Genomic DNA, 56,497 nt, shown 5'->3' on the forward strand with positions numbered 1-56,497 from the left:
AAAGCCCGCCAGAGTGTCGTCCACCTGTCTGGTGACGATCCAGCGCAACCGCTACTCGGTGCCGTGCGAGCTTGCCGGTCACATGGTCAGCACCCATCTCTATCCGACGCGCGTATGCGTGGTGGCCGGCGACGCGCAAGTCGCCGATCACGAACGCATCGTCGACCGAAAACAGGTTTGCTACGACTGGCAGCACTACATCCCTCTGGTTCAGCGTAAGCCAGGCGCATTGCGCAATGGTGCCCCGTTCGCTGACATGCCGGCGCCGCTGCAACGCCTCAAGCAGGGCCTGTTGCGCCATGCCGGCGGCGACAGAGTGATGGCGAAGGTGCTGGCGACCGTGCCGGTGGCGGGCCTGTCAGCAGTGCTGGTGGCAGTGGAACTGGTGATTGAATCGGGCGTGCTCAGCGCCGAGCATGTAGAAAACGTCCTGGCACGACTAACGGCGGTACCGGAGCCTGCACGAGTGGAAACCACGCTGGAACTGAAGGAGGCGCCGCTGGCCAACACCAGCCGCTACGACACCCTGCGAGAAGGCGACGTCGGCAGCATGGAGGTCAATCATGCGTGATGCGACCGCCGAACTCAAAGAGCTCCGCCTGCACGGCATGGCCAGTGCCTGGACTGACCTGCTGGCACAAGGGGAAAGCGCTGTGGCCACATCGAAATGGTTGATCGAGCACCTGCTGCGGGCCGAGCACACTGACCGCGCCCTGCGCTCAGTGAGCCATCAAATGAGCGCTGCCAAATTCCCCGTCCACCGCGACCTGGCAGGCTTTGACTTCGAGGCATCCAAGGTGGACCAGGCACTTGTGCGCCAGTTGGCCACGCTGACCTTTACCGACACGGCACAGAATGCAGTGCTCATTGGAGGACCAGGCACTGGCAAGACGCACCTTGCGACGGCTATCGCGGTCGCGGGCATCGCGGCGATGGGCAAGCGGGTGCGCTTCTACTCGACGGTTGACCTGGTCAACATGCTGGAACGCGAAAAACGCGAGGGAAAAGCAGGCAGGCTCACGCAGTCGCTGCTGCGCATGGACCTCGTCATTCTGGACGAACTGGGCTACCTTCCATTCAGCCAGGCCGGCGGCGCGCTTCTGTTCCACCTGCTCTCCAAACTGTACGAGCACACCAGCGTCGTCATCACCACCAACTTGAGCTTTGCGGAATGGTCGGCCGTGTTTGGCGACGCCAAGATGACCACGGCGCTGCTGGACCGGTTGACGCACCATTGCCATATCGTCGAAACAGGCAATGACTCTTACCGCTTCCAGCACAGCAGTATGGCCGCCAAGGGGCGCATCAAGGAGCGCGAGCAAAAGCGTAAGGCAGGGAAGGCGGTGCCGCAGCCAGATCCGTTCTGACGTTCATGTCAATGGATAATAAGATAAATCGTTTATATCGTTAAATGGTCACATCCGAAGCCAAAGGGGAATTCGCTGCGGGCTGCGCCCTACGCGCATCCCCCTTGTACTTTGGTACACTTATCCACAGCCGCTGCTTCAAACGCGGCACCCCGCCCCTGGGTCAAAATTCAATCAGCAGAGTGGGTCAGATTTCAATCAGCGCCAACAATCGAATCAGAGTTGCTGGCTGCCGATCACGAATCAAGGCGCAACGAACGGGCGCAGGAATTGGGGCACATTGCGGAAGACGAAAAGCGCGCTGCAGCGGATCGTCAGTACGCACGCGACGTGCTTGAGATGATGTCATATCCCGGCAGATCCTCGCGTAGCGCGTTGAAGATGAGTTGGATTGCCGGGAAAGTCGACATGGCTGCGCGAACGGGCGGTAGCGAGTAACGCCGTTTACCTGATAAGGCCTGGGAAGCTGGATGCCAGGCTGGACATGAGAAGCTCAGACTTCAGCCCGCTATTGGGCTGGCCAGACGCTGATCCTGGTTACGCACATTGCCGACGGCCTTGTCTACCATGTGCCACGCAAACGCTTCCGGCGGAACTCCAAAATTTGCTAGCATATGCGCAGCTTCGTCGGGCGGCAGGTCTGGCTTCATCCACATGGCGGCGTCGGCGACGCTGAGGACGATCGGGCGCCGGTCGTGCACGTCGAGGAGGCCGCCTTCGGCTGCTGCTGTGACGATGGTGAAGCCGTTGGCCATTTTGGAGTCTTCGCTGCCTTGTCCGAACAGTGCGGCCAGGTAGAGTGGGGCGTGGTCGATGCGGTGGATGTGCCAAGGCTGCTTCGCGCCTTTTTCGCCGGTCCATTCGTACCAGCCTTGCGCGGGAACGATTGCGCGGCCGGTTTTGAGCAGTGGCTTCCAGTAGCGGTTCGTTATTTTGTCGAGCCGGGTATTGATGGCCATCGGGATCTTGCCGGAGGCTTCGGCCCATGTGGAGCGGTAGCCCCAGTGGACGTCGTCCACGAATAGTGCGCCGTCGGTGAGGCGGAGCAGGGGCCTGAATGATCCAGGCGAGGCGTTGACTTTGTCTTCGGCCTGGCTGCGATTGAATACCTCGTCGGCCCAATCGAAATTGAGGATCAGTCTGCTGATGTCGTTCTGGTCGAGTCGGCCGCACATGGCCCCATTGTAGCGAAGGAAATTCAGGGGTCGCGCACCGCAGACTGCATCGAAGACGAAAGGCGAGGGACAGAAACCCGGTCTCTCGTAAGCCGAGCCCCGATCAATGCCGGGTGTCGGCCCCGCGGTCTTCCACACTCTAGCGCGCCTGTCTGCGCTTGGCGGAGTGCAGCTGCTGGCCGAAGGTTCCTTATTCATCGGTCCCCGTGAAAACACCCGGAAGTGAGACGGGCCTCCTTAAGTTCGATGCCTTGTATCAGAGTGGTACGTTTTTCCTTGGTGTCGCTCTTATTGGACTGAAGCTGAATCCTCTTCGACGGCCCGGCGATTCTGAACATCAACCAGACGCATGGCACGCCGCAGTTGGATGAACTCCCGGGTAGTAATCACGGTTACCGTTATTCCGAGCGGAAAAAAAACGATAGTTGAGTTAATCGCAATCGTCGTCGAAATCTTCCCAACGGTTAAAAGAAACCACGGGGTGAATGCGAGAAAATAGAACGCGCTGGCGCAGAGCAGATATGCCACGCTCAGGACCTTACGTCGTTTCTCTGTCGCGAAGAGAAATGAACTTGCGAACTGGAGCTGGCGCTTTCCGCGTCCTTCGACACTGGTTAAATATCCCCTGGACGCTTCATAGTCGCTTAAAGCCTGCACCGGGTCGGCAAACGCCATTAGATATTCTATGACCGAGGGCGGCATATCTTGATTCTTGCCTATAGCTTGAAATCCCTTTTTACGGGCGAACGCGTGCATCCCTGGGTTGTCTTCCAAGTCCTGGAAAAAGATCTTTGCGAACTTGTATTCTTCACGCAGCGCGTTTTTATTGCCATCAAAGTACTGCTTTATTGCGAGCCATAACGTGCTCGCACCGAGCGCTATTGTTGTAATAATTGGCGCAACCTTGAGCCACTGGTCAGTATCCATCCACTCCCTTAGCGATTATCGTCGCGAAGATCACTCGTGCTCATTCGCGGACCCTAATATCGATCGTTTTGCTTTGCCTAACGATCGTTCCTCATCAATGCGTCACCAACGTGACGCTTCGGCCACGCGTCGCAAATAATGCGTTGGGCCATTGCAAACGCGCAGTCGCGGTGCATGATCACGCGGGTTAGGACATCTGGTGTCGGCCAGGCGTCATACGAGACGACAGGGCCATCCGCCGCAGTCTTCAGTTCTTCGTTGCAGCAGAAGCAGCGCGCTTGCACTTTGAAGGGACTGCTTTCAAGCGCTGTTATGACAGAGATGTCAAAGGTCACGTTAATTCTCCATATTTTGTCGAAGTTTTACAGTCATTCGTTTTAAAATATCCAACATGCCCTGCCGCTCCAACACGAGTTCACAAATTTTCCGACTCACACCGTCCTCGTTCTGGGTCATGACACTCACGAACGTCAGTTCCTCGTGTCCGCCCCACCCATTCGGGTTCTGCTGAGCCGTTTGCGCAAATTGCAACCAACGACCTGAAACACAGCATTCAGCACGCCCATCCATTACGTTCGCGAGCTTGAGTCGCTCCAGCCTAGAAGTTTTTTAGGTTCGGTCACAATAATTTCCCTCGATGTGCCGGGCTCGCCGTTGTTTCTAGCGTAACACAGGCACAAATTGGAATTGAGGATGAACCTTTTAATTTCGCTTCGACTGGTCCGGGCATCGGCGTGCATTGACTGACTTTTGATGCATTAGAGGCCGAAAGACGAAAAGCGACGTCCGGGCCGAAACCCCGGTCTCTCGTGAACCGAGCCCCGATAAAGCCAGGATCTTGGCCCTGCGGGCTCGGCCCGGCGGCCTTGCGCTTCGCTCCAGCGCGCCTGTGGCGCTCGGCGGAATGCTGCTGCTGGCGGCGAGCAGGTGCGCCATCGGGGAGCATGAAAAACCCTGAAGTGAGGACGATCCGCTTCAAGGGGCGCGCCAGCGAAACCCGTGATGTCACGCCCATTGAGCCGCCGCTTGCGCTGTGAAGCCGGCAGTGGTTCGTCGCCGAGTCGGCGGGTGACATTGAGGGCTGCGCCAGCAAACCCAGCTGTCACAGCCCTCTAGCCGCCGCTAGCGCTAGATTAGGGCAGTTTTGCCCTAGACTGTTACCTGTACTCGGGTGTTTGACTTGGTCAACGGGCTTATCGGATAAGGAATATACGAAGAATGAACAGCAACATCAGGGGCGCGTGCTTGCAACCTGCAGGACCTCACTTTCAGCGGCCGAGCGGTGATGAAGTACGCGAAGTACTGCATCTTGCCGGTTTTACAGCTGGTCAGGCATCGAGAGCGGTCGGACTTGGTGCCCAAGGTGACCGGACTGTGCGGCGCTGGATCAGCGAAGAGTCGGCAATCCCCTATGCCTGTTGGGCTTTGCTATGCGAGTTCGCGGGTTTGGGCTGCATCTGGAAGAGCGATTGAAAGACGTTTGTACGCCAGGGGAAATTCATGAATGTGTATCAATGTTTAGCTATATATTTCGGCTAATTAGGACATTTTGCCCTATACTGTGTGTATGGACGAGGCACTTATGTCCTGATCGCGGAAGTACCCCGGAATGCTCGGGGGGCTTGGATTGAGCACTGACATACTCAGACGCAGGCGCGGATACCTGTACCTCCGTTGAACCTGGAAACCGGGAAAGGGTCAAGCCATGAAGAACGTCATCAAGTTTCCGGCTCCAGAGACCGTGCCGCCCACGACTACGGCAAGCCAGATTGTGCCTGTTGGCCCTGCAGAACAGGAGCGTGGCAATCTAGTCCTCAAAGCTATCTGGGTACTGACTGTCCTGCTGTGGCCTGTGCTCCGTTACGTCGTCATTCTCGATTGCGTCTACCAGTTCTTCCGCATGCTCTGGTTCTGGGATACCCCAGGCACTTACGCCGGGTTCACTTTCATGCTTCACTTTGCGGTTCTGACCGGCCTGACCTGGTTCGTTTCTGTGTATCAGCCAAAGGGTCTTTGATTGGTGGTTTAGCTGGAGAAAGTCATGACCGTCATCACGATCGTGCAACTTGAGTCTGCTATCAATCGCGCCCGGGATCAGCACCCTCCGATCGACTGTGTTTTGCACTGGAGCGTAAAGATGTTGGCCGAAGTCTATAGCCAGATGATCTACCAGAAAGCATCGACGTTAGAGCTGGACAACTTGCCGAATTCAATTAGGGATGAGGTATTCCTGTGGATACCTGGAGACGTCGAGCCTTTCGTTGCTGGAACCTCGCAGGCATGTTCCTATCGCACTGGTGATCCTGGCTTTGATTCATGTGAGGCGTGCCAGTAATACTGGTCCGGCTCGTGACGGCTGAACGCAATCTCTCATTTGTGTGCAAAGAAGACGATCATGTTGACTTGGGATGATGAACGACCTGGCCAGGAAGGGACAACTCCGGCTCAATCGATGCCATCGGACGGTGCGGGGTTGCTCGCCAAGCGTGTCAACGCCGATGACAAGCGCATCATCAACGGTAAGACTGACGTTAATCAGCTTGTCCCGTTCAAGTACAAGTGGGCATGGGACAAGTACTTGGCCGGCTGCGCGAACCACTGGATGCCACAAGAAGTGAACATGCAGCGTGACATCGAGCTTTGGAAGAATCCGGCCGGCTTGACGGATGACGAGCGTCGCTTGGTCAAGCGCAACCTTGGTTTCTTTGTGACGGCTGATTCCCTTGCCGCCAATAATATTGTGCTCGGCACTTACCGCCACATCACGGCACCCGAATGCCGCCAGTATCTGCTTCGCCAGGCTTTTGAAGAAGCGATCCATACACACGCTTACCAGTACATTGTTGAGTCGCTGGGCCTAGACGAGCAGGAGATTTTCAATGCCTACAATGAAGTGCCGTCGATCCGCGACAAGGACCAGTTCCTGATTCCATTTATCGATACCTTAACCGATCCGGCGTTTAAAACGGGTACGGTTGAGGCCGACCAAAAGCTGCTTCGCTCGCTTATCGTGTTTGCCTGCCTGATGGAAGGCTTGTTTTTCTACGTCGGTTTTACACAGATCCTCGCGCTTGGTCGACAGAACAAGATGACTGGCGCCGCCGAACAGTACCATTACATCCTGCGCGACGAGTCGATGCACTGCAACTTCGGCATAGACCTCATCAATGCCGTCAAGGGCGAGAACCAGGATTTGTGGACGCCCACCTTCCGTAAAGAGATCCGTACCCTGTTCTTGGACGCTGTTGAGCTGGAATACCGCTACGCGGAGGACACCATGCCGCGGGGCGTGCTGGGGTTGAACGCGGCGATGTTCCAGGGTTACCTGCGCTTTATTGCCAATCGTCGCGCAGTGCAGATCGGCCTCGATCCACTGTTCGCGAACGAAGCAAATCCGTTCCCGTGGATGAGTGAAATGATCGATCTAAAGAAGGAACGAAATTTCTTTGAAACACGCGTGACCGAATATCAGACCGGAGGTGCGCTGAGTTGGGAATGACCAGCTGCGAGGTGATGCAGCAAGCGTCACAGTAGACTTTAGCCGCTAAATTCATTTGAGATGTCAGTAAAGTTTCGCTAAATAATTGATATGATCGCTGGCTGACACCCGCAATTTTCAACCGAGGCGCGGAGCGATGACCATTGGGGAACCGGATGAAGAAGCGGGTAACCGAGGCACAGTTCCAGACAAGCATCATGGACCTGGAAGTAGGCCAGCAGACAATCGAGATAGCGCGAGGCGTCTTGGTGGAAGGGCTGCAGCAATCGAGCTTCGTAAGAACGCTGGGCCTGACCAGGGGCGCAGTATCGCAAGCCGTCAATCGGGTTTGGACGGCCCACCTGGAGAAGAGCCTGCCAGAAGGTTACGAGCGAGTCTCAGTGGTACTGCCAGAACAGCAGGCGTTCATCGTGAAGAAATGGGCACAGCAAGCCGCCTTGAAACGGGAATCCAAACAATGAAAATTGGTGCAGCAGCGCGGCAAACGGACCCGGCACCCGCCGCGGCGCCAGCGGAGGCTACAGCGGTACCGCGCGATCGCGGGCCGCTGATGATTTCGATCGACCTGATTGACGAGGACCCCGAGCAGCCGCGTTCGGCTGACAATCCCGGCTTCCGGCCGGAGAGCATCCAGGAGCTGGCCAACAGCTTTGGACCCAAAGGGCCGAAGACGCCATTGTCCCTGCGCGATAATCCTAAGGAGTCGGGGCGCTACATCATCAACCACGGTCATCGCCGTTTCCGTGCCTGCAAGGTCAAGAAGCTGGATGAGGTACCGGCATTCATCGACAACGACTACGACGTCGACGACCAGATCATCGAGAACATTCAGCGTGAGGGCCAGTCTCCGCGAGAAATTGCGGAGCGCATTGGCATCAAGCAGGCTGCGGGCGCGAAGAACAAGGACATCGCGGCACGCTGGGGCAAATCCGGATCATGGGTTACTCAGTATGCGACCCTGCTGGATCTTCCAGAGCCGATCGCAGCTGTGTTTAATGCCGGCCGGGCGAATGACGTCACCGTGGTCAACGAGCTCGTGACTGCCTATAAGGGCAATCCCGAAGAGGTCACGGATTGGCTGAGTGTTCCAACCCAGGAAATCAGCCGTGGCGAGGTCAGGCTGCTGCGCGAGTTCCTGGCTGAGAAGAACAAAGGAGGTTCAACCATGCGTGATCCAAATACGCTGGATATTGTCTTTGGTGAAACGGACGCTGAAGCCGACGAGGGCGCGCAAGGCGACAAGCCTAAGAAGGAAAAGGGACGCAATACTGACCCGGACAAGCTTAAAAAGGCGATCGTACAGGTCGAGCATGACGGACGTCCAGCTCGCCTCATGCTGAGCAAGCGCCCGCCGGCCGAAGGCTACGCATGGATCAAGTACGAAGACGATGGCCAGCAATTTGAAGCCAGCCTGACCGATGTGCGGCTCGTTGCTTTGATCGAAGGATAGGTGCTTTTCGACCATGCCGGCGTGTCGTCACGCCATCATGGTCGTGCATCTAGCAGGCGGCTCGCCATCACATTGCTGGGTCCAACATTTGCTATGTCAGACATCAAGAACTCGCACCAGCGAGTTTTTTTTCGCCTGATTAATTGGCCCGGGCGCGAACAGACACGCCAGCACCTGGCACTCCGCGGCCAGGAGGCACGTGCAAGGGAACAGACAACCAACTGCGGGGTCAGATGATTCGACCGGAGTGCAAAATTCGCTGTTGCTGCAGACAGTCAAGCCTTCCGGCAAGGAATAGGGTTTCAATGGATATGTCGGGTCGTCATCGATCCGGCAGAAGGCGGCAAAACAGCCTACGATTTCGCACTGCTTATGCTTTAATCGGCTAGAATGGCTTGCTTGATTGTAATCAAATCTCCTATGCCACCCGCCCGCATCCATCCAATTCGACGGAGACTGTCATGAAGCAGCGCCTTCTTGTAATGAACGGCCAGCGCCTTCTACAGATCGAGAAAGAGGGCCAGTGGGCGACTGATAAGGTGGAGAAGGCCGGGGCATTGAAGCCTGGCATCTACAACATTCACTTGGCCGTTCAGGCGGACAAAGCCAAGACGCACGAAGGGATGATCATCTACCATGACCACACGCATATTTATCAGCAGACCGGTAAATCATTCGTAAAGCACGCTCTCTCTGATTTCGATAAAGTACCTGAGATCGGCAGTAATTCCAGCATTAGATATGAGCAGGGCGCTGCTCAGTCGTCGCAGTCCACATCGCTCAAACTGGGCCGAGGAATCTCTTGATCGACTTTAGCCGCTAAAATCGGAGGCAGTCATGGATCAGAAGCAGAGGCACCTACAGCAACAAACGAGGCCCGGGCAGGCCGGCATTCAGGCCCAGGACGCCGAGGCCCAAGCCGACGGCTTGATGGAGCGAAGCCGGGAACTGCAGGTCGAGCAGGCCGCATTGGCCGAATTCAACACGGTTGAGGAATCGTACGGAACGGCGCTCGCGGTCCAGATCGAGGCGAAACATGACCAAGCTGAACGGATCGAGGACCGGCTTGAAAAGCTTATCGAACAGCAAGCATCAAAACTGCAGCAGTGCCGATCGGAACAGCCTGCCCTGATCGCGTTGCCTGGTGCACGTGCGCGCTGGCAGCAGAAATTGGAGCAGCAGCAGAGTACGATGCAGCGGTTACAGGGACGTCTGGAAGGAGTGCGTGAGATCAAGGATGGCATGAGCATCCACGGGCCGCGAATCGAGGAACTTGCAATTCGCAGGCTTCGTCATCAGGATCCTGGCTTGGCTTCGCAATGGGCCGAACTTCAAGAGGCTCAACGATTGAACCAGGCGCACCAGCGCCGGATGCAGAAAGAGAAAGAGCAGCGGGAGCAGCAGCGAACAGCTGCCGGATTGTCGCAGACGTTGACGATAAGCAATCGACTAGTCTAGCAAATTGACCGCGCTCGCGCGCGGCAGTCCAGCAGTTGCCGCTACGTGGTCGATCACGAACCAGCCCACAGCACGATCGCCGCAGCAAACAGCGTCGCGCACGACGCGAACACATTAAGCCAGGCGATCGTGCGGGCCTGTTGAACACGAAACGCAGACCCACTCAACGCCGTACTCACCTCGGCCGCCACAGCTGCCGCGGCCTTCTTAGCGCCGTCCTGCATCAGCTGCTCCATCGCACCTTTGCTGGCATCGAGTGCAGCATTCAGGATGCGCTCGGCCTTTTCCTTGGCGTCATTTCCCCAACGCTGGGACAGCAGTTCGAGCTCTTCCTTGAACTGGTCCAGCTGCACCTGGTGGGCCTTTGAGCTTTCCTGCATCAGCCTCAGATTAATCGTCTGCAGTACCAGGATCGGATCATCCCGGCCTACTACGATGCCGTGCTTCTCGGCGATCTCCCGTATTAAGGCGTCGAACTGGTCCATCAGAGCACCATGGAACTGTCAAGTTGTGCGAAGACTTGGGCCTTGATGATTTTCAGCCGTTGCCGGGTCATGATGGTCAGCGAGTCGAGCGCGAGCGCTTCATCGAAGGTCAGGCGCTGCTGCAGCATTTCGGACAGGTCGCGGCCATACGTTTCTTCCTTGAGGGTTGGAAGCCGCACGATCGCCGATACCCTGGCCTTGTTGTTCACGTACGCCTTCATCTGCTCAAACGACTTACCTTCATGTTCGATCGGGCCGTAGTACGGGTTCAGCCACACCACGAACATGGTGTTTTCGGGAAACTGCGTCACAAGCTGGTTGAACCCGCTGACGGTATCGACCAAGGCCTGACCCCCGGTAATGACAGTGTGGACCACCAGGTCGCGGCCCATCTCCGCCAACAACGCTGGTACCTGGTTGCTGATGAGGTAGTGCGAAAGCGGCACGAACGAGGATGCGCCATTGTCGATCACCACATCACCACAGGCGGCCGCGACCATTTCGATCAGCTCGTCAAAGCTGCGCGGGTTGATCTCGTCGTTCTCCATGATATTAAGGCGCTTAACGTTGAGGCCCTTGTAGCTATGAAAGGTTGCATTGACAGGATCCGTGTCGATATTCGTCGGCGCCAGTCCCTTGCTTGCCAGGTACTGCGCCAAAAACGCGGCGTCGGTCGATTTTCCGACTCCGCCTTTTCCCTGCAGCTTTATATGTACTTTCGGCTTCATCACATTAGCTCCTTAATGTTCGGTGCTGGGTTGAAGGTAAATCCGGCCGGTTCACTGGCGGCCGGCGCGGCTCGTTGGTGCGGGATGGGTTTCGACGGAACAGGTTTGTCAGCAGCATTGCGCAGATGCGCTTTCCGAAAGGTTGGGACGTTGGCGGCCTGGCTGGTCGCGAGCACAGGCTGGTCGACCGAGCGAAGGTAGCGGTTGACATAGTTAAGGAAGGTGTCATAACCGAACTCGATCCGTTTGCTGTCGTGCATATGTGCCCACACGGTTTTGACAGCGTACCCCTCATCCAGGGCCTGCCTCACATCGTCGCGCACGGCCAGGAATGCGACCAGGTTCTTGTCGCGTCTGGTCGGGGCCGGCCGGCGCTTTACCCACTCGGCCAGCTGTTCTGTATATGACTTAGCCATGTCGCCTTTCTTGCCCTACTGGATGTTGCTTTGTTTGGGTGTAACCCGCCTACGCTTGGGTCTAAGTATAGGCTCAGCTGCCGAAGTTTTCGCTATATCCGCTGAAAAAACTACCTGTTTTCTTGACGAAGTCGAGGTTAAATCGAAAGTCGGGTGGTACCCTGACTTGGCGTAATCGGCTCGTAGAGGCGGGCAGGATAGGTGAAGTTAGCTAACCAGCGGAGCTGGTTATCTATCTTCCCATTCCCTTATTCGCGCCTTCGGCGCTCAACGGGATCCTGCTCTGCGAGGCCAGCCGGCTGCCGCCGTCGATAAGCGTACGCAGCTTTAGCCGCTAAAGAACCTGGAGGCCGTCATGACGAAGAAGTCGTTAGGTCCGACTCGCGATCGGAAGCACTTACGCGTGCCAGTGCTGCCGGACGAGGAAGCGGAAATCAAGCGATTGGCGAAAGCCGCAAACAAATCCGTTGCCGACTATCTGCGTTGCGTTGGCCTTGGCTATGAAGTCCGGGGGATCTTGGATAACCGCCGCGTAGAAGACCTGTTGCGCATCAATGGGGACCTTGGACGTTTGGGTGGCCTACTCAAGCTCTGGCTGACCAACGACGAGCGAACGATGGCTTTTGGCGAATCGACCATTCGAGCGCTGCTATTCAAACTTGAAGCTACTCAAGACGAGATACATGCCGTCGTTCGCACGGTCGTGATGCCGCGTGCGGAGCGGTAGGAATTTTAGCCGCTAAAGGAGGGTGCAATGAAGGTTACCGAATATATGGATATTCGCGATCGCCTCGCGAACCTGCGGCTCATCTGAGAACAACATGTCAGCGTCGCGCCTCTCGCTGGTCTGTCCGCATTGGAGCTTGTCGTGATCGTCAAGCACATGCCTCTGACTGCGCCCCAAAAAAGCAGCTTTGGGCGCCTGGCAGATTACATCACTGATCCGCAAGAGAAGAACGTACGTGTTGGGATTGTGAGCCTTACCAACTGCATTTCCAATGACATCGATCTTGCCGTGCTTGAGATCCGTAACACGCAAGCACAAAACACCCGCTCGACCGCCGACAAGACCTATCACCTGATGGTCAGCTTTCGGGAGGGGGAGCAGCCGGACGATGCGACCTTGAAGGCGATTGAGGAACGTATCTGCAATGCTCTGGGCTTTGCCGGCCACCAGCGGATGAGCGCGGTGCATCACGACACCGACAACCTGCACGTTCACATTGCCATCAACAAGATCCATCCCAGCCGGTACACGATCCATGAGCCATTCAACGCCTATTACAAGCTGGGCCAACTAGCCGAGAAGCTAGAACGCGAGTTCGGACTGGAAGTCGACAACCATAAGCCCAACAAGACCGAAGCCGAAAATCGCACGGCCGACATGGAGCATCAATCTGGCGTGGAGAGCCTGCTGGGCTGGCTCAAGCGCGAATGCAAAGGGCAGATCGAGGGCGCGCAGTCATGGGAGAGCCTGCACCAGGTCATGCGCGAGAACGGACTGCAGATCCACGAACGGGCGAACGGGTTGGTTATTACCGCCGAGAACGGTGTCACCGTCAAAGCCAGTTCGGTCAGCCGCGAATTATCCAAGGGGAAGCTGGAGCAGCGTTACGGCGCTTTTCGGGCGGCGCCAGAACGGCTGGCGAGCGTGAAGTCACGGAATCGCTACGAAAAGAAGCCGGTGGCATCGAGGACCAACACGGTCGAACTGTACGCGCGGTACCAGACAGCTCAAGCGACCGCCAGCACGACCCGGGCCGACGAATGGGCGAAGGCCAAAGCGAAGAAGGACAGGCTGATCGAGGCAGCAAAGCGCAGCGGACGGCTCAAGCGCGCCGCGATCAGGCTCGTCAGCGCATCGGGCATCGCCAAGAAACTGATGTACATGGCAACCAGCAAATCACTCAAGGACGAAATCAACAATATCAACAGGACGTATCGCAATGAACGCCAGGAGATCTACACGAGGTTTCAGCGCCGGACGTGGGCTGACTGGCTGCGCGATAAGGCAATGGCCGGCGACGGGGAGGCCCTGGGCGCGCTCCGCGCGCGGGAATCTGCCACCGGCCTCAAGGGAAACACCGTCGCCGGCGAGGGTCGTACATCGGCTGCAGCCAGGCATTCCCAGCACGACAGCATCACCAAGAAGGGCACGATCATCTACAGCGTCGGCGCCAGCGCCGTCCGGGATGACGGCAACAAGCTCAAGGTGTCAAAGGGCATCGACGAGGCTGGGCTGCAAGCGGCCTTGCGGCTGGCGATGGAGCGATACGGCAACCGTATCACGGTCAACGGCTCGGCGGCTTTCAAGGAAAAAATTGCATGGGTGGCTGCTTCGGCGAACCTGCCTGTGACCTTCGATGACGAAGCCCTGGAGCGTCGTCGTCAGCAGTTGACCAACCCATCCACGACGAAGGAGAAGAGACATGGAAACGACAGTATCGGACGAGGACCTGTTGGCAGACGCGATGAGCAAGATCGACATGGCGACGCTAGAGCCGCATTCGCAGCCCGAAGCGGCGCCAGAAAACCCGGTGTCGGAGATTCCATCCGTCCCGAGTCCGACCCTGCAAGGGTTGCCAAAACAGCGCCGCCCGCCGCTCGCGACGGTGTGCGAGACATGCCCAAACTCGGTGTGGTTCAGCAGCCCGAGGGAGGTCAAGTGCTATTGCCGGGTCATGTACGTGGTGGTGTGGAGCACCAAGGACCCGAATCAGATCACGGGTTGCGACGGCCTGTTCATCGGGCAGGAAGAGTAGGCATCCCGCCCGCAGGCGGCGGCAAGCCCTCTGTCAGCCGGCCCGGCGCCGCCCGGCCGCCGGTGGACAACGACTCTCTGCAGCAGCTGCCACAAGTCGGTACCGACCAGGTCGGCATCCGGATGGAACCGGCCAAGTCCAGTGCTGCAACGAAGCCGCGGGTAAAGCGCATGGGCACGTCGCCGCCACCGGCCAGCAAGGACAGGCTACAGCGCTTGTCCCAACTCGGCGCCATCGCAATCGCTAGTGGTACGCCGGCAGCGAAAGTACCGTTCGCGCCGTTGCTGCCGGCTGTCCAGGTGACGTCAACGACACCGGCAGCGACGCCGCCGAAGGCAGGCGCGACGACGCGATTGACGGCTGGCAGGCAGGGTGCAGACGCAGCACATGCTGTTGCCAAGTATATCGCTGAGCGAGATCAAAAAAGGGCGCTTGGATTCGATATACCGAAACACGAACGTTATACTGGAGATAACGGCCTCACAGCAATCTATGCCGGCCTTCGCCGTGTTGATGGGCAAGCGATGGCTCTGCTCAGTACGGGTGAAGAAGTTCAGATATTGCCAGTGGACGAAGCCACGGCACTGCGCCTCAAGCGGATCTCGTTGGGAACGCAGTTGGACGTGTCCAGCAAGGGTGTCGTTAAAAGGAAAGGACGAAGCAGATGAACGACAGGTTCAACAACGCGGTTGGTCCCCAGGTGCGGACCAAGAGGCGGCGCCCGAACAAGGTCATACCGGCGCTCGCGACACTCACCCTCGGCGGCGGGATGCAGGCAGCAACGCAGTTCTTCGCGCACGACATGCGCTATCAGGCAGCACTGGGACCCCACATCGACCACATTTACGCGCCTTGGGGGATCGTCCAGTGGGCATCGAAGTGGTACGCCCATTATCCCGACGCTTTCATGCGTGCGGGAAGCGTCGGCATCACGTTCGCCGGGATCGGTCTGATCGGCCTCGTTATTGCGAAGATGGTTGCGTCCAATACCTCCAGGGCTAATGAATACCTGCACGGTTCGGCCCGCTGGGCGAACAAGAGCGACATTCAGGATGCCGGCCTGCTGCCGCAGCCGCGCAAGTGGCACGAAATTGCGCGCGGTGTCCAGGCGACGAAGAGCAGCGGCGTCTATGTGGGCGCGTGGGCGGACACGAGCGGCAAGCTGCACTATCTGCGTCATGAGGGACCGGAGCACGTTCTGACCTATGCACCGACGCGCTCCGGTAAGGGCGTCGGGCTGGTCGTGCCAACCCTGTTGTCCTGGGACGGAAGCGCGCTGGTGACGGACCTGAAAGGCGAGCTGTGGGCAATGACGGCCGGCTGGCGGCAGAAATATGCCAAGAACAAAGTGCTGCGCTTCGAGCCGGCCGATCCGAACAACGATGTATTCATTAACCCGATGGAGGAAGTCCGGCTGGGCACCGGGTATGAGGTTGGCGACGTGCAGAACCTGGCGACCCTGCTCGTCGATCCAGACGGGAAAGGGTTGGAAACGCACTGGCAGAAAACCAGCCAGGCTTTGCTTGTCGGCCTGATTCTGCATGTCCTGTACAAGGCCAAGAACGAGGGCACGCCGGGCAATCTTCCTCAAGTGGACTTCATGCTGGCCGATCCCAACCGCAGCACGGCAGAGCTGTGGATGGAAATGGTCACGTACGGTCATATCAACGGCCAGAATCATCCGGCCGTGGGATCGGCCGGAAGGGACATGATCGACCGCCCCGAGGAGGAAGCCGGATCGGTGCTGTCCACTGCCAAGTCCTTCCTCGCGCTGTACCGGGATCCCGTTGTGGCGCGCAACGTAAGCCGGTCGAGCTTCCGTATCAAGGACCTGATGAACCAGGACAGCCCGGTCAGCCTGTACATCGTCACCCAGCCGAACGACAAGGCGCGGCTGCGCCCCCTGGTGCGCGTGGTTATCAACCAGGTTGTACGGCTGCTTGCCGACAAGATGGAGTTTGAACGGATCAGCTCGACCATGCCGTTGTGGCGGCGCATGCTGGCGAAGATCGGTTTCAAGCGGGCCGCGACGACGTATGTGCGGACCAAGAAGAACTACAAGCATCGGCTGCTCGGCATGATCGACGAATTTCCGAGTCTTGGAAAACTCGAAATCCTGCAAGAAAGTCTGGCTTTTGTGGCCGGATACGGCATCAAGTTTTATCTGATCTGTCAGGACATCAACCAGCTAAAAAGCCGGGAAACCGGCTACGGCCCGGACGAAACAATCACATCGAACTGCCACGTACAGAACGCCTATCCGCCGAACCGGGTTGAAACGGCCGAACATTTGTCGAAACTGACCGGCACCACAACCGTGGCAAAGGAACAGGTAACCACCAGCGGCCGGCGTACCAGCGCCTTGCTCGGTCAAGTCTCGCGCACCATCCAGGAGGTCCAGCGTCCGCTGCTGACGCCTGACGAGTGCCTGCGCATGCCAGGGCCCAGGAAGGATGGCGAACTGATTGTCGAGCCGGGCGACATGGTGGTCTATGTGGCGGGCTATCCCGCCATCTACGGCCGGCAGCCGCTTTACTTCCAGGATCCCATCTTTACCGCGCGCGCCGCCGTGCCGGCACCGCAAAAAAGCGACGAGTTGCGGCCGACAAAAACTCGCCAAAATGAGGCGGGGATAACGATATGAAACCCACTTTCAAGAAGATCATCGCGGGAATCAGCCTGGCCGGTACCAGCGTCGTTGCGTTGGGCATGGTGTGCTACGCCGTAGGCGTGCGCGTCAACACGAGCAAGAGCATCCCGGTCGGTTTGTACTGGATCAGTGGCAAGCCGGTGGAGAAGGGCGAGTACGTGCTTTTCTGTCCCCCGCAAGTTGGCGTCATCGAGGAAGCGAAACGCCGGGGCTACCTGGCGGCGGGATTCTGCCCCGGCAATTACGGCTACATGATGAAGCGAATTTTAGCGGCCAAAGGCGATCACGTGACCATTGCCGCCGATGGCGTGCGAGTCAACGGCGAATTGCTGCCACATAGCGCGCCACTTTCACAAGACGGCGCCGGCCGCCCACTGCCACGTTTCCAGGCCACCAATTTCGTGATCGGCAACACGGAAGTGCTGCTCATGTCCGACCTGAGCGGTACGTCGTTCGACGGCCGCTACACCGGGCCGATCGGGCGCTCGCAAATCAAGACCGTTATCGTTCCGGTCCTCACGTGGTAGGAGGAGTGCGAACAGAGGTACCCCAACAGCAAGCGCCGACCGGACGACAGCAAGGTTACAGCCGCAGTTTAAACCCACCACCAGGAGCCAATCATGAGCAACGACACAACGACTTTCCAGGCTGATCCAGCCGACCCTGCCGACAACCTGCACGGGCTGGCCATCACCGACGAAGAGCGCCTTTTTATCGTCGTTCAGCAGGACGCGACAACGACAAGCGAGAGCGCGCGCAGCAAGCTCGCGGACGCCATGACGCCAGGTTTTCAGGCCGAGTTCGATCCGGTCGAAGCGGAGGCCGCCGGCGCCTTCCAGGAAAGTGCGCTGAGCGAGGTCGACGCGATCGAAAGCACCCACGACTAGCGCGCCGGCAGATCAACTCATCGGAACCAAACGGAAGGGAATCGAAATGAAAAACGATCAAAAGCCGTTCTACGAAACCGTCGCCGAGAAGCTTATCGAGCAGCTGCGCGAAGGCACCGCGCCGTGGCAGAAACCGTGGGAGCCGGGCGAGGTCGGCGCGTTTATGCCCATCAATCCCACAACTGGCAAACGCTACAGGGGAATCAATGCACTGCAGCTCATGAGCGAGGGTCGATCGGACCAGCGCTGGTTGACTTACAAGCAGGCTGAGGGGCTCGACGCCCAGGTGCGCAAGGGCGAGAAGGGCACGCCGATCCAGTACTGGAAATTCACCGACGAGCAGAACAAGATGGTGGATGGAAAGCAGGTTTTCGACAACAGGGGTGAACCTGTGAAGGAAACCGTGATGCTGGAACGGCCGCGCGTGTTTTTGGCGACCGTGTTCAATGCCGAGCAGATCGACGGGCTGCCGCCACTGGCGCCGCGTATGGAACAAAGATGGAGCGCCCAGGAGAATGCCGAGCAGATCCTGCGGGCATCGGGCGCTACATTTCGCCAAGGCGAACATGATCGCGCTTTCTACCGCCCATCGAGCGACAGCATTCACCTGCCGGCGAGAGAACAGTTCGCGACGGCGGACAACTACTATGCGACGGCCCTGCACGAGCTGGGTCACTGGACCGGCCACAGCACGCGTCTGAACCGCGACCTGGCGCATCCCTTCGGCAGCGAAGGCTATGCCAAGGAAGAGCTGCGCGCGGAGATAGCCAGTATGATCCTTGGCGACGAACTTGGTATCGGACACGATCCTAAGCAGCACGCCGCCTACGTTGGGTCTTGGATCAAGGCCCTCCAAGATGACCCGCTGGAGATCTTTCGGGCAGCGGCCGATGCTGAAAAAATTCAGGAGTACATCATGGGCCTGACGCAGAAGCAAATCGAGCGGGAAAATCTTGACATCGCCAGCAACCTGCGGGAAATCAGGAATGCGTACATCAGGTCGGCTGCCGTGGATCAGGCGCGCCATACGTTTGCTGCCGAAGTGACCGCCCTTGAAAAGCTCGATGCGGCCATCGATGCAGGGCTGGCCGAGGCTGTCTCTATACCACCCGAATGGACCGGCGGCACCCAGATATTGGGTATGATCGAAGACAATGTCGAGGCTAAATCGGATCAAATACCGAGTTATTATCGCCTCACAGGCGAAAGGCCAGATGGATCATACGAAACAATGGCCGATTATTTGGAGCTGGCGAACGCAAACGAGCTAGAGGCCCGTCTGCGTGAAATTCACCAGCTGGCCGAATCCGTGCAGCTGGCGCGCCAGCCGATCATGCCTCCGGCGGACGATTCGAAAGCGCTTGCTGGGGCCACTAGCGCCGATCGTGCCGAAGCGTGGACGCTGGCGCGCATCGACACGGGCAAACTGGCGCGTTCCCTGGACGGGGCTACCTTGGCACAGCTCCAGCGTGTCCATACCATCTTTGCTGACATGGAGCCGCTATCGGCAGACACCAATTCGTTCTGGCAGCGCCATGAGTTGCCGCGGGACGTACCAGCGTTGGCTGACCAGATTGAGAGTGCCAAAAAGCTGGTAACAGTACGTCAGTCCGATGCCGTCGTTGCCGCCGCCAGGCTTGATCTAGTTTCGGGCGAAGCCGTTGACCGCGAGCGTCTCGGCGCTGCGCTGGATCGCGAGGCCAAGGGGAACCTTGGCTTCGTACTGCCGCACGATTGGACCGGCCGCACGTACGTTCGGGGCAACGTCACTGAGGAAGTGGATGGCAAGCTGATTGTGTCGATGGCGGAAGCAAAGGGCGTAGAGGCCGAGTCATGGGGCGTGTACGCACAGGTCAGCGACGGATTGTACGAATTCCTGGACGACCGGCCGACCGAGCAACTGGCTGACGATCTGGCCGAACGCCTGGCCGTGATCGATGCTCGCTCCACTGTCAGCGAGCACGAGAAGGCGGCCAAGCTGGCTCGCATTAATGAACAACGGGTTCGTCGCAACCCGGACAGTACAGACGAGGACATTTCAGCGGCTAAAGAAGCCCGGAAGAACGCCGAGTTCGTTGCCAGCACCAACGACGCCGAACTGCAGCGGAGGATCGAGCTTGAAGAGCTCCAGCGCACCCAGCAGGCCGCGCCGGTCGACGCCCACAAGGCTGCGCCGAAAAACCTGATCTCTGTGCCCTACAAGGAGAAGGAAGAAGCGAAGGCGAAGGGCGCCAAATGGGACCGCAACGAACAGTCCTGGTACGTTCCTCAGAACATAGATCCGGCTCCGTTCGCCAAATGGGCGCGGAAGCCGTCCCAAAGGGCGCCAGGCGAGGCGCAAGCGCCGGCGGCGGCCGAAGCACAGCCCTCCGCCGCGAAAGCCGCGGAGGGCCGCATTTACCTTGCGGTGCCGTACAGCGAACGGATGGATGCCAAGGCGGCCGGTGCCGTGTGGGACAAGGTAGCCAAGTCGTGGTACGCCGGTCCCGACGCTGACATGGCGAAGCTGGACAAGTGGAAGCCTGAGAACGTGCCGGCGCAACAGACCCCGGCGATGACGCCAAAGGAGGAGTTTGCCGAGGCACTGACATCGATCGGCTGCATCATCAGTGGTGAGCATCCTGTTTTGGACGGCAAGCCGCACCGTATCTCGGTGGAGGGCGAGAAATTCAGCAAGAATTCCGGCTCCGGCTTTTACGTTGGGCACATGGACGGTCACCCAGCCGGCTACATGAAGAACAACAAAACCGGCGAAGAACTGACCTGGAAGTCGAAGGGTTACACACTGTCCGCCGAAGACAGGGCGCAGCTGGCGGCCGAGGCGGCGCAAAAGCTGCAGCAGCGCGAGGCCCATCAGAGCCAGCTGCAGGAGCAGGCCGCAAAACGGGTCGCGACGCAGCTGCGCAAACTGGACCCGGTCGAACATGCCACGCCGTACATGCTGGCCAAGGGCATCGAGCCGCAAGCCGGGGCTTTCACTGACAAAGATGGCAAGAAGACTTACCTCCCAGCGGTCGACGTCGATGGCAAGCAGTGGACCATGCAGTACATTCAGGCCAACGGGACCAAGCGCTTCGCCAAGGATAGCCGGAAGGAGGGGTGTTTCCACGTAGTCGGCGGTGACCTGGACGACTTGGCAAAGGCGCCCGCGATCGTCGTTGGCGAAGGGTATGCCACCATGTCCGACGTGACCAGGTCGCTCGGCTTTGCAACCGTCTCGGCATTCGACTCGGGCAACCTTATCCAGGTGGCGCAGGCCCTGCACCAAAAATTCCCGGGCAAGCCAATGGTCATTGCCGGAGACGACGACCGCCATCTGGAGCTCACCCTTGGCGTCAACCCTGGCCGGACCAAAGCCGAGGAAGCTGCCGACCTTGTCGGCGGCAAGGCACTGCTGCCCGTCTTCGCGCCAGGGGAGGCCAGCTACCCGGCCGGGCTAGATCCAGTCACGCCCGACTCCTACCGTGAACACCAGAAGACTGGTAACACGCTCAGCGGCGAGCAGCTGGCGGCGATCGAGCAAATGAAACGGCACACCGACTTCAACGACGTCGCCAACCGGAGTGCGCTTGGGCGTGAAGGGGTCGATCGCCAGGTGCGCTCCTTCGTTGATGTCGTGATCGCGAAGCACCACGGCGTGCAGGTCGACCAGCTGCAACCACTCGACCAGATGGACGTCCAGCAACAGGAGCAAACAAAAGTGCAGCCGCTCCAGGATGACAAGCCGAAACGTCAGCGCAAGGTGGCCAAGGTTGCGTAATGATCGCCAGGCGGCTATTCAGCGCCGCCTGGTTCGTCTAACAATTAGAGGACACATCATGAACCTTACCGAAGAACAGTTAGCAAAGGGACGAAAGCGATTCCTGGAGGGATACCCCAAGATCAGGTTATATATCGATGCGTTGACTCAACAGGAAGCAGACGCAATGGGTATTACGCTCGAACGTCTACGCGAAACCGAAACGATGCGTTATCTGCGCAAGGTGGCGGACGCAACCGGAATCGATTCGACGGAGCTATTCTGGAGTGGTATTGCCGACACTGCCGAAGAACTGGGCCAGATGCTGGAACGCCAGGAAGCGGCGATGAACCTGCACCTCGAAATTTAGTGGGGAGTCATGACGTCAATGGTGGACTACCTGGCCACTGCCCAGCGCTGGCGTGAACAGTGGGACTATACCGGCCGCGGCGGCGTCGTCGTGGTGAATGACGGTAAGGTGCAAAGCTGGGTGAAGGAGTTGCGCACCCCGTATGATTGGCAACCTGGCTGCGTCGCAGTTGATGAGGACGGCAAAGGATGGAAAGCCATCGCCGGTACCGCAGAGGATGGCGCATTGATGTGGTTGCCAATCGACCCGATCGCAGCTAGAAGGGGAAGCGCAATGCTTCGTGATTTCCTATTCGTTCGTGTGCATGTCCCACATGTCTACCGCCGCTTGTGCGCCGGAGTGGTCGAAGCCCAATTTACGAAGTCGTTTGTACATGCTACCCGAGAACAGTCCCAAGTCTAAGGTTTCGTACTAGCTGTGCGCGTTTGCGCCACCAGTATTTAAGCGGTAGACCGCGCAGGCCTGGTCATGCCGGCGTTCGCACTGGTCTTGGTGTGAGCAGTCGTAATCGCTCTGCGAGTAGCCGGCGACGTCGCCAATGCAGGCGATCGCCGGTAATGTCTGCCTGGTGACGACGACCCGGACGCCGATCGCGGGGCAGGAATACGAATATTTTTTTGTCAGCATGGCTGATGCTCCTGAGTATGTGGAGCCATCAGCATGTCGTCACGACAGGAAACGCTGGTTACTTTTGAAGAAATTTGTGCATCAGATAGGCCGGCCACAGCCAAGCGTGAAAGAGGCGAAGCCAGAGTCGGTCGTTCATGTTCAATCCCGTCAAATCCGAGGCCGTTGGCACTCCGGCGCGGTTCAGGACGAAGAAGCCAATGCCTTGGTAAAAGAACAAGCTCCAGAAGACTAGCTTGGAAGCCGGCGCGTAGTACATCCATGCCAGAAGCAGCCCCAAGTTCACCAAGTGGATCGTCAGCGTCCGCGACCGTGAGCCGTATTTGGTCGCCTGGCGTTGTTGCTCTTCCATTGGGGACATGATCGCGCGATCGAGCATTTCGAAGGTTGTTAGTTCTTTTCGTTGCTCGTAGATTGGCCATAACCATCGAATGAGTCGATACGCCAGGTAGCCGCAGAAAGCCAGCAAAAGCAATGTCGCAAGGTCACGGGTGTCCATTCTAGTATTCCTCCTCGTTCCCCAAATGGATAATGTCTATCTCGACGCGCTGGTTCAACTCACGGCCGGCAACAGTCGAATTGTCAGCTACAAAATCGGCCGCTGACACGTAGTTGAGCGTGATCTTTAACGGCGAGACACCGCGCTCGATCAGATAGGCGCGAGCCGAGATCGCTCGGGCGAGGGCTAGAGCTTCATCCTTCGTGGTCGGCTTCGCGGTGCTCGTGCGGCCACGAATTGTAACCAGCGCGGCGGTCGGCGCGCTTGCCAAGAGCGCGATCCCTTCTATATTTGGGGTAAAACGGGCACTGCCGTTCGCAAATGGCACATACACCGTTGTGGAAACCGGTATACCTGCATACTCGTTCGATTGCGCATGCGCGGCCAAGGCGACAGGCAGGAGAATCAGGCCAATGGCAAGTGACTTGGTACTACGCATACTGACTCCTTGTAGAGCGAGGTGGCGGTTCATGTTTAGCCGCTTAAGACGATAGTGCATCAGGGTTCGGCGCTGACCAGCAGCTTGCGTGGAACGTAACTCGGTGTCGGCCAGATCCGCGGCGACGCTTGCGGCTTGGCTGCAGGGGCTGCAGGGGCTGCAGGAACTGCAGCCACGATCGTTACCGGCACCCGTGCCGCCCGCTGTTGGGTATCAGGCGCAAGCACATTGTGGGTCGGGAACCGCGCCTCAAGCCAATCGGCCCACTTAACCGCGCGACGTATCAGGTCGGCACGGTACACGGCGTTGATCGCTGGCGTGCGCGAATGATAATTAGATGCGCGTGTCCAAAGATCGCCGGAATCCTTTTTGATGTGCATTCTGATCCGCCAGGCGGCCAGGTCATGCGAATAGCAGCCCGCAGCGGCCACATGCTCTGGCTTGATCCCGTAGCGCGCCAGGTCCGCCAAATACCTGGTGTTCGCCTGCATATAACCCACGTCATATGTCCCGTTGCTATTGCGAACCCACTGCCCAGGTTTGCCGCCTTCTTTCTCGTCCACCGCCAAGACGACGTTTGCCGCTACCTCGTACTTGACAGCGGCCGAGATTGAGCACACCACCCGTTCCTGCATTTGGGGAGGAAGATCGAGAAATGGCATGATTTACCCCGCTGCTGGTTAGGACGCTTTGTTACCGCGATCGCGAAAAGCGGCCACCTCCGACTCCGCATCCAGGCCCTTGTCGTCGACCGCGGCCGACAGGCTGTCAGTGCCGAACTTCGCCACCTTGTCGGCTGCGGCCCGAGTATTGATCGCGTTAGCTATCTTGCCGCCCGTTGATTCGCCTATTCGGTCCGCCGCGCTCTGCCGCAAATCAGCGCCCTTTGCCTTTGCAACGTCCCAGGCGCCCACAGCCAGGTTGGCAGCAGTGCCGGCCGCGATCTTGCCGGCACGGGCCGCCTTTATACCCAACCCGCCTTGCTTCGCGTCTCCTGCCGCCTCGCCTTTATCTGCCGCTGCAGCGCCCTTGTCACCGCCTTCAGCTGCAGCCTCCTTCTGGCCGGCGCCTTCGCCGGCTCCCCCGGCCTGCTCTGCGCCTTCTGTCGCGCCACCCGAGCTGCCCGAGCTGCCCGAGCCGGTGAGGCCGCTCGAGCTACCCGTGCTAGACCCGCCGCCGTCGCCCATCGCTGCCGCGAGAGGACTGCCCACAGCCGCATCGTTAGCTGCATCATCGCCGCCACTACCACCGCCACCCCCAGCCGCTGCCAGCAGGGAACCGGCGCCGCCGCTTGCGCCCTCCGCGGCACTCGCCTTCGAATATGCCGCCATCAACGCTTGTGCACCGCCCGCTGCCCCTGCGGCACCGGCCGCGATCGCGGCACCGGCCGTCGCAATTGCAGCACCAGCCATCGCCGCTGCCCCTACCACCGCGCCCGCCCCGAACCCTTGGCCAAGCGCCCCGGTGCTACCGCCTGCGAGACTGCCAACAACGCCGGGAACAGTACGGACCAGCGCCAGCAAGATTATCGAGACAAGCAGCATCACAGCCAATTCCTTAATCAGCAGGCCGTTACTCAAGCCGGCGTAATATTGGTCCACGAACGACTTGCCAATCCCGATAAGAAGAATCATCGCGAAAAGCTGGCCGGCGATACCCAGGACCGTCTTGAAATAAGTGATCGCCATATCCGACGTCCAACGCGAGCCGCCAAAGCCAAGGAAGAAAACGCCGGCATATGCGAGGATCCAGCCGCTGACCAATAGGAGGAGCATGTTCACCCCGATTAGTGCGAACACAACCAAAATGATGAGCGCCATAATCATCCCGATCAAGCTATCAATCGGCTTCCACATATCGGTCTGATTGAGCGCCTTCACAAAAATATCGAAACCAATATCGACAATTCCAGAAGGTGCCATGGTGTTAGGAATTCCAGCAGCTTCGGCCCCGACCATTCGGAGTGAGCGCATGATCGACTCCGCGAACGCCGAGCCATTTGTCAGCAACCACCAGAAGAAGCCTGTAAAGATTGTGAATCGGATGAACTCGGCGTAAAACTCGCCAATATCCGCTTTGCGCAGTGCCATCATTCCGAAGGTCCAGACCATACTAATAACTGCCAGCGTCCAGAACAACCAGGTTGCACGCGTGATTATGATCGCGCCCCAGGTAGCCGCCGCAGTTGTGTAGCGTTCAAGAACGGTATCGAGGACCCCCACATTGTCGATAGCTGCAGCGGCTTGCACTGAAAAGAGTGCCAGCCAAATAAGCACAAGTATCGATGGGTGTTTAAGGATGACAGGCTTTTCCATTTTTGTTACCTCACCAATTTCGGACCGGACTCGGCGTATGTACCGCGCCTCTGCGCGGGCAGCGCTTTTCCAGCTCTGCTTTTGCCGCGGCATCGGTCCTTGTTTCTAGCGCCTTGCAATCAACGTATGCGACACTGTCGCTACAAGCGGTGACTGCTGAAAAGGCCGCCAACGCGGCCACCAGGGAGATATAACGTGTTGTTCTCGACATTGCTCCTCCTTACCAAGTTCTGACAGGACTACGCTGGAAAGTGCCAGCCCTTTGCAACGCTGCGTTTGCAGCCTCTTTTGCTTCCCGATCGGCGAGCACCTGATTGCGCGTCGCAATCGCATTCTGCTGCGCGAGCAGGAGGCCACGAATCTGCAGCAGCTGGTTCGACTGGTGGCTGGCCAGCTGGTTTGCGTAACCGATCGCCTGCATTTGGCCGGTGGCACCCTGCGCCGAGGCCTGCAAGCGCTCCAGCTGATGCGCATCCGTTTCCAGCGAGTCCTGCTGCTGGTCGATCCCGCGGAACAGCGCATCGTTCGCCTTCTTTTGAGCCTCTGAACCCAGGCGCTCTTGCGCCTTCATCGCGTCCCATTGGGCTTGCGTGCAACCATTCACCGAATAGCACGGGTGCGCTTGGTAGCCGGCCGTGTCCTTGAACTCGCGCAGATATGCATCGATGTTGCCCATTTGAGTCTTGTAGTGATTCAGCGTGTCGATCGAGCCGCGGAGTGCAGTCATCGTGCGCTGTGCCTGGTCCCAAATATGCGTCGCCGGCGATGCCGTATTGCGCAGCATGTTCTCGTACTGCTGCAACTGAGTCCTGTACTGCTCGATTTGCTTTAGGGTTTGAGAAACGCTCTCAATTGCCGAAATCGTGCTTTGCGACGCATTCACGGCATCGAACACTGGCAGTCCACTCGCCAGTGTCGGCGCTGCCGCGCCAATTGCGGCTGCTAAAGCCACAGCTGCCCCGAATTTGGCGGCTAAAACGTGACGACCTTTCCTTTCCATGATTTTTCTCCTTAAGGTTAATAATCAAAGGCTTGATACGGCTTGGAAAACGTCATGTCTTTGGTGACGATGACATTGAAACGGTAGCCTGGCCGGATCTCCAGCGTGGGCGAGACGCTGAGGTTCTTTGCGATGAGTTGCGCCGTGACCTGGCCCAGTTGCTGCCCCACGGACTGGCTGAGCGCGCTGCTAAAGCTCGGGCTGCCGTATGGCGTACTCTCGGGCTGGCTCTTCGCAATGCCAGCCGTTACAGCGGACATGAGGAAGGCAGACCCGAAGATGCGGAAGTAATGGTTGTTCACCTCATCCTTGAAGCCGGCGTATCCAGCGCTGTCGGCCCCAGGCATTGCGCCAATGTCCATCGCTTTACCATCAGGGAAAATAATGCGCTGCCACGCGATTAGCACTCGTGACTGGCCGTAAATAACCTCACTGTTGTATGCGCCGAAAAGGCGCGAACCGCGCGGGATCAGCCGCCACTTGCCCGTCGGCGTGTCGTACACGTCCTGGCTGGTTTGCGCCACGATGGTTCCGGGCAATTCTGAATTGATTCCGGAAATGAGCAAGGCTGGAACAACGAAGCCAGCGCGCAGTTCGTAAGGCGTCCTTGGCGCTTCGGGCTTCGAGTCGAGCCGCCAGCGGTCACCATGGCCCGATCCGGCAAAGCGGGCGATATCGTTGCTGCCGACGCCAGCCTGGACGAGCTGGGTAGCATTGGCGCCTGCTTCGCCTGCGCCGGTACGTGCCGCGCCTTGCAGCTGCTGCAGCTGCTGGAGCCGCGCCTGATAGGTCGTTGTTGGATCGTCCCGGGTTGCGGCATCGATCTGCTGCCTCACGGCCGCAAGACCCGCCAGGACCTCGGCGTTGCTGGCGGGCGCCGTGCCTGCCGCGGCGAGGGCGGCCGGTGGCGAACCCGAACTGCGCGGGGTGCTGAGCTGGATACCCGTCCGCGCCTTGACGGCCTCATCGAGCTGTTGCAGCTTCATCATGCGGATGCGCTCAGCCTCTTCTTCGCGTGTACTACGTGGCGCCATTCCCTGCGCTTGCGGCCCTGACCCGGCGCGTTCCTGCGACGTCGGCGGCTGGGGCGGCAAATCCAGGTCTGCAGGCCTGGCGATCGGAATGCTGCCCGGCTGCTCGGCAGATGCAAGATCAGGGACCACAAGCGGCGACGCCTTCGCCTGAATGATGCCGTCCTTCTGGTCGCCGGCCAGCTCTTGGGCGAACATTACGGTAGAGCCCGTCTTGGGTTGCTGCTGTTGGGCCGGTTGATTCTGCTGTGCAGCCCTGTCCGACGCGACCAAGACCATGATGAGGAGAAAGACGCCAATAAGCGCGCCGATGATATAGACGGGCAGATTGTTTACGCGCCGGATTCCCCCGGTACGGGCGCCGGGCGAGGCGTCTGGCAGCATGTCATCTTCTGAAATCGTGCTCATGGCCTGTCACTCCTTTCTTGCCCAATAGCCGGCGGGAGTCAGCGCCCCGTCCTTGGTCGCGTACACCCGCGACAAGGCTTCATGATTGAAAAACAGGGTGACGCTATAGAGGTCGGTGCCGGCCAGCTGGTCGAACACATACGCAAAGGCATACGATCCGGGCGCCGGGGCGGCCTGCGTGGCCGTATATTCATCCAACGCATAGCCCTTGGTGCGCATGGTCGCCACCAGGGCGGTTCCGAACCGATCCGTCGCCGGATGTCGCAGGTTGAGCCTGGTCCGCGCAGGCGGATATACGCTGGTCAGGCGCTTCACAACATCCTGAACCACGACTTTCTCATTGGCCGGGCTGACGGTCGCATAACTGCCGTAGCCGGCCGTCCGTTGATTGGTGGCTGAGCAACCGGCGAGACAAGCCAGCAGCAGGACGGGGAGCGTAGCTGTACGCATGTTATTTCTCCCGAATGATGGTGACGCTTTGCTGATCCCGGCCGACGCCGGCTGACAAGATACCTTTGTGGAATACGGCGTCGACGATGTAGCGATCCTCATGGATGCGGTAGTTCACCTGAGCCATCACATCGTCGCTGAACAGGCCGCCGTCCTTCAGAACGACCCTCAAGATTGGCGCTTCCGTTTCCGCCATTGCTGCTGGCATCTGAATGATGGTTCTGACGCCATCGTTATAGACACGAACAGGCTTCCAGGGGGCCTTGCCTTTGATGTCGTAAGCGAAGCTGAGATTAGCAATGCTCTCCTTGGTCTCCGGAATAATTTGTTCCTGCATTAGCTTCGCCTCCCGCATCTTGACGGCATCCCACTTGGCCAGAGCATCCTCGGGGTAGATGAATCCGACTCGGGCCATGAACTCGGTACGGTGCGAGCGCAGATTGATGTGGTAGGAACGGCGGTTGGTGGTCACGATCAGATTGGTGTTGAGGCCGACGTCCTGCGGTTTCAGGATCAAATGCTGCACTTCGGTTGCGCCGGACCCGCTCACGGCCGGTTCCACGATAAAGCGCGGATCGCCCCCGTTGAGGTTGTTGACCTGTTCGCCCGGCTGCAGCTCGATATCGCACGCCTTCAACACTGCGCACACGACGCTGATTTGCTGGGTGCCGTACACGAAGCGCACCATGCCGTCGTTACCGGCCACTGGCTTCATGCCGGTGGCGCTCGCGGCTTGCCATTTTTGAGCAATCGCCAGTGCAGCTTTTTCCTGTGCCGTGAGCTTGGGCGCTTTCTTCGAGAAATAGGCCTCTGCTGCGTCGCGTTCCTGAACGGGCGTTGTGTTTTTGCCTGATTGCTTGCCGCTGGCCGCGTTACCGCTGGTCGCTATCGCGAACAAGGGCGCAGCGCTCAGTATCATCGCTATCAAATGCTTGTTCATGGAATTGCCCCTTAAAGTTGTTTCGACCAAGCGAAGTCGCGCAGGTGGATACCCAGCGGGTTATCGTTCATTTCCTGTTCCGTTTTTTCCGGGCCGGCCGGCACCGTGTAGACCGTCAAGAGCGCACGCCAGCGCTGGGGCTTGCTCTTCAAGACTCCCTGCCGATCGCGCGTTGTTTCGATCCAGTCGACCTGGTACGTGTCGGGTGTCTGCGCCAGGACGGTTTCGATTTCGACGCTGACCAGTTCTTTTTCTGCCCGCTTGAATGGACTGCTGCTGTCCGTACCGTTAAGCCATTCGTTGGTCTTCGCAGTGGCTGGGTCATTTGGTGCGAGCATCGCGTACACGCGGAATACCGCCTTGCGTTGCAACGATACGTCGGGCGTCACCAGACGTACGTCGCTGATCCATGCCGCCACGCTGGCGCGCAGGATGGCCGGATCGGCTGCTGTGGTGCGCTGGGCCGGGGCCACCGCCACCACCTGGCCCAGCTTGTCCACCTGGACGATGTAGGGCACGAACTTGGACTGACTGCCGATATGGATCATGCCGCCCACGCTGGCCAGCATAAGCAGCAACGCCGCCATAGCGACGACTTGCCACATCTGACGACTGGCGGCACTCGCCGCGTAAATGTCGTTCCAGGTCCGGCGCGCTGAGAGCCACGGGTTTTCGCTCTCGCCATGGCGACGACCGCCGTCGACCAGTTCCTTATCGCGGCGCGTGTCACTGTCCGGCCGCTTCATGACCAGTTTCTTGATCCGCTCTCCGAAGCTCATATTCATGCTGTCACCTCTTCATCTTTGCGTTGCTGTTTCGTCGGCTGCTCCATTCCCACGTAATCGCTGAGCTTGAGTCCCTTCGCTGACAGCCATTCGTGTACCCATTCATCGCCGTATTTCGCTTCAAGCCGCTCGATTTCCGCGATCGAATCGAGGTCAGTAGCGCCCGCAAATGCAAGGGCCATCGGGCCGAGGGCCAGCTCGTACAGGCGCCGGCCATTCTCCGAAACGCAGTAGTACTGCTTCTTCGGAATGGCAGTGGCGACAATTTCAATCTGGCGTTTGTTGAGGCCCATCCGGCGATACAGGGCCGCGGTATCAGGATCTCGGGCGTACACGTTGGGGAGGAAGATCTTGGTCGCGGTCGATTCCACGATCACATCGAGGATGCCGCTGTTCTCGGCATCCGTCAGGTTTTGCGTCGCCATCACAACCGAACAGTTCTTCTTCCCGAATGCCTTGAGCCATTCCCGGATCTTCTCCCGGAAGGCGGGATGCCCCAACATGATCCAGGCTTCGTCCAGGAACAGGATCGCCGGCTGGCCATGCAGGCTGCGCTCGATGCGACGGAACAGGTAGAGCAGCACCGGCAGCGCGTACTTTTCGCCCAGGTTCATCAGGTCTTCGATCTCGAAGGTGGTGAACTTCGACAGTTTCAGGCCATCATGCTCCGCGTCGAGCAGCTGGCCCATCATCCCGTCGACCGTGTACTGTTTCAGCGCTTCGCGGATCGGCTCGTCCTGTACCGTCATCGTGAACTCAGACAGGGTGCGGGCGCCGCTTTCATGCATGTTGATGATCGCAGTGCCAATTTCGTTGCGTTGCGCCGGCGTCGTGATAAGACCGTTGAGCGCGAGGATCGTGTCAATCCATTCCATCGCCCAGGCCCGATCGCCCTTGGTGTCGAGGAACTGAAGCGGGCAGAAGGCCAACCGGCTGCCCTCGGCACCGACAGCGAAGTGAAGGCCACGCACGCCCTTTGTCGTGGGATACATTGACTTGCCTTTTTCAAAGCAGTAGACCGACATGCCCTGATAGCGCAGCGCCTGCAGCGCGAGAAGTGCCAGCTTGGTCGACTTGCCGGAGCGGGTCCGGCCGGCCATGAAGCAGTGGCCCAGGTCCGCTACATGCAGGTTGAACCGGAACGGCGTCGAACCATTCGTCACGCAGTGCATCAAGGGCGGCGCATGTGGCGGGTACAGCGGGCAAGGCGCGTAATTCAGGCCAGTCCAGATCGTACTTGTCGGCAGCATGTCGGCCAGGTTCATCGTGTTAATGAGCGGCCGGCGCACGTTTTCGACGCCGTGCCCTGGCAGGCTTCCCAAGAACGCGTCAAGCGTGTTGATGGTCTCTATGCGCGCCCCGAAGCCAAGGCGGCGGATCGCTTTCGACAGCTGCAGCGCGCCAGCTTCCACATGCTCGCGGCTCTCGTCCATCAGCACCACGACACTGGTGTAGTAGCCGTCTGCCACCAGGCCGCTGTTCACTTCCGCGATGGCCGATTCGGCATCGCTGACCATCGACACAGCATCTTGGTCGATAGACCCGGTGTTTGTATTGAACACCTGGTCGAAGAAGCCGCGGACCTTCTGCTTCCACTTCTTCCGATACTTCTCCAGGTGCGAAACGGCTTCGTGCGGGTCCATGAAGATGAAGCGGCTCGACCAGCGATATTCACAAGGCTGTTCCGCGAGAGCCGACAGGATCCCGGGCGAAGACTCAAGTGGGAAGCCGTCGATCGCGACGACCTGGATATAGTGACGCCCTATTTTCGGCACCACGCCGCCCCAAAGTTCCTGGCCCCCGATCAGCATGTCCAGGTACATCGGATTGCTGGGCAGCTGAATCGGCTGATTCAGGCCGGTTGTGCAGAACTGCAGCCAGCGCAGGAAATCATCGTGCGTGACCGTGCCGCCGTCTTCCTGTACGAACTTGTTACACCGAAGGCGTGACAGCCTCACCGCAGCTGACAGGCGGGAGTCGATCGTCACGCAATCGCGCTTGAACATATCGATCAGGCCTTGCGTGCGCGCCTGGTGGTTGAGCGCTACAGCCTCGTCATCGAACATCATTTCGACAAACTTCCGCTCAGCCAGCAAGGGCGGAAAGTACGTCAGGGTAAGGACGAAGTAGCCTTCATACATTGTTCCCAGGCGCTCGAAGAGGCGGCGCCGCTCTTCCTCGACTGCGGCCGACACGGGATCGGGGAAATGCGACAGGCCACGATCAGAATAGCCAGCAGCTGGCCTGCGCACCGCGTCCACGTGCATCATCCAGCCGTTGCCAAGGCCCGATAGGGCCTGGTTGATCCTGAATGACACCATTTCCCGATTCTCTTCGGTACTGCTCTCGTTGTCGTCGCCCTGGTACAGCCAGGCGGCCATCAACGAGCCGTTCTTGCCGACAATGACACCGTCGTCGACCACGGCCGCGTAGTTCAGCAGATCGGCGAACCCGGCCGCCTTGGACCGGTGCTTTTTCAGCTGGGCCTCGTTGTTCACGGCGCGGATGCGCGCGTAGAGCAACAGCAGCATCAGTCCGCCGAGGCCAGCCAGGGCGTATGCGATGGTTGTGACTATCATTTGTATTGCCTCCCTTGACTGCCTGTGTTCAAGCGGAATGGCGTGCTGCGCGCGGCGTAATACGGCTTGTACTTCCGGTGCCGCATGTACACCTTGCGCATCTGAGGGTCTGACTTGGCCATGCGCCGGGTCGCAAAAAGCGCCCCGAACCATAGCGAGAGTCCGACCACCGTTGCCCTCAACTCTTGTGCGTTGAAAATCAGTGAGAACGCCAGCAACCCCGAGAACATCACCAGTTCACGATCCCCACCCATGAACAGGTTGTGTCGATTGCCGGCCCGACGAATGGGTATCGTGCGGAGCGCCATCGCTATGCCTCCTGGCCTGCAGCCGCCATTGCCATCATGCGGACGCTCGTCACGGCCGCATCGCCGATGGCGGCAATTTCAGCGCCGCGGCCGAAGAAGGTGCTCATGACGTTCTGCGCGCCGACCAGCAGGGCCATTACCAATACCAGGAAGATCAGGGTACGGAAGAAACCATTGAGGTCGCCGCCGAAGACCAGCACGCCGCCGGCGACGACGATGCCGATCGTCGACAGCGCGAACGCAACCGGCCCGGTCACGGAGTTGCGCAGGTTGGTCAACCAGCTTTCGTACGGCAGCGAGCCGCCCGTTCCTTCGGCAGCAAACGCCGTATGTGGGGCAAAAACGATGACGAAGAGCAGCAGTCCGGCGCAAGCGTAGAACGTCAGGGTACGTTTGTAGGCATCGGACTGGCTGATGGGTATTGCGCGCATGACAAGCTCCTATAGAGTTTTGGTGAGGTAATCGCCGCTGGCGTAGCCGGAAACTTCCAGCACTTCCTGCACGCGACGGCCTTCGGGGATACGGGCGATGTGAATGACCACATGAACCGCCTCGCCGATCAGCGGTTCAATTTCGGCCGGGGCCGATTCGTTACGTGAAATCAGGGATTTGAGCCTGGTCAGGCCGGCATGCGCGCAGTTTGCATGCAGTGTGGCGGCGCCGCCTTCGTGCCCGGTATTCCAGGCATCAAGCAGGTCAAGCGCTTCGGCGCCGCGCACCTCGCCGACTAGAATCCGGTCCGGACGCATCCGCAAAATGGTCTTGAGCAGCGCGGTCATCGAGACTTCAAGCGAGGTGTGATACTGGACAAAGTTCTCGGCGTTGCACTGAATCTCGGCGGTATCCTCGATGATGCAGATCCGCTCGTGGGAATTGCTGACAACCATTTCATTGATGATTGCGTTCACCAGCGTTGTCTTGCCCGAGCCGGTTCCACCTGTAACCAGGATGTTTCGATGGGCAAGTACGGCCTTGATAATCGCGTCGCGCTGCGCCGACGTCATGATTCCGGCCTCGACGTACTGGTCGAGGGTGAAAATATGGATCGCTTTTTTTCGGATCGAGAACGCCGGCCCTTGGACCACGGGCGGCAGCTGGCCAGCGAAGCGCATGCCCTTAATGGGCAGTTCGCCTTCGATCAGCGGCTTTAGATGCCTGACTTCCTTGCCGTGATAGGCAGCGACCGTCTTTATGATCGCCTCGGCCTGAGCGGGACGAAGCGTGCCGATGCACTTCATGCGCTCGCCCAGGCGCTCATGCCACAGCCGCCCGTCCGGGTTGCACATCACCTCTGCCGTCCGCGGATCGTTAAGCGCAGTCATGAGCGTAGGACCCATGTCGCGCTCTAGCTTAACCTTCGCCCGATCTTTCACGGTCGCCAAGTTGTCGTCTGGCTCATCCATAGCTTATCCCCTACTGACCGCCTCGATAATACATCGCTGCGGATATACCGAAAGCAGACACAGGACAAACAAGGGGGATTTCTAGCGCGTTGGTTTACTCAGGTTTGACCAAGCGCAAACTAAAGCGCATTGGTCCTGTCGGAAGGGGAGGGCGAGCCGCTGTCGGGGGAGGCAGGAAGGCGAGGCGTTGCGCGCTCGCCTGAATATTTAGCCGCTAAAGCTTCTTTTCCTGGCGTTCAACCTTTCGGTTGTCTGGGTTCATTTTTGCCAGCTTCTTACGATTCTCCTGATCCCACTGCCGGACCTGGAATGCCTGGAATTCCGTCAGAGTGGCGGCCACTCGAACGTAGCCGCCGGGAAGACTAAGCCGGGCATGACCGCCTGCTAGTACGTCCAGCGATTCCTTGTCCAAGTCCGTTGACTCAAGCAAGGTCGCCAGCGGCGTTTCCAGTGCTGCCGCAATCTGTTCCATGATCCGCAGCGAGGGGTTACCTTGGCCAGTCGTCAGGTCCGATAGGAACGATATGGAAATGTTGGCTTTGGTCGCTAGATCTGACTTCGTAAGTCCCTTTTCGTCCAGGATACGAAGGATATTGGTAAAGAAAATGATGTGATAAAAGTACACGGCCGTTTTTAGTTATTGTTTGTTAGGAGATTTTAGCCGCTAAATTCTCGTTCAGGTAACAATTGCTAGCGTTCCCCTGCAGTGCCTCGTAGCTAGTCGTAAAAGCTTATCTCGAGGATCCGAAATATTCGTTACGCTCAAGTGCAGAATAGCTCGATTAATCCTTGAAACAAATGCTGCGCATCAAACAGAGCGTGCAAAGCCGTTGACTATGGGGAGGGGAATTTTCGCTGCGCGAAAACCGGCTATGTCGTGCGCGAGCTCATCGAGCCTCCGGTGGAGTCTCGCCCCTTCGGGCTTCCAGCGCCTTTCCAACGGCATCCCTAGCCTAAAAGCAGACGCGCTCGCTGCGGCAGCTCCCGGCGCGAAATTGGCGTTACTGTGCCAGCTTGAGTTGCGCTTGGCCGGAGCGTGAGTGGGAGTCAAACCCCGAGGGTCATTGAAGTAGGGGTGAAGATTAGCCGAGTAGGTAGTAGGTCCCGCTTACAGGTCACTTAGATTGATCACCTCAACGGTGATTGACTCCCAGGCGAGGCCCAAAGAAGCATTCGATAGAGCGCTATGCTGCAGTCCTCGTCGCTTGCTGAGCGAAGCCGGCAGAGCGGTAGGTCTTGCTTACGGGTCGCTCTCGCAACCTTTCAATTGTCTTCGCATCAAAAGACCCGCAGAGTAGACACGGATCAATTTCGGCTTTATACTGTATTTAAATACAGTGTCTAGTCGTCAAAAGAGCGATGAAAGACAGGTCAGCGCGGGGGTGAAGTTAAGGACGGGTTGCCAGCGGTAGTGTAACGCCCGTTCGAGTTCGCAATGATGTTATTGCGGGTACCACCCCAGTGAGCATTTGCGCACTGGTAACTACGCACGACCTACCGGTTCGACAGCTTCACCATTATTTAAGACCTCTGTAATACAAGGGTTTTCGGTAATGGTTTTGGTAGGTTGGGCATGTCCTGTAAGGATTACATATGTATTTCACGATCTACCCGGCCGAGCAAGGCCAGTTCCGATGGAACCTGAAGTCGGCGAACCACGAGAACATTTGCAGTGGTGAGAGCTACCACAACAAGGCCGACTGCGTGAAGGCTATTCAACTGGTGAACGGGATGAACAACTATCCGACTCGCGACCTAACACTGATGGCTTCCGCCTTCGGCACCGGCTTGATGTCTCCATGGCGGGCAGCAATGGCTGGAATCGAATCAATCCCAGCGAGTAAAGGAATGCTTTCTAGCGCGTCCATTGCTAGCGCCGGATTGTTAGGTCATGCGATCGAAAGCGCGTCCTCGACATGGAAACCAACAGGACTGCTGAGCGATTTCTTAGGTAACGGCTTCGCTCAGCCGAAGCGGTAGCAGTACCGGGGCGGCCGCTGGAAATGCAGCAACTAGCCGCCCTGTTCAATCCTTGACCTGACCGCAACCATCTTGGTTCGCTGGTAGTCACGGCGGATTGACCCGCCTACGGTCGGCGATGCCCCGACGAAGCTCACAATTGAGCTGTATATAGGTCACCAGGATATCAAAAAACCGGCGATCGAGGATGCAACGGATTATCGCGCCAGGCGGGCCAGGCATACCAACACCGCGCCCTGTTCTGGGCGACGCGGCAGCAAAAGTCTAGGAGGAACGCATGCGCGACGCCCAGCAGCTAGCTATTGCTCCATGTGGTCGACGCCGTGTATTTGATTTAGCTCCGCAACAATCGTGTGTGCGTCGTCGTATGCTACCTTTGCCGGCGGATGTCCATCCAGTACGTAAGACATCATCGCCAACATATACGCTCCTGCGGCAACTACGTTGCTGGTGATATGGAAAACAGCGAGAGAGTCAGCTGGATGAATGCAACGCAGTTGGGCTAACCAATGTTCTCCGCCATCCTCAACGTTCATGTGCGGAAGCACTGCATCTACATTAGGGTGCGCACCGGAATCTATCGCCATCGAATAAAAAGTTTGTACTACGGTATGCAGTTCGGGATTGAGCTTCGCTAGCTCCCGCAGTCCATTTGACGCCGTGAAGCTTTCGCGGCACTTTTTTTCGGCTGACTTGCTCCTTGCCCTGTTCGTCCAAATCTCTTCTTTACCTGGGTCCGCTGTCATTATCAAACCGAACAAAACACTTTCCAGTCCTGCGCGCACCACTGGATACACAGGCGGCATTTGCCCGCCCAAGGCAATTCTTACTCCAGCCAAAAAGTAACCGTGGGCAGTAAGTAGTAGGAACGCAGGAGTTGGTCGCCCCTCGTACGATCCTCCCATCAAGTTCTCAAAGCTCTGATGAATCCTGTCCATCAAGGCATAGATTTCCGGATGCTGGTTTTTGATCTGCCGTTCGTTTTGATGCGTTACATCCAGAAATTTAGCCAATTCGCGTTCGCTTGGTTCTCGACCATTGGTCATGGTTTGTCCGCAGATAAAGTAAGAAAAAAGGTCTAGGCCAATCGTGCGGCTTAGAGCCTGACCCGATTAAGGTCAAGCGTGATCTCCGGACGCTCAGGCGTGAGCTGTATCCAGGTCACTGTACAAGTCACTGTGAATTCCCGCGGCATGCAACTCTGGAGGCGTCATTGCAGCCAGACGGTAGTTCGCATTTGTTAGCGGGGCCGGATCTCAGTATCTAGTAGCCACACCACAAACCATCAAAGCCGCACCCAGGATGAAGAAAAAAATACTCGCCCTAATGCACCACATAACTCCAGCAATTGCTGGAGCAGGTGTGTCCTCGATGAGGGCGATCAACGCCGACTCAGTGTGAACGAGAAATGTTAGACAAGCGCTTACCGCGCCGATCAAGAACGAACTGAGGATGGCGATTGCAAACCATTTGAACGGACCGAAACTATCTTTGACGATCAGGGCTTGAGTCATTGCAAGCATAGCGGCTACGCCTGCACTGTTCAGAACTGTGAATGCTTTTGCAGCCTCCAGCACTGTAGCTCTGACACCGGCGGAACCGGCGATACCATTAGCGACTCGCATTTCGAGCTTCGCGTTTTCTTTAGTCAGCGCCGCAAGGTCTTTTTTTGCATCCACAAGTTCAATTTGGCCGACCGCAAGTTCTTCGCTTGGATTCAAGGTGAAATCTCCACTGTTGTCTCTTGGCATCGTAACACGACCGCGAATGCGGACTGCATTAGTAGGAGACGATGGGACAGGCTTTTGGCCACCTACCTAGTCCTTTGGAGTATGCCCTTTTCACCGCTGGAATCCGGTACTGCCGTTTGCTTCTACCGACCAAACCGAACCAGTACGCCCAAACGACTCTAACAAGACTCAACATATGAGCAGCTTCATCCGGGTTTACCTACGCGCATCGACCGAGTTCGCTCGCTACCGATGGCCTCGGCAGCGCTCGCCATTTGTCGTTGTTGCAACTTGCGATCGCTCTTCCCGTTTCCGGGGTTACTCGCTATACTGTGTTTTTATACAGTAGTCTTGAGGTCGACATGTCATCTACGTTTGGTACTTGTTCCTTGCAGACGCCGCGTTATGGTGGCCGATCGATGTCATCCACAGTAACGGTGCTCAAGGAGGGTACCCTGTTGGGTCTGGATGCCGGGGCGGATGGCGCGCCGTGCAAGAGCCAGAGCAGCGGCGACGCCCTAGCCAATGGAGCCTCCGACCGAGTCGCTTTTCCCGGAGCCAGGTGGCACAGAGGAAGACCAGGTGCGCATGATTGAGTTGCTGGTAGCACGCCTTGGGAGCGATAAGGTCCGTCAAGTGAAGCCAATCGCAGATCATCGGCCGGAGATCGCTAATGCCTGGGTTCCAATTCATGAAAAGGTTCGGGAAGCGGGGGTTGCTAGTCAGCTTCCGCCAAACTTGGGGAGCATGCAGCGACCGATCTGGTTGCTGGTTAAGCCTATTCCACTGCTTGTCCGAAACCATAGGCCGTTCTACGGATCTCCACTGCGAATGGTGTCAGGTCCAGAGCGCGTAGAAGCAGGGTGGTGGGGAGATACGGCTGCTAGAGATTACTGGATTGCAGAAGGCCAGGAACACGCTTTGTACTGGGTCTATCGGGAGCGGGTCGCCGGAGCAGGCGAGGATCCAGAACCACGCTGGTTCCTCCACGGGCTGTTTGGATAGTCAAATTAGCACTATCGAATTGCAAGGATTGACTTTCGAATACTCTCGGCGCTCGACGGCATGGCCCGCACTCAAGCGCTAATTTGTGAAACTCCTCCGCAGCATCGTGAGGGCTAAGTCGAGCCGATCGCACAGAGGCACGTGCATCAGGAACCAAGTCATCTATGTCCCCAGCGGTCAAATACCCGGAGAACGACATGGTCTCCTTGAATTTCGCGACGATGCTCGACGGGAGGTTGGGTCCATAAATGAAGTATTCGAGATACTTCAAGAAGTGCGGATGAGCATAGATTTCTTCGCCCGAGGTGCCGTTTTTTCGAAAATCTGCTGACGAGACTTCCCACGCCCTCCCGGATTGTGCTCAGGATCGGTGAAGTCTAGAAGGCGTACTTCAGGAATCGCTTCGCGTTTCAATAAGGACTCGGTCAAGGCAGCCATCGGCACGAGAGATGCGCGTAGCTCGTCATGAGATGTATGGCGGAATTTGATTTGAGTCAAGAGACCCATCTCGCGCTCGGTCAATTCGATATCCGGCACTCTCAAATGGAGACCTCTTAAACAGGATTAAAAAGCTATCGTATCTGGCTCGGTGTCTGATGCTGCTGACCGCTAAGTGTACCAAAACCGATTTTTTAAAGCAGTCAAGTAATGCAGTTTCAGCGAAATCTATCGCCGAACCGCCGGGAACGCCTCGTCCAGTGTCCGACCTTAAAGAAGGGTAATTCCGAATCGCTTTACCGCCAGTGCAAACGCTCCAAAACAAGCGATCGTGATCAATGCGCAGGAACCCAAGGTCCACCAGAACCCCAACCGCTGCAGCAGCCACGGAAATGCAAGGAACATTGGCAGAGTCGGCACCACATACCAGAAGGTGTACCACGCATGATTCGCGAGCTTAGCCTGTGGCTGGTTTTCGATATGTAGCCACACCAAGGTGAGCAACGTGATCATCGGCAGCGCGGCAACGAACCCACCGAAGCGATCGCTACGTTTCGCCACCTCCGACACCAGTACGACGACCGCCGCGGTAATCAAGTATTTTGTGATGAGCCACTTCATTGTTCTCCCTTTCACTTGGTTATTCCGGTGGACGTCGGAACGGCCACCGGAACTGCGCTTACTTGATTGAGAAGCGCACGCTGACAGCCTTCTTGTCCGCGAAGGTGATTGCCGCAACCGCCTTACTGCCTGGTGCCAGCTTAGCGTCGCCCTTGACGACTAAGGTGTTGTCTGCGCCGGCCCCGAGTGGCAGCGCCGTCTTTTGCGTGCCCTTGAGCACCGTCAAGGTACCGGTTGCACCTGCGGTCGGCAATGCCTGATCGTGGTCGTCGACGTAAATCGTAGTGCTACCCTCTTTAGCCACCAGTTCGAACGCGAGGTCGCCTGCGCTCTGCACGATGCCACCGTGCTTGGCCTTGGCACCGTGCGCAAGAGCGTTACCTGACAGGGCAACACTGGCCGCGAGGGCTACTACTGCAAAGATCTTTTTCATTTCATGCTCCAGAAAACTGTAGCGGCTTGGGATGGGCGCCGCCACTTGGCCCATATGAATCAATAGGTGTAGCCGCCTTTTTCAGCCAGCAACCGCTCCAGCGGCTTGCGGCCGACCTTCCAGAAGATGAGCGGTGTGAGCAACGAATCGAGGAGGGTGGAACTGATCAGTCCCCCGAAAATGACGACCGCGACCGGATGCAGGATTTCCTTGCCCGGTGCGTCGGCAGCCAGCAACAGCGGCGTCAATGCAAAGGCAGCGACGAGCGCCGTCATCAGGACCGGCGTCAAACGCTCGATCGAGCCACGCACGATCATTGGCCAGCCGAAGGTCTCGCCCTCGAACTTGCAGAGGTTGATGTAGTGGCTCACCTTCAAGATGCCGTTACGGGTCGCGATGCCGGCCAGGGTAATGAAGCCAACCATCGAGGCGACCGACAGTGACACCCCGGCAATCCACATGGCGACGACGCTGCCGACCAGGGCGAACGGAATGTTGCCCATGATGACGAGTGCCAGTGTCGAGGATCGATAGCGCGAATAGAGCACCAGGAAGATCAGCACGAGCGAGGCCAGCGACAGACCGGCAATGAGCTGTTGAGCCTGTTCCTGGGCCTGGAACTGGCCTTCGACGCTCACAAAATAGCCGCCCGGGAGCTGGCTGGCGGACACTGTCTTGCGCACGTCTTCGATGATCCGAGACATGTTAGAGCCGTCCGTATTTGCGTATACGACTATGCGGCGGCGCCCATTTTCACGACCGATCTGGTTTGGGCCATCGCCTTCTTCCACAGTCGCAACACTCGACAGCGGGATCTGTCCCGCCGGGGTGGTGAGCATCACGCGCGCGAGGTCCTGTGGTGAGCGGTCCACGTCTGCCAGGCGCACAACGAGGTCAAAGCGGCGCGCGCCGTCGATCACCTGTGTGACACGCGTGCCTTCTGCCAGCGACTGCAGCGCCTGGAGCACGTCACCTGCGGCCAGACCATACTGCGCAGCCTTGCGGTAGTCGATGCGCACCTTGATCTGCGGGATCAGGACCTGACGCTCCACCGATAAGTCGACGAGTCCAGGCACGGCCCGCAGGCGCCCCTGCAACCCGTCGGCCAGGCCACGCAGGGTATCAATGTCGTCGCCGTAGATTTTCAGGGCAATCTGCGCGCGCACCCCAGACAACAAATGGTCCAGACGATGCGAGATGGGCTGCCCGATTGCTACCGATGCCGGAATAACAGAGAGCTGGTTGCGAATGCTGGCCATGATCTCTTCGCGCGACCGCTCGGATGGCTTCAGGTCGACGTCGATCTCGGATGAATGGACGCCCTCGGCATGCTCGTCCAGCTCCGCGCGGCCAGTACGACGCCCGACCCTGGTGACTTCCGGCACCTGGGCAATTAGGGTTTCAGCGAGGGAACCCATGCGATTGGCCTCCGCAAGCGAGGTACCCGGCGTGAACGTCATGCCCATCACCAGCGAGCCTTCGTTAAACGCCGGCAGGAATGCACGCGGGAAGAAAGGAACCGATGCAGCGGCCGCCACGACAGCGATGAGGGCAATTGCCAGCATCAGGCGGATACGCGGGAAGGTCCAGTTCAGCGCGGCGGTATCCCATTGCTTCATGCGACGTACGATCGGGCTGTCGCCACGGTGCAGGGACTTCATGCGGGGGAGCAGGTAGTACGCCAGGGCAGGCGTAACCGTCATGGAGACCAGCATCGAGGCCAGGATCGAGGCGATGTAGGCAATGCCCAGCGGCGCGAACAACCGTCCCTCGATACCAGGCAGGGCAAACAGCGGCACGAACACGAGTACCACGATCACGGTGGCATAGACGATGCCCGAGCGCACCTCAACGGAGGCATGCCAGATCACCTCCAGTACTGACTGACCGTCTTCTTTGCGCTGCTTGAGCCGGCGTACGATGTTTTCGACATCGACCACGGCATCGTCAACCAGTTCGCCGATCGCGATGGCCAGGCCCCCTAGTGTCATCACGTTAATGGACTGCCCCAGCAGGTGGAAGGCGAGCGCAGTCACCGCCAGCGAAAGTGGGATGGCAATCAACGAGATTAGCGTAGTGCGAACGCTGAGCAGGAAAGCGAACAGCACGATGGCGACTAAAATGGCGCCGTCGCGGAGGGCCTCTACAACGTTCCCGATCGAGGACTCGATGAAGTTGGCTTGCCTGAACAGGACCACGGGCTGCGAAATGCCGGCCGGCAGACCCTGCTTGAGTTCCGCCATCGCCGTCTCGATGTCGCGCGTCAGGCGCACCGTGTCGCCCGCCGGCTGTTTCTGGACGCTGACAATCACCGCCGGCTTGCCGTTCAGGCCTGCATCGCCGCGCTTGAATGCCGGCGCGTAGCGCACGCTGGCGACCTGTTCGAGAAGGACTGGTGCCCCGTTGCGATAGGCTACAGCCAGGCCGCTGATGTCTTCCAGGCGATTAGTACGGCCGAGGTTGCGGATCAGGTATTCGCGGTTGTTCAGGTCGACGAACCCGCCACTGGTGTTGGCCGCGAAGCCGCGTAGCGCAGTAGTAACTTGTTCGAGAGATACCCCAAATTGCGCCATGTGGGCCGTATCAGGCTCGACCCGCAACTGGCGCACTTCACCGCCGATCGGGATCACCTGCGACACGCCCGGGATCGACAGCAGGCGTGGCCGCAACACGAAGTCGGCATACTCGCGCGCCTTCATCGGATCGGTTTTGGCGACGTCGATCGGCAACGCGATTAGCATGATCTCGCCCATGATCGAGGACACCGGTCCCATTACGGGCGCGATGTTGCCAGGGAGTTGTTCCTTGACCAAGGTGATCCGCTCCGATACAAGCTGGCGGTTGCGGTAGATATCGGTACCCCAGTCGAACTCGGCATACACGATTGACAGACCTACGCCCGAGACCGAGCGCACGCGCGTTACCCCTGGCATGCCGTTGAGCGAGGTCTCGATCGGGAACGAGACCAGCTGCTCGACTTCTTCCGGAGCCATGCCTCCGGCTTCGGTCAGCACAGTGACGACCGGCTTATTCAGGTCAGGGAACACGTCTACTGGCGTGCGCCATGCCGTCATGGCACCGTAGACCATCAGCATCATTGCCGCCGCCAGGACGAACAGGCGGTTGTGGAGGCTGAAGCGAACTATAGAATTAAACATGGATGGTCACCTGATCTGGTTGATCAGGGAGGTGCCAATGACCACCACCCTGTTGTCGGGTGTAAGCCCCTTGGTGACGATGACAGTACGCGCATCGAGCGCGTTTGCCTCCACCGGCAGGGCAATGAAGCGCTGGGCACCAGATTTGATCCACACCACTGTTTCATTGGCCGGATTGCGCGCCAGTGCCGCCGCAGGCAGGGCAATTCCCTTGACCTTCGTATCTAGCTTGGCCAACACCGTGACCGGCTGACCTACCGCGAGGTCGAGGTTTGTACCGCTCGCACGGAAATTGATCGGCACGGCGCCGTCTCGTAGAGTGCGGCCGCCGCCCAGCAGCGACAGCTTGACGTCCGGCACGTCAACGAGCGTTGCAGTGCTGATTTTGCGGGCTATGCCCGCATCGGTAGACAAGGCTTCAATCACCATGCGCTGCGGATCGACGATCTCGAAAAGCACGTCGCGCGATTCGACGATCTGGCCGTTGAGGACCGACGCACTCGCAATGATGCCGCTGGCAGGGGCAACAATCGCTTCGCTGCCGCTGATCGATCCGGCCACCGCACGTTCCTGGCCGATCGTGCTGGTCAGTTCTGCCTGGGCCGCTTCAATTTCCTTCGCTGGCACCACGCCTTCGAGCGATTTCAGGCGTGTTACCCGCTTGGCCAGTAAGGTCTTGTTGGCGCGCAGTTCGGCAAGCTCCGCGGCTTGGTTGCCGCGCTCGATTGCAGCACCGGTTGGGCGCAGGCGAGCCAGAACCTGACCCTTGACGACACGTTGACCCGCGACCGGCAGGCCATTTGGCCCCGGCGTGATTTGCCCGGCGAACGGCGCCTGTACTCGGCCGCCAGCGTTCGGATCAATGCTTGCGCGGCCGTTCAAAGCCACGCTGCGTGCAAATTCCCCTTCTTTGACCATTAACGTTCGTACGCCCATGCGGCGCTGCGCCAGTTTTGGCACATTGACGCTGCCGTCAGGCAAACGCGCGAGGCCACCGACACTGGCAGTGGCCTGGCCATCCAGATGTTCGCCGTTCGGGCCGTGTGCGCCAGGGGCTGCCAGCAGGGAGGTCGCAAACATGCCAGCGACAAGGCCGGCAACAATTCGTTGAGTCATCTTCATATCAAACTTCCTTGCGTTGACGGCGACGGCGGGTGACGAATACTGCGGCGGCTCCGAGAATGGCGGTGGCAATTGCAGCCAGCAGCCAGCGGCTCAAGCCGTGCTCGTGCCCGTGGTCATCGGCCGCTGCGGCGACCGTCAGCGTGCCTTCGAGCAGATCGCTTTCTTCACCGGCGACCAGCGTGAACAGCAGGGCATGGCTACCCGGTTTGGCAATTGCAGCGAGAAATTTCGGATCATCGATCGCGTAGTCGCCGAGGTCGGCGTGAAACTTAGCTTTGGCCTTGAGGTCTTTGTACTGAACCTCAAGCACGCCGTTCAGTACAGGTTCGTTCGTCTCGTAGCGATCGATCATGATCGACAGCTCGCCACCGGAGAGGTGGCCGAGCAGTTCGAACGCTTCGGTAAAGGTCTCTATGCGGGGGACGGTGGTCGTGGCACCCGTAGCGTTTGCCTGGCCGTCGAGGTGTTCACCGTTCGGTCCGTGGGCGCCGGGGCTGGCGAGTGTCGACGACATGGCGAGCATGGCGGCGAAAAACAGATTCAGGTATCTCATGGAAGGATTCCTAAGGCTTGATTGAGTTGGGCATGGGCGAGCCCGAGTGCGACTTTTTGCTGGGCCACGGCAACATCGGCCTCATGCGTGAGAGCCCGCGAGCGAAGCAGTTCAGCTAGGCCCCGTTCACCTACGCGGAACGCTTTTTCGAAGAGGGCTGTGTGTTCGTGCAGGGCCGCGGCGCGTTCAGTAGCGGTCTCTAGCGCGGAACGTGCATTTGCAAGCCGCTCCTTGGCGATCTCAATGTCTGCATCGGCATTCGCCTGTATCTCGGCCGCCTCCGCAGCAGCGGTCGCGATCACGGTCTGCGCCTGGGCTTCAACGGTACGATTGCGTGCAGCGGTTCCGATCGGGATCTGTAGGGCCAAGCCGATGCTGTTGACAGGCTCGCGCAGCAGCCTTTCGTCTTCGCGACGAACCGACAAGGCGATAGTCGGCGGCGCCGAGCGGGATGCCGCAGCCAGGCGCAGGACAGCGCGTGCACGCCGTTCGGACGCCTGCGCCGCCACCAGGCGTGGATTAGCAGAAGCGGCCGTATCGTGCAGCGGCTCGGGTTCGAGTGCCGGCAGGCTTGAGAGACCCGTCGTGACCCGGTAGCGCGACAGTGCTTCGATTGCTGCTGTGCGGGCATTCGTTACGTCGATCTGGGCGGCTAGGGCTTCCTGCTGCGCTAGCAGGCCGTCGCTGCGTGCCAGGTCGCCGGCCTTGACACGCCGCTGTACCTCGTCACGGAGTTCCTCGAGATGGTGCAGATGGTCCTGCTTTTCCTCAAGACGGACCTGGGCGGCAGCGGCTTCCCATATGCGGTTGCGTACCACGGCGGCAACGGCCAGGCGTGTCGCGCTTATGTGAACGGCGACTTCGTCTATGCTGCGTGCGGCTAGTGCTGAGCGAGCGCTTTTCTGGCTTGGCAGCCAAAGCGATGACGATACCGAGATCTCGGATTCTCGCTGATCGCGTTCGGTCGCACCCTGGTCTACCCGCTGGGACAAACCGATCGTCGGGTTGGAGGCGAGCCAGGAACGGGCATTGTCGCGCGCAGCAAGCACTTCGTCCTGGCGCGCTTCGAGCGTGCGGGCGGCAGGCGCGCGTTGCCACGCACTATCGACGGCTTGTTTTAATGTAATGCCGATCGCAGTCGGCGCGGGCGGTGCAGCTATGACCTGGCAGGGCAGGACAAGGGAAGCACCGATAAGGTAAAGGGACAGGCGGCAGGTGCGCATGTGTTCTCCATCGGGTGATATTCAGAATCACCGAGGGCGAGCACGTCAGCGCAACATACGTCGCGCCTGAATCTATCGATTATGCGTGCAGCGTTCCCCCGGCAGCATGGCCGAGGGCGAAGGCAGGGGGTCTGTGCGGTCCATCGAGGAACAGTTCCGGGACTGCTTGGGCAACATAAGGCCCAAGTTCTGACACTGCCTGTTCAGGAGGGACTGTCAGGCGCGAGAGGCCGAAGCCCGCCGGCTGTGAAGGAGAGGAGTGTTCCTGGGCATGATCGAGGGACTCATCGGATTCGTCGTAATGGACCGACCCGTCGTCCTCATGGTGATGATGGGCGCCCGCATTGTGCTCCACCACGTGCTCCAGTTCGTGAACGAGGGACGCCGCGCCGGCAGCAGGCGGCAAGCTACCCTGCATGGCGAAACCATACAAAGGCAAGCACAACAGCAGGAAGAGGTAGACGATGCGGCGCAAAAGAATCACCAAGTGAATTTGGCGCGATTATAGCAGTAGCCTCTACTGCTCCGCATCAGGATATGTTTCAATTCTGTCGGCTTGGCCAGACTCGACTGGCTACATACGTATTTTTCTGAACGACAAAGGTTTCTATATGAACGAGGCCATAAACGGCGACGGTAAACCGTGCTACACACCATGGCAGATGGTCCCCTACATGCTCTGCCTGGGTGCACTCGGATTTGGCGGCTCCGTCATATTGGTCGGGTACATGCCTCGCACGTTTTCTATGCTGCGCCACCCAGAGCGCTACGGCAAGTGTGCCACCGCGACGTTCTAAAACATCGCCCCTGCACGCGAAAGCACAGCATGCTGCTGCTCTACCGGGCAGCCGAAAAAAATAATTGCTCCGGAATGGAATAAAGCAGCGGTAGATCCGTTCACCCATGTAGGAACAGTTCGTTCTATCAGACCACACTAGAGAGCCCATCATGAAAACTTCACCTCTTGCCCTTCTGCTTGCCATCACTGCTGGTGTCGCACACCCGGCCTTCGCCGGACCGGCCCTCGACGCCGCCCAAGCCCATATTGCAGCAGTCGGCGCCGGCGAGCGCGCCGTCATTGTGCGCGACTACTCCGACGACGCCCGCTTGACCTGGGTCGGCGGCCCTCTAGACGGCACCTATACCGGCCCGGCAGCCATCGGCGCGGTCTGGGACAAGTTCGGCGCTGCCGCCGGGCCGGCCCGCGTGACCGTCATGGGCATAGACGAAACGGCCAACCCTAAGGGCGCCACAGTGGTTGCCACCGTACGCTTCGACGGGAAAACCCAGGTCAAGGTACGCTACGTGCTGACCTACCGCGACGGCAAGCTCGTGAACGAAACCTGGCAGGTCGATCCCAAGCCGGCCGCCAACTGATCCACGAAACTATGCGAACCTTGCCACCCGACGCCGGTGAGCAGCTCCTTGCCTGTATTCCGAGGCTGCGACGCTATGCCCGCGCTTTGGCCGGGGATCGTGCCGACGCCGACGACCTGGTGCAGGACACGGTGGAACGTGGCTGGGTCCAGCTCGCTGCATGGCAGCCGGGCAGCGACATGCGGGCATGGCTGTTCTCGATCATGCATAACGTACGTATCGACCAAGGGCGGCGGCGCAAAGTGCCAACCGAGCCGCTGGACGACGAGACGCCCCAGCCCGCTGCCCCGGAACGTGCCTCTGCCGGCCTAGAACTGCGCGACGTGGACGCCGCGTTGCGCCTGCTGCCGGAGGAGCATAGGGAGATTCTGCTGCTGGTTGGACTCGAAGAAATGCGCTATGAGGACGTGGCGCTGACCCTGGGCCTCCCGGTCGGGACTGTTATGTCCCGGCTGTCTCGCGCCCGCGAGAAACTGCGTGTCTTGATGGAAGGCCGTGCCCCCGTCGTTGCCCTGAAAGTCGTCAAATGAGTATCTTCCCCATTACTGAAGCCGACCTGCACGCCTATGTCGATGGGCGCCTCCCTTCTGCCCGCATGGCCGAAGTCGAAGCCTATCTTGCAGCGCACCCGGATGAAGCAGATCGACTGCAAGTCTACGCGGCCCAGAACGCAGCCCTGCACGCTTTGTTCGATCCGGTGCTCGAGGAAATCGTGCCGTCGCGCGTTAGTGCGCCAGTGCGCCTTGGGTGGCAGTGGCGGTGGCAAAACCTGGCCGCGGGGCTGGCTATCGCCGTCCTCGGCGGCGGCGCGGGCTGGGGACTGCGCGGCGCCACCGACTACGACCCGCGGCTCGCGTCCGATTACACCCGTCCCGCCTTCAGCCAGCCAGCCAGAGGATTGGCGCATCAGGCCGCTGTTGCCCATGTGGTGTACAGCCCCGACGTGCGTCGCCCGGTTGAAATCGGCGCAGAACAGGAAGATCAGTTGGTCGCATGGCTATCGAAACGGCTTGGCAGCAAGATTCATCCACCGCGTCTCGGCAAGCTGGGCTACGAGCTCATCGGCGGACGCCTCCTGCCTGGTACCAGCGGCCCGGTGGCCCAGTTTATGTACCATGACCGCACTGGCCAGCGCCTCACGCTGTATGTTTCTAACGAACAGGCGCACAACCGCGATACGGGCTTCCGTTTTGCTGCAGAAGGTCCCGTTAACGTCTTCTACTGGATCGACGGCAAATTTGGCTATGCGCTCTCTGCCGGCATCGACAAGGGAAAACTAGCGCGGGTGGCAAGCGCCGTCTACGAACAACTGGAGACACCCGTATGAAATTCTCGCAACTGTTTACCGCAGTACTCTGGAGCACTGCAGCGGCGGCTCAGGGCCAGCCAGTGCCACTCCACAACCATAATGGGAGCGCACCACCTTACTTCGTCGCCAGTAGCAACAGGCCCTACACAGCGCTGGCGGGCGACGCGATGGCGATTATGGACCAGGGCATGCGGCGCGCGAATACCAATGGGGTTCCAGAGCACGACTTCGTCACGATGATGATTCCGCACCACCAGGGCGCCATTGACATGGCCAAAGCCATCCTGGTGCATAGCAAAGATCCAGGGCTTCGTAACCTGGCCCAAGGAATTATTGTAGAACAGCAAAACGAAATCAAGATCATGCAGGCCTGGCTACAACGCTACCAGGCCTCCCGTAGCAAGCCGCAAAAGACCTCCACCGAAAAGGACTCACATGTACACCAATGAAATCCGCTGCGCGAGCACAAGCGCCTCAATTGCTATTGCCCTCGCTTCTCTCGTCGTGCTGGCAACGCCCGCATACGCGCTTCCCGGCCCCCAGGATCGTGTCTACACCGCGGACCAGAACAGCAATACCGTCTCGGTCATAGACCCGTCCACGAATACCCTGCTGGGCCAGATCCGCTTGGGCAACCAGCGCCCCGACGTGCTCTCGCCACTGTATAAGGGCGAGATCAACGTGCACGGGTTGGGCTTCTCGCCTGACCACAAGACACTGCTCGTGGTGTCCAATGGCTCCAATTCAGTCACCTTCATCGACACCGCGACCAACAAGGTCAAGGGCGTGACCTACATCGGCCGCTCGCCGCACGAGGGCTTCTTCACGGCCGATGGGCGTGAGGTCTGGGTCGTGGTGCGCGGCGAAGACTACATCTCGGTGATCGACCCAGCCACGTTCAAGGAAAAGCGCCGTATCCAAACAACTGGCGGACCCGGGATGGTGCTGTTCCATCCGAACGGTAAGCTCGCGTTCGTAGTGTCGAGCTTCAACCCGACTGTCGACGTCATCGACGTCAAGTCGCACAAGGTCGTCAAGCGCATTCCGGTGACGAGCCCGTTCTCACCCTTCCTGCAGTTCACTCCGGACAACAAAGAAGTCTGGATGACCCATAAGGACGTCGGCAAGGTCACCCGCATTGACACCGCTACGCTTGCTGTCAAAGGCGTGATCGACACCGGCTTCATCACCAATCACCTGGCCTTCGTCAAGACCGCCAGCGCCACGCATGCCTACGTAACCGTGGGCGGCGAAAACGTCGTTAAGGTCTTCACTACCGGCAACGCGCCCACACTGGTGGCGAGCATCCCCACTGGCGCCCTGCCTCACGGAATCTGGAGCTCAGATGATAGTAGCCGTCTCTACGTCGGCCTCGAGAATGGCGACGCGGTTGACGTCATCGACAGCGCCAGCAACAAGGTCATCGCGCGCGTGCCGGTTGGACAAGCGCCACAGGCACTGGTCTATGTTTCGAAGGCAGCACCCGCCGGGGAGGGCAAGGCCAACCTCAGTCCGCGCGCGAATAGCGAGCCACTCAACATCGCGCTTAAAGCGGGCAGCGGCGACGCAACGGGATCGGTCGTGGCACGCAACTTGGGTGTTACCGATGCGCTAGAGGTAACGCTGCACAAGCTCAAGCCGGAAACTGTGTACAAGGTGTACGCCAGCGGCCAGGCGACGCCGGTAGCCAGTTTTAGGACAAATCCGAAAGGCATGGCCAATGGCACGGCCATCGGCCCAATGCGCGAAGTCGTCGGAAGCCTTTCCGCCAAGCAGGGCACGGCCAGCCGCATTCTAGTCATGGAAGGCGATGTGCCCGCAGATCCGGGCAAAGCGGTGCTGATGAGCATGCAATAAGCCGGCAAGCCACGGCAAGGATAGTGAAATTAAAGAACGGGAATCAGCATGCTGCGCTTCTCTCCTGCCAGCATGCCGTGCTTTCCTGCGCCACATACTGCGCAGGAAAGCAAAGCAATGGTGACCACTTGCTAAAGGGAATTTTAGCTAGGGAGCGTCGACAATAGTCGTAGTGAGTTAGCGTAGATACACTAGCGAGATGAGTGTGCCAGCAAAAACGAAGTATTGAACGATCAACTCGGAAGAGTAAAACGCAGCGTTAGGGCGCCTGACTCTCTGCTCACCTGGTTGGACAAGGAGATGTGCAGGCAGGGCCGTACCAGCGGTTAGCGAGGCCGATGTCCAAAGCACAGCGACACTGCAATTCATTCCTGCCCGGCGATTAAGGGTCTGTTCATCTGCTTCTGCGTCAGACGAAATGGATGTCGCAGAGCCTGCTCAAGCTGGACGGTCTAGATTAGGAGGGTCCCTACTTCGGCACCGTCAGTCGACGCCAAAAGCAATTGGCGGTAACGATCGTCATCTACGTTTTGTGAGCCTGCTGACTTCTCTTGAAGCCCTATTGGCCGTCGCAGGTCAGTCGTAAGACTGAAAACACGTTGGACGCCTATGGCAAAGCTTGATCACAAAAATGTTCTATGTCAGAAATCAGGTGAAGAATTAAAGAATAAATGTGCGTAAAGCTACGCTATTCCGAATCCGCCCAATAGTCACGGAACCCGCGTTACTTCCCTGCCGCGGTAACGGTAGCCACGTACTGTCCGAGCAACTTGATCTGCTCGTCGGTCAAATTCTTAAACGCAGGCATTTGGCCGATACCGTTGCGAACCGCCTTTTCCACCCTTGTTGCGTCAGGCTTCAGTTCATCCAAACTGGGCCCGATGGCACCCTCCGCGCCAGCATTCTTTAGTGCATGGCACACCGCGCACGCTGGCACGGCCGTCTTGTTGAACAGCGTTCTGCCAGCCTCTAATTTGTCCTGCGCGAAAGCTGGCGAGCCAACAAGTGCTGCTGCAATTGCGGCGGACGTGGCCATGTGTGTAATCGACGAAAACATTGATATCCCTTAAACGACGGTAATGGTCAGCGCGTGATCACGCCAGCTGTTATTGTTGTAGCCACCAGTATTTTCCACACGGCCCTCTGGCTGGCGATTGCCCCGTGAATCAGTCACGACGCAGGCGATGGTGTGGGTACCGGGCTCGAGCTTCACCGGCAAAACGAACTGGCGCCATGCATAGCGGCCCAGATCCGGCCCTACCAGGCGCGCCGTCTTCCACGTCTTGCCACCGTCGACTGATACCTCGACTGACTTCACCGCATTCAGGCCACCAAACGCCACGCCCTTGATCTGTGCCCTTCCGGCCGATACCGCACCAGTTTCGGGCGCTGGCGAGTTGATCCATGATTTCGGTGACATCTCCCATACCGAAGGATGGCTCGGGTCGCCCTTCTGTCCCGGTGGTGAGATGCGGTAGCCGGTCTTCTGGATGGCAGCATCGGTTTGGGCTGCCGTAAACGCCAGCCTCTTGATGTACTTGATGTTGTTGACACCGGTGTAGCCGGGCACGATTAAACGCAGCGGCCCACCATGCGCGAGGGGAATCGGCTCGCCATTCATTTCCCAGGCCAGCATGGCGTCAGCCATGGCCTTCGCGGGTACCGACCGCTCAACAATCACGCTTTTTGGGTCCAAACCCTCCGGCAATTTCTCTCCACCAGTACCAGTCATATACTGCATGCCGTCGATAATGCCGCCGAGCGCTTCCGTCAGGACGCGTACCGGCACACCGCTCCAAACGACGCAGCCCGCAGCGCCAACCTGCCAGGGAGTGCCGCTCGGCTTGTTCGGAAACAGGCCACGGCCATTGCCTGAGCATTGCAGTACCATCGCCATTGTCTCCAAGCCCATCGATTTCAAATCCTTCACGCTCAATGTGCGGGGATTCTTTACGCCCTCGATCACTACTTGCCAGCCGTCGCGGTCGGCGACAACCGATGCATCGGGCGCCGGCAGGTTATTGCGGATGTAGAGCTGGCTGGTTGGAGTTACGATACTTGTACCGAACGCGCTGCGCTTCGTCTCCAACGTGCTAGCGGTATGCACGATCATCGATTCCGGATTTTTCCAGTTGACATACGCTGGTAACGGTTTTGCTGCAATAGCAGTATCTGCCACCGCCTGTGCCATTGCAGATCTGGTGAATCCGGCTAACCCTGCTGCTGCCATGGCAGCAGTACTACCTGCCAGCAGACGGCGACGGTTTGGGTTGGTAATGGGGTTCGGCCGGTCGGCATTTTCCAGTATGTACGACATCGTTGTCTCCTTTGGATTTTTTAAATTATTGCTTCGGCGAACGCCCGACCTTTCCAATCCTACTCCTCATTACACGCGGTATCAATCATATTCACCGCGTCACTGTTTTCCGGACTGATGTACATCCGAATGCTGCCATCGGAAGCTCAGATGCCGTGCGGTAGTGCGGCAACCGGGACAATGGCAACTTTTTTGATACGGCGTCAAGCGTATAGACCTTGACCGCATTCTAGCCAACGATTGTGATATAGGTTAGCTGTCAAGATCTGCTTGAACGTCACGCAGATCACAAAGTTTTCTAATGCAACAGAACGTCTCTACAACCTGCTTGCCTATAGAGCCAAGCGCTAATTGGCATTGGCTTGTCGTATAAATATCCCTGAAAAACCTGACATTGCGACTTAATCAAGAAGTCCGCTTGCTGGCGCGTCTCTACCCCTTCTGCCACCACGCGCAACCGCAGGAGCTTCGCCATTGAAATAATCGACTGCACGATTGCCGTGTCGTCGCTGTTGTCGTGTATGTCCTGGATGAAGCTCTTGTCGATTTTCACTTCAAATAACGGCAGCCGCTTCAAGTACGACAGGCTTGAATAACCGGTGCCGAAGTCGTCGATCGAGAAGCGGATGCCCAGGGCTGCAATCTCGCGCATGCGGTCAATCGTCTGTTCGACATTTTCAATTAAAAGTCCTTCTGTAATCTCGAAGATCAGCTTCGTCGCATCGGCGCTGGATTGGTCAATCGCCCTCTCCACCTGCTGAACGAAATCAGCCTGACGGAACTGATATGGGCTGACATTGATCGACAGTGACAGGTCATGGCCCGCGCTAGCTAAACTAACCAGCGCCTGGCAACCTTGGTGCAGTGTCCAGGTACCCAATTGCAGAATTAGTCCCGATTCTTCCGCGACCGGTATGAAAACCGCAGGCGGGATGACGCCGCGCACAGGGTGATTCCACCGCATCAGCAGCTCCGCGCCAACGGTCTTGCAGTCCGCATTGACTTGGGGCTGCATGAACATTTCCAGCTGACCCGCGGCGATGGCTAGCGCGAGGTCCCGTTCAATGGACAGGCGTTCCTCGACTTCATCCTGCATGGACATTTCGAAAAACGCGACGCGGTTGCGCCCGGTGGCCTTGGCGCGATACATAGCTGTGTCGGCCTCACGCAGGAGATCGTCTGCCGTTGACCCGAACCTGGGTAGCAAGGTCACACCAATGCTGCCGCTGACGATGTATTCCTGGTTTTCTATCCGCACTGGCAAAACCAGCTCATCGCGGATCTTTTCGGCTGTAGCCTGCGCAATACGAGTGGCGTCATCAAGGTCAAGCCCGAGGTTCTTAAGCAGGACGACGAATTCGTCGCCTCCGATGCGGGAAAGTAGATCTTCTTCACGTAGCAGAGCTGACAGACGAGCGCCAATGCGCTGAAGGACGGCGTCGCCCACTCCGTGCCCCCGCGCATCGTTAATGTACTTGAAATGATCCAGGTCAATGAAGAGCAGGGCGGCGAGGTTGTTGACACCGGGGCCATCTGATAGTGCCTCACCGAGTCGGTCCATCAGGAGGCGTCGGTTGGGAAGGCCTGTGAGCGAATCAAAAAAGGCTAGTTTGTGGATCTCGGCCTCGGCTTCGCGGCGTTGCGTGATATCCCGGATGATTATGCTTGCGTAGGTCTGGTCGGCCTGATCCTTGTAAGTTCGGGAGCTGATTTCGACTTCGAACCGACTGCCGTCGCCACGGACCATGAACAGCTCGCCATTGACACTTCCAGTCTGACTGCGTTTGGCCAGTAATGCGGGCAGGCGCGGGACGCTCGTGTCGACGAGTTCTTCAAAGCTACGACGACGGATTTCCTCTTCGTTCAACCCTAACATAGTGCAGGCCGTAGTGTTTGCGGCAATGACCTCGCCAGCGCTCGTCGTCTGTAGTACACCATCCATGCTGTTCTGGAAGAGCAAGTGATACCGATTCTCGCTGTCCGCCGCAGCCGTCGTCGCATTCTTGTGCGCGGTGACATCAACCTGAATACCTGCAACCCGATAGGGTGTTTTAGTATCATCGAAATAAAAACGACCTTTAGAAAGCAACCAGTGAATCGAGCCATCAGGCCAGACGACGCGAAACTCGACGTCATAATTGCCCAACCCTCCCAGTGCTCGTTGAAACGCTTCGTTGACACGCTCGCGATCAAGTTCATGAACGTGTGCCAAAAAAGTGTCGTAACCCCAATGTGGCACGGCCTCTTGATAACCGAAACATCGGTCATGCTGCAGCGAGCGATAGGCCACGTTAGTTCGCAGGTCCATGTTCCAGTCACCGATACCAGCCGCTTCCAGGGCAAAGCTCAGGCGCTGGTCACTTTCCTGCTGGCGTAATTCCGCTTCCTTGCGCTGGGTGATATCTAGGTGCGTGCCCAGCATCCGTAGAGGTCGGCCTTGGTCATCGCGCGCGACGATAGCGCCGACAGAAGAGATCCATCGATAAGTGCCGTCAGCCGAACGCAAGCGAAATTCAACCTGGTAGTCCGGACGGACGCCCGCAATGTAGTCGCGGTATATAGTCCCTACCATCGCACGGTCTTCCGGATGCAGGCGCTCACGCCAGCTTGTGTCGGTTTCGCGAAAGCCCTCGAACGGGTAACCAAGTATAGTCGCGTATGCCGGATTAACGGT

At 58.5% G+C, this 56,497-nt stretch carries 57 protein-coding genes (2 of these 57 only partly in view); 23 read left to right on the forward strand and 34 right to left on the reverse strand.

The genetic code is table 11. The annotated features are described in order from the left end of the window. Together istA and istB are read left to right on the forward strand one after the other, a co-directional pair. A protein-coding gene (gene istA, locus I4X03_RS04650) for an IS21 family transposase (RefSeq protein ID WP_223467571.1) crosses the window boundary here: on the forward strand, positions 1-571 show its 3' end. It extends 941 nt beyond the left edge of the window; 571 of the gene's 1,512 nt are visible here — the last part of the coding sequence; its start codon lies off the left edge, out of view; it ends in the stop codon at positions 569-571. Beyond that, entirely contained in the window at positions 561-1,367 is an 807-nt protein-coding gene (gene istB, locus I4X03_RS04655; RefSeq protein ID WP_441295274.1) for an IS21-like element helper ATPase IstB, read from the forward strand. The genes istA and istB overlap by 11 nt, the downstream gene beginning before the upstream one ends. 500 nt (positions 1,368-1,867) lie before the next feature. Here the strand turns inward: istB and I4X03_RS04660 are convergent, their stop codons facing one another. Both I4X03_RS04660 and I4X03_RS04665 read right to left on the reverse strand, forming a co-directional pair. After that, positions 1,868-2,542, reverse strand: coding sequence for an SOS response-associated peptidase family protein (locus I4X03_RS04660; RefSeq protein WP_223466430.1), 675 nt, complete (start codon positions 2,540-2,542; stop codon positions 1,868-1,870). A gap of 288 nt (positions 2,543-2,830) precedes the next feature. Next, positions 2,831-3,469 carry a hypothetical protein gene (locus I4X03_RS04665; protein WP_223466432.1) on the reverse strand — a complete coding sequence of 213 codons (639 nt, stop codon included), beginning with the start codon at positions 3,467-3,469 and terminating at the stop codon, positions 2,831-2,833. Positions 3,470-5,174: 1,705 nt separating this feature from the next. On the opposite strand from I4X03_RS04665, the gene kleE reads away from it, so the two are divergent. The 7 genes from kleE to I4X03_RS04705 all read left to right on the forward strand — a co-directional run bounded on the left by kleE (position 5,175) and on the right by I4X03_RS04705 (position 9,876). Next, the gene (gene kleE / locus I4X03_RS04675; protein ID WP_223466436.1) at positions 5,175-5,486 is read left to right on the forward strand and encodes a KleE stable inheritance protein; all 312 of its coding nucleotides are present in this window, start codon (positions 5,175-5,177) and stop codon (positions 5,484-5,486) included. A gap of 24 nt (positions 5,487-5,510) precedes the next feature. Beyond that, complete coding sequence (locus tag I4X03_RS04680; protein ID WP_223466438.1) at positions 5,511-5,804, forward strand: DUF3717 domain-containing protein; 294 nt, start codon at positions 5,511-5,513, stop codon at positions 5,802-5,804. Between the two features lie 60 nt (positions 5,805-5,864). Beyond that, positions 5,865-6,968: a ribonucleotide-diphosphate reductase subunit beta gene (locus I4X03_RS04685; RefSeq protein WP_370660487.1), complete on the forward strand. Its 1,104-nt coding sequence runs from the start codon at positions 5,865-5,867 to the stop codon at positions 6,966-6,968. Positions 6,969-7,123: 155 nt separating this feature from the next. After that, positions 7,124-7,429, forward strand: coding sequence for a TrfB-related DNA-binding protein (locus I4X03_RS04690; RefSeq protein ID WP_223466440.1), 306 nt, complete (start codon positions 7,124-7,126; stop codon positions 7,427-7,429). Next, complete coding sequence (locus I4X03_RS04695; RefSeq protein WP_223466449.1) at positions 7,426-8,418, forward strand: ParB/RepB/Spo0J family partition protein; 993 nt, start codon at positions 7,426-7,428, stop codon at positions 8,416-8,418. Before I4X03_RS04690 ends, I4X03_RS04695 begins: the two co-directional genes overlap by 4 nt. Positions 8,419-8,879: 461 nt before the next feature. After that, complete coding sequence (locus I4X03_RS04700; RefSeq protein WP_223466453.1) at positions 8,880-9,224, forward strand: KfrB domain-containing protein; 345 nt, start codon at positions 8,880-8,882, stop codon at positions 9,222-9,224. A gap of 31 nt (positions 9,225-9,255) precedes the next feature. Continuing rightward, positions 9,256-9,876: an IncP plasmid survival protein KfrC family protein gene (locus tag I4X03_RS04705; RefSeq protein WP_223466455.1), complete on the forward strand. Its 621-nt coding sequence runs from the start codon at positions 9,256-9,258 to the stop codon at positions 9,874-9,876. A gap of 53 nt (positions 9,877-9,929) precedes the next feature. Here I4X03_RS04705 and traM read toward each other — a convergent pair whose 3' ends face one another. Genes traM through I4X03_RS04720 form a run of 3 tightly spaced genes read right to left on the reverse strand, consistent with a single transcriptional unit; the run spans position 9,930 to position 11,505 of the window. Next, a complete protein-coding gene (gene traM / locus I4X03_RS04710; RefSeq protein WP_223466457.1) occupies positions 9,930-10,361 on the reverse strand; it encodes a conjugal transfer transcriptional regulator TraM in 432 nt (143 codons plus the stop codon). Next, positions 10,361-11,089, reverse strand: coding sequence for a PRK13886 family protein (locus I4X03_RS04715; RefSeq protein WP_223466460.1), 729 nt, complete (start codon positions 11,087-11,089; stop codon positions 10,361-10,363). The genes traM and I4X03_RS04715 overlap by 1 nt, the downstream gene beginning before the upstream one ends. Then, positions 11,089-11,505 (reverse strand): TraK family protein, encoded by a 417-nt coding sequence (locus I4X03_RS04720; RefSeq protein WP_223466462.1) that lies wholly within the window; start codon positions 11,503-11,505, stop codon positions 11,089-11,091. Before I4X03_RS04720 ends, I4X03_RS04715 begins: the two co-directional genes overlap by 1 nt. 355 nt (positions 11,506-11,860) lie before the next feature. Between I4X03_RS04720 and traJ the strand changes: the two genes are divergently transcribed. From traJ to I4X03_RS04760, 8 genes are all read left to right on the forward strand, one after another. After that, positions 11,861-12,232, forward strand: coding sequence for a conjugal transfer transcriptional regulator TraJ (traJ, locus tag I4X03_RS04725; RefSeq protein ID WP_223466466.1), 372 nt, complete (start codon positions 11,861-11,863; stop codon positions 12,230-12,232). Positions 12,233-12,373: 141 nt separating this feature from the next. After that, a complete protein-coding gene (gene traI / locus I4X03_RS04730) occupies positions 12,374-14,935 on the forward strand; it encodes a TraI/MobA(P) family conjugative relaxase (protein WP_223466470.1) in 2,562 nt (853 codons plus the stop codon). Beyond that, positions 14,932-16,911 (forward strand): type IV secretory system conjugative DNA transfer family protein, encoded by a 1,980-nt coding sequence (locus I4X03_RS04735; protein ID WP_223466481.1) that lies wholly within the window; start codon positions 14,932-14,934, stop codon positions 16,909-16,911. Before traI ends, I4X03_RS04735 begins: the two co-directional genes overlap by 4 nt. Continuing rightward, positions 16,908-17,444: a conjugative transfer signal peptidase TraF gene (traF, locus tag I4X03_RS04740; protein WP_223466491.1), complete on the forward strand. Its 537-nt coding sequence runs from the start codon at positions 16,908-16,910 to the stop codon at positions 17,442-17,444. Before I4X03_RS04735 ends, traF begins: the two co-directional genes overlap by 4 nt. 93 nt (positions 17,445-17,537) lie before the next feature. Beyond that, positions 17,538-17,804 (forward strand): hypothetical protein, encoded by a 267-nt coding sequence (locus tag I4X03_RS23275; RefSeq protein WP_223466493.1) that lies wholly within the window; start codon positions 17,538-17,540, stop codon positions 17,802-17,804. 40 nt (positions 17,805-17,844) lie between these two features. Next, positions 17,845-21,564: a zincin-like metallopeptidase domain-containing protein gene (locus tag I4X03_RS04750; protein ID WP_441295275.1), complete on the forward strand. Its 3,720-nt coding sequence runs from the start codon at positions 17,845-17,847 to the stop codon at positions 21,562-21,564. Between the two features lie 58 nt (positions 21,565-21,622). Then, complete coding sequence (locus tag I4X03_RS04755; protein WP_223466499.1) at positions 21,623-21,913, forward strand: DUF6388 family protein; 291 nt, start codon at positions 21,623-21,625, stop codon at positions 21,911-21,913. Positions 21,914-21,922: 9 nt separating this feature from the next. Next, the gene (locus I4X03_RS04760; RefSeq protein ID WP_223466500.1) at positions 21,923-22,315 is read left to right on the forward strand and encodes a hypothetical protein; all 393 of its coding nucleotides are present in this window, start codon (positions 21,923-21,925) and stop codon (positions 22,313-22,315) included. 9 nt (positions 22,316-22,324) lie between these two features. On the opposite strand, the gene I4X03_RS04765 is transcribed toward I4X03_RS04760, so the two are convergent. The 16 genes from I4X03_RS04765 to I4X03_RS04840 form a co-directional block, all read right to left on the reverse strand. Further along, positions 22,325-22,540 carry a hypothetical protein gene (locus tag I4X03_RS04765; RefSeq protein WP_223466502.1) on the reverse strand — a complete coding sequence of 72 codons (216 nt, stop codon included), beginning with the start codon at positions 22,538-22,540 and terminating at the stop codon, positions 22,325-22,327. Positions 22,541-22,598: 58 nt separating this feature from the next. After that, positions 22,599-23,039, reverse strand: a complete 441-nt coding sequence (locus I4X03_RS04770; protein WP_223466504.1) for a hypothetical protein — start codon at positions 23,037-23,039, stop codon at positions 22,599-22,601. A 1-nt stretch (position 23,040) separates the two neighbouring features. After that, on the reverse strand, positions 23,041-23,478 hold the full coding sequence (locus I4X03_RS04775; protein ID WP_223466506.1) for an OmpA family protein: 438 nt from the start codon (positions 23,476-23,478) through the stop codon (positions 23,041-23,043). Between the two features lie 59 nt (positions 23,479-23,537). Next, positions 23,538-24,140: a lysozyme family protein gene (locus I4X03_RS04780; RefSeq protein ID WP_223466508.1), complete on the reverse strand. Its 603-nt coding sequence runs from the start codon at positions 24,138-24,140 to the stop codon at positions 23,538-23,540. A gap of 18 nt (positions 24,141-24,158) precedes the next feature. Further along, positions 24,159-25,793, reverse strand: a complete 1,635-nt coding sequence (gene trbL / locus I4X03_RS04785) for a P-type conjugative transfer protein TrbL (RefSeq protein ID WP_223466510.1) — start codon at positions 25,791-25,793, stop codon at positions 24,159-24,161. A 10-nt stretch (positions 25,794-25,803) separates the two neighbouring features. Then, complete coding sequence (trbK, locus tag I4X03_RS23280) at positions 25,804-26,004, reverse strand: entry exclusion lipoprotein TrbK (protein WP_223466516.1); 201 nt, start codon at positions 26,002-26,004, stop codon at positions 25,804-25,806. 9 nt (positions 26,005-26,013) lie between these two features. Next, on the reverse strand, positions 26,014-26,793 hold the full coding sequence (gene trbJ / locus I4X03_RS04795; protein WP_223466517.1) for a P-type conjugative transfer protein TrbJ: 780 nt from the start codon (positions 26,791-26,793) through the stop codon (positions 26,014-26,016). A 17-nt stretch (positions 26,794-26,810) separates the two neighbouring features. Further along, positions 26,811-28,232, reverse strand: a complete 1,422-nt coding sequence (locus I4X03_RS04800) for a TrbI/VirB10 family protein (RefSeq protein WP_223466521.1) — start codon at positions 28,230-28,232, stop codon at positions 26,811-26,813. A gap of 6 nt (positions 28,233-28,238) precedes the next feature. Then, a complete protein-coding gene (locus I4X03_RS04805) occupies positions 28,239-28,682 on the reverse strand; it encodes a conjugal transfer lipoprotein TrbH (protein ID WP_223466522.1) in 444 nt (147 codons plus the stop codon). Position 28,683: 1 nt separating this feature from the next. Beyond that, a complete protein-coding gene (gene trbG / locus I4X03_RS04810) occupies positions 28,684-29,622 on the reverse strand; it encodes a P-type conjugative transfer protein TrbG (protein WP_223466529.1) in 939 nt (312 codons plus the stop codon). Between the two features lie 11 nt (positions 29,623-29,633). Continuing rightward, positions 29,634-30,407 (reverse strand): VirB8/TrbF family protein, encoded by a 774-nt coding sequence (locus I4X03_RS04815; RefSeq protein WP_223466531.1) that lies wholly within the window; start codon positions 30,405-30,407, stop codon positions 29,634-29,636. Beyond that, a complete protein-coding gene (locus I4X03_RS04820; RefSeq protein WP_223467573.1) occupies positions 30,404-32,986 on the reverse strand; it encodes a VirB4 family type IV secretion/conjugal transfer ATPase in 2,583 nt (860 codons plus the stop codon). The genes I4X03_RS04815 and I4X03_RS04820 overlap by 4 nt, the downstream gene beginning before the upstream one ends. Next, positions 32,983-33,294: a conjugal transfer protein TrbD gene (locus I4X03_RS04825; protein WP_223466533.1), complete on the reverse strand. Its 312-nt coding sequence runs from the start codon at positions 33,292-33,294 to the stop codon at positions 32,983-32,985. The genes I4X03_RS04820 and I4X03_RS04825 overlap by 4 nt, the downstream gene beginning before the upstream one ends. Before the next feature lie 2 nt (positions 33,295-33,296). Continuing rightward, positions 33,297-33,725, reverse strand: coding sequence for a conjugal transfer system pilin TrbC (trbC, locus tag I4X03_RS04830; protein ID WP_223466541.1), 429 nt, complete (start codon positions 33,723-33,725; stop codon positions 33,297-33,299). A gap of 9 nt (positions 33,726-33,734) precedes the next feature. Then, on the reverse strand, positions 33,735-34,697 hold the full coding sequence (gene trbB, locus I4X03_RS04835) for a P-type conjugative transfer ATPase TrbB (RefSeq protein WP_223466551.1): 963 nt from the start codon (positions 34,695-34,697) through the stop codon (positions 33,735-33,737). A 214-nt stretch (positions 34,698-34,911) separates the two neighbouring features. Further along, a complete protein-coding gene (locus I4X03_RS04840; RefSeq protein ID WP_223466553.1) occupies positions 34,912-35,322 on the reverse strand; it encodes a transcriptional regulator in 411 nt (136 codons plus the stop codon). A gap of 968 nt (positions 35,323-36,290) precedes the next feature. On the opposite strand from I4X03_RS04840, the gene I4X03_RS04845 reads away from it, so the two are divergent. After that, positions 36,291-36,677: a YegP family protein gene (locus I4X03_RS04845; protein WP_223466555.1), complete on the forward strand. Its 387-nt coding sequence runs from the start codon at positions 36,291-36,293 to the stop codon at positions 36,675-36,677. Between the two features lie 299 nt (positions 36,678-36,976). Here the strand turns inward: I4X03_RS04845 and I4X03_RS04850 are convergent, their stop codons facing one another. The 10 genes from I4X03_RS04850 to I4X03_RS04900 form a co-directional block, all read right to left on the reverse strand. Continuing rightward, positions 36,977-37,723: a hypothetical protein gene (locus I4X03_RS04850; RefSeq protein ID WP_223466557.1), complete on the reverse strand. Its 747-nt coding sequence runs from the start codon at positions 37,721-37,723 to the stop codon at positions 36,977-36,979. A 210-nt stretch (positions 37,724-37,933) separates the two neighbouring features. Then, positions 37,934-38,398 carry a hypothetical protein gene (locus I4X03_RS04855; protein WP_223466559.1) on the reverse strand — a complete coding sequence of 155 codons (465 nt, stop codon included), beginning with the start codon at positions 38,396-38,398 and terminating at the stop codon, positions 37,934-37,936. A gap of 1,281 nt (positions 38,399-39,679) precedes the next feature. After that, complete coding sequence (locus I4X03_RS04865) at positions 39,680-39,934, reverse strand: hypothetical protein (RefSeq protein WP_223466561.1); 255 nt, start codon at positions 39,932-39,934, stop codon at positions 39,680-39,682. A gap of 186 nt (positions 39,935-40,120) precedes the next feature. Beyond that, a complete protein-coding gene (locus I4X03_RS04870; RefSeq protein WP_223466563.1) occupies positions 40,121-40,471 on the reverse strand; it encodes a DUF3147 family protein in 351 nt (116 codons plus the stop codon). A 58-nt stretch (positions 40,472-40,529) separates the two neighbouring features. After that, positions 40,530-40,904 (reverse strand): hypothetical protein, encoded by a 375-nt coding sequence (locus tag I4X03_RS04875; RefSeq protein WP_223466565.1) that lies wholly within the window; start codon positions 40,902-40,904, stop codon positions 40,530-40,532. A 59-nt stretch (positions 40,905-40,963) separates the two neighbouring features. Next, positions 40,964-44,062, reverse strand: coding sequence for an efflux RND transporter permease subunit (locus tag I4X03_RS04880; protein WP_223466567.1), 3,099 nt, complete (start codon positions 44,060-44,062; stop codon positions 40,964-40,966). Positions 44,063-44,068: 6 nt separating this feature from the next. Further along, positions 44,069-45,184, reverse strand: a complete 1,116-nt coding sequence (locus tag I4X03_RS04885; RefSeq protein ID WP_223466569.1) for an efflux RND transporter periplasmic adaptor subunit — start codon at positions 45,182-45,184, stop codon at positions 44,069-44,071. 1 nt (position 45,185) lies between these two features. Beyond that, positions 45,186-45,740 carry a hypothetical protein gene (locus I4X03_RS04890; protein WP_223466570.1) on the reverse strand — a complete coding sequence of 185 codons (555 nt, stop codon included), beginning with the start codon at positions 45,738-45,740 and terminating at the stop codon, positions 45,186-45,188. Continuing rightward, positions 45,737-46,963 carry a TolC family protein gene (locus I4X03_RS04895; RefSeq protein WP_223466575.1) on the reverse strand — a complete coding sequence of 409 codons (1,227 nt, stop codon included), beginning with the start codon at positions 46,961-46,963 and terminating at the stop codon, positions 45,737-45,739. The genes I4X03_RS04890 and I4X03_RS04895 overlap by 4 nt, the downstream gene beginning before the upstream one ends. 79 nt (positions 46,964-47,042) lie before the next feature. Beyond that, a complete protein-coding gene (locus I4X03_RS04900; RefSeq protein ID WP_223466577.1) occupies positions 47,043-47,438 on the reverse strand; it encodes a hypothetical protein in 396 nt (131 codons plus the stop codon). A 473-nt stretch (positions 47,439-47,911) separates the two neighbouring features. Here I4X03_RS04900 and I4X03_RS04905 point away from each other — a divergent pair, with 473 nt between their 5' ends. From I4X03_RS04905 to I4X03_RS04925, 5 genes are read left to right on the forward strand one after another with little or no spacing between them, the layout of a single operon-like run. Beyond that, the gene (locus tag I4X03_RS04905) at positions 47,912-48,340 is read left to right on the forward strand and encodes a nuclear transport factor 2 family protein (RefSeq protein WP_223466578.1); all 429 of its coding nucleotides are present in this window, start codon (positions 47,912-47,914) and stop codon (positions 48,338-48,340) included. 11 nt (positions 48,341-48,351) lie between these two features. Continuing rightward, positions 48,352-48,870: an RNA polymerase sigma factor gene (locus I4X03_RS04910; protein WP_223466579.1), complete on the forward strand. Its 519-nt coding sequence runs from the start codon at positions 48,352-48,354 to the stop codon at positions 48,868-48,870. Then, positions 48,867-49,667 (forward strand): anti-sigma factor family protein, encoded by an 801-nt coding sequence (locus tag I4X03_RS04915; RefSeq protein WP_223466580.1) that lies wholly within the window; start codon positions 48,867-48,869, stop codon positions 49,665-49,667. The genes I4X03_RS04910 and I4X03_RS04915 overlap by 4 nt, the downstream gene beginning before the upstream one ends. Beyond that, positions 49,664-50,098 (forward strand): DUF305 domain-containing protein, encoded by a 435-nt coding sequence (locus I4X03_RS04920; RefSeq protein WP_223466588.1) that lies wholly within the window; start codon positions 49,664-49,666, stop codon positions 50,096-50,098. The genes I4X03_RS04915 and I4X03_RS04920 overlap by 4 nt, the downstream gene beginning before the upstream one ends. Then, on the forward strand, positions 50,085-51,506 hold the full coding sequence (locus I4X03_RS04925) for a YncE family protein (RefSeq protein ID WP_223466596.1): 1,422 nt from the start codon (positions 50,085-50,087) through the stop codon (positions 51,504-51,506). Before I4X03_RS04920 ends, I4X03_RS04925 begins: the two co-directional genes overlap by 14 nt. Positions 51,507-52,230: 724 nt before the next feature. Here I4X03_RS04925 and sorU read toward each other — a convergent pair. The 3 genes from sorU to I4X03_RS04940 form a co-directional block, all read right to left on the reverse strand. Further along, a complete protein-coding gene (gene sorU / locus I4X03_RS04930) occupies positions 52,231-52,542 on the reverse strand; it encodes a SorU family sulfite dehydrogenase c-type cytochrome subunit (protein WP_223466599.1) in 312 nt (103 codons plus the stop codon). Positions 52,543-52,572: 30 nt separating this feature from the next. Beyond that, entirely contained in the window at positions 52,573-53,823 is a 1,251-nt protein-coding gene (gene sorT / locus I4X03_RS04935) for a SorT family sulfite dehydrogenase catalytic subunit (RefSeq protein ID WP_223466601.1), read from the reverse strand. A gap of 298 nt (positions 53,824-54,121) precedes the next feature. Then, positions 54,122-56,497 carry the 3' portion of a sensor domain-containing protein gene (locus tag I4X03_RS04940; protein ID WP_223466609.1) on the reverse strand. 372 nt of this gene lie beyond the right edge of the window, so 2,376 of the gene's 2,748 nt are visible here — the last part of the coding sequence; the start codon falls outside the window, past its right edge; the stop codon is at positions 54,122-54,124.

Source organism: Massilia soli (assembly GCF_016809835.1).
Taxonomy (GTDB): Bacteria; Pseudomonadota; Gammaproteobacteria; order Burkholderiales; family Burkholderiaceae_D; genus Telluria_A; species Telluria_A soli.

What these genes read in the sequence shown, in the direction of transcription:
- I4X03_RS04660 (WP_223466430.1), bottom strand. Translation starts at nt 2,542, where the DNA reads ATGTGCGGCCGACTCGACCAGAACGACATCAGCAGACTGATCCTCAAT.
- I4X03_RS04665 (WP_223466432.1), bottom strand. Translation starts at nt 3,469, where the DNA reads ATGGATACTGACCAGTGGCTCAAGGTTGCGCCAATTATTACAACAATA.
- kleE (WP_223466436.1), top strand. Translation starts at nt 5,175, where the DNA reads ATGAAGAACGTCATCAAGTTTCCGGCTCCAGAGACCGTGCCGCCCACG.
- I4X03_RS04680 (WP_223466438.1), top strand. Translation starts at nt 5,511, where the DNA reads ATGACCGTCATCACGATCGTGCAACTTGAGTCTGCTATCAATCGCGCC.
- I4X03_RS04685 (WP_370660487.1), top strand. Translation starts at nt 5,865, where the DNA reads ATGTTGACTTGGGATGATGAACGACCTGGCCAGGAAGGGACAACTCCG.
- I4X03_RS04690 (WP_223466440.1), top strand. Translation starts at nt 7,124, where the DNA reads ATGAAGAAGCGGGTAACCGAGGCACAGTTCCAGACAAGCATCATGGAC.
- I4X03_RS04695 (WP_223466449.1), top strand. Translation starts at nt 7,426, where the DNA reads ATGAAAATTGGTGCAGCAGCGCGGCAAACGGACCCGGCACCCGCCGCG.
- I4X03_RS04700 (WP_223466453.1), top strand. Translation starts at nt 8,880, where the DNA reads ATGAAGCAGCGCCTTCTTGTAATGAACGGCCAGCGCCTTCTACAGATC.
- I4X03_RS04705 (WP_223466455.1), top strand. Translation starts at nt 9,256, where the DNA reads ATGGATCAGAAGCAGAGGCACCTACAGCAACAAACGAGGCCCGGGCAG.
- traM (WP_223466457.1), bottom strand. Translation starts at nt 10,361, where the DNA reads ATGGACCAGTTCGACGCCTTAATACGGGAGATCGCCGAGAAGCACGGC.
- I4X03_RS04715 (WP_223466460.1), bottom strand. Translation starts at nt 11,089, where the DNA reads ATGAAGCCGAAAGTACATATAAAGCTGCAGGGAAAAGGCGGAGTCGGA.
- I4X03_RS04720 (WP_223466462.1), bottom strand. Translation starts at nt 11,505, where the DNA reads ATGGCTAAGTCATATACAGAACAGCTGGCCGAGTGGGTAAAGCGCCGG.
- traJ (WP_223466466.1), top strand. Translation starts at nt 11,861, where the DNA reads ATGACGAAGAAGTCGTTAGGTCCGACTCGCGATCGGAAGCACTTACGC.
- I4X03_RS04735 (WP_223466481.1), top strand. Translation starts at nt 14,932, where the DNA reads ATGAACGACAGGTTCAACAACGCGGTTGGTCCCCAGGTGCGGACCAAG.
- traF (WP_223466491.1), top strand. Translation starts at nt 16,908, where the DNA reads ATGAAACCCACTTTCAAGAAGATCATCGCGGGAATCAGCCTGGCCGGT.
- I4X03_RS23275 (WP_223466493.1), top strand. Translation starts at nt 17,538, where the DNA reads ATGAGCAACGACACAACGACTTTCCAGGCTGATCCAGCCGACCCTGCC.
- I4X03_RS04755 (WP_223466499.1), top strand. Translation starts at nt 21,623, where the DNA reads ATGAACCTTACCGAAGAACAGTTAGCAAAGGGACGAAAGCGATTCCTG.
- I4X03_RS04760 (WP_223466500.1), top strand. Translation starts at nt 21,923, where the DNA reads ATGACGTCAATGGTGGACTACCTGGCCACTGCCCAGCGCTGGCGTGAA.
- I4X03_RS04765 (WP_223466502.1), bottom strand. Translation starts at nt 22,540, where the DNA reads ATGCTGACAAAAAAATATTCGTATTCCTGCCCCGCGATCGGCGTCCGG.
- I4X03_RS04770 (WP_223466504.1), bottom strand. Translation starts at nt 23,039, where the DNA reads ATGGACACCCGTGACCTTGCGACATTGCTTTTGCTGGCTTTCTGCGGC.
- I4X03_RS04775 (WP_223466506.1), bottom strand. Translation starts at nt 23,478, where the DNA reads ATGCGTAGTACCAAGTCACTTGCCATTGGCCTGATTCTCCTGCCTGTC.
- I4X03_RS04780 (WP_223466508.1), bottom strand. Translation starts at nt 24,140, where the DNA reads ATGCCATTTCTCGATCTTCCTCCCCAAATGCAGGAACGGGTGGTGTGC.
- trbL (WP_223466510.1), bottom strand. Translation starts at nt 25,793, where the DNA reads ATGGAAAAGCCTGTCATCCTTAAACACCCATCGATACTTGTGCTTATT.
- trbK (WP_223466516.1), bottom strand. Translation starts at nt 26,004, where the DNA reads ATGTCGAGAACAACACGTTATATCTCCCTGGTGGCCGCGTTGGCGGCC.
- trbJ (WP_223466517.1), bottom strand. Translation starts at nt 26,793, where the DNA reads ATGGAAAGGAAAGGTCGTCACGTTTTAGCCGCCAAATTCGGGGCAGCT.
- I4X03_RS04800 (WP_223466521.1), bottom strand. Translation starts at nt 28,232, where the DNA reads ATGAGCACGATTTCAGAAGATGACATGCTGCCAGACGCCTCGCCCGGC.
- I4X03_RS04805 (WP_223466522.1), bottom strand. Translation starts at nt 28,682, where the DNA reads ATGCGTACAGCTACGCTCCCCGTCCTGCTGCTGGCTTGTCTCGCCGGT.
- trbG (WP_223466529.1), bottom strand. Translation starts at nt 29,622, where the DNA reads ATGAACAAGCATTTGATAGCGATGATACTGAGCGCTGCGCCCTTGTTC.
- I4X03_RS04815 (WP_223466531.1), bottom strand. Translation starts at nt 30,407, where the DNA reads ATGAATATGAGCTTCGGAGAGCGGATCAAGAAACTGGTCATGAAGCGG.
- I4X03_RS04820 (WP_223467573.1), bottom strand. Translation starts at nt 32,986, where the DNA reads ATGATAGTCACAACCATCGCATACGCCCTGGCTGGCCTCGGCGGACTG.
- I4X03_RS04825 (WP_223466533.1), bottom strand. Translation starts at nt 33,294, where the DNA reads ATGGCGCTCCGCACGATACCCATTCGTCGGGCCGGCAATCGACACAAC.
- trbC (WP_223466541.1), bottom strand. Translation starts at nt 33,725, where the DNA reads ATGCGCGCAATACCCATCAGCCAGTCCGATGCCTACAAACGTACCCTG.
- trbB (WP_223466551.1), bottom strand. Translation starts at nt 34,697, where the DNA reads ATGGATGAGCCAGACGACAACTTGGCGACCGTGAAAGATCGGGCGAAG.
- I4X03_RS04845 (WP_223466555.1), top strand. Translation starts at nt 36,291, where the DNA reads ATGTATTTCACGATCTACCCGGCCGAGCAAGGCCAGTTCCGATGGAAC.
- I4X03_RS04850 (WP_223466557.1), bottom strand. Translation starts at nt 37,723, where the DNA reads ATGACCAATGGTCGAGAACCAAGCGAACGCGAATTGGCTAAATTTCTG.
- I4X03_RS04870 (WP_223466563.1), bottom strand. Translation starts at nt 40,471, where the DNA reads ATGAAGTGGCTCATCACAAAATACTTGATTACCGCGGCGGTCGTCGTA.
- I4X03_RS04875 (WP_223466565.1), bottom strand. Translation starts at nt 40,904, where the DNA reads ATGAAAAAGATCTTTGCAGTAGTAGCCCTCGCGGCCAGTGTTGCCCTG.
- I4X03_RS04880 (WP_223466567.1), bottom strand. Translation starts at nt 44,062, where the DNA reads ATGTTTAATTCTATAGTTCGCTTCAGCCTCCACAACCGCCTGTTCGTC.
- I4X03_RS04885 (WP_223466569.1), bottom strand. Translation starts at nt 45,184, where the DNA reads ATGAAGATGACTCAACGAATTGTTGCCGGCCTTGTCGCTGGCATGTTT.
- I4X03_RS04890 (WP_223466570.1), bottom strand. Translation starts at nt 45,740, where the DNA reads ATGAGATACCTGAATCTGTTTTTCGCCGCCATGCTCGCCATGTCGTCG.
- I4X03_RS04895 (WP_223466575.1), bottom strand. Translation starts at nt 46,963, where the DNA reads ATGCGCACCTGCCGCCTGTCCCTTTACCTTATCGGTGCTTCCCTTGTC.
- I4X03_RS04905 (WP_223466578.1), top strand. Translation starts at nt 47,912, where the DNA reads ATGAAAACTTCACCTCTTGCCCTTCTGCTTGCCATCACTGCTGGTGTC.
- I4X03_RS04910 (WP_223466579.1), top strand. Translation starts at nt 48,352, where the DNA reads ATGCGAACCTTGCCACCCGACGCCGGTGAGCAGCTCCTTGCCTGTATT.
- I4X03_RS04915 (WP_223466580.1), top strand. Translation starts at nt 48,867, where the DNA reads ATGAGTATCTTCCCCATTACTGAAGCCGACCTGCACGCCTATGTCGAT.
- I4X03_RS04920 (WP_223466588.1), top strand. Translation starts at nt 49,664, where the DNA reads ATGAAATTCTCGCAACTGTTTACCGCAGTACTCTGGAGCACTGCAGCG.
- I4X03_RS04925 (WP_223466596.1), top strand. Translation starts at nt 50,085, where the DNA reads ATGTACACCAATGAAATCCGCTGCGCGAGCACAAGCGCCTCAATTGCT.
- sorU (WP_223466599.1), bottom strand. Translation starts at nt 52,542, where the DNA reads ATGGCCACGTCCGCCGCAATTGCAGCAGCACTTGTTGGCTCGCCAGCT.
- sorT (WP_223466601.1), bottom strand. Translation starts at nt 53,823, where the DNA reads ATGTCGTACATACTGGAAAATGCCGACCGGCCGAACCCCATTACCAAC.